General features: G+C 72.6%; 56 protein-coding genes (1 of these 56 cut by a window edge). 16 read left to right on the top strand and 40 right to left on the bottom strand.

Features of this window, described 5'->3' with window-relative positions; translation table 11 throughout:
• Positions 1–1312, bottom strand: partial view of a proline--tRNA ligase gene (locus ACYVDO_RS18710; protein ID WP_460938729.1) — the 5' portion only. 473 nt of this gene lie to the left of the window's left edge; the window shows 1312 of its 1785 coding nt (coding positions 1–1312); its start codon is at positions 1310–1312; its stop codon lies beyond the left edge, outside the window.
• A gap of 191 nt (positions 1313–1503) precedes the next feature.
• Here ACYVDO_RS18710 and ACYVDO_RS18705 point away from each other — a divergent pair, with 191 nt between their 5' ends.
• Positions 1504–2136, top strand: a complete 633-nt coding sequence (locus ACYVDO_RS18705) for a pyridoxamine 5'-phosphate oxidase family protein (RefSeq protein WP_460938727.1) — start codon at positions 1504–1506, stop codon at positions 2134–2136.
• A 110-nt stretch (positions 2137–2246) separates the two neighbouring features.
• Here the strand turns inward: ACYVDO_RS18705 and ACYVDO_RS18700 are convergent, their stop codons facing one another.
• The 9 genes from ACYVDO_RS18700 to speB all read right to left on the bottom strand — a co-directional run bounded on the left by ACYVDO_RS18700 (position 2247) and on the right by speB (position 11878).
• Positions 2247–2591 (bottom strand): hypothetical protein, encoded by a 345-nt coding sequence (locus ACYVDO_RS18700; protein ID WP_460938725.1) that lies wholly within the window; start codon positions 2589–2591, stop codon positions 2247–2249.
• On the bottom strand, positions 2588–3433 hold the full coding sequence (locus tag ACYVDO_RS18695) for a GNAT family N-acetyltransferase (RefSeq protein ID WP_460938723.1): 846 nt from the start codon (positions 3431–3433) through the stop codon (positions 2588–2590). The genes ACYVDO_RS18700 and ACYVDO_RS18695 overlap by 4 nt, the downstream gene beginning before the upstream one ends.
• 126 nt (positions 3434–3559) lie before the next feature.
• A complete protein-coding gene (gene ispG / locus ACYVDO_RS18690; RefSeq protein WP_460938721.1) occupies positions 3560–4720 on the bottom strand; it encodes a flavodoxin-dependent (E)-4-hydroxy-3-methylbut-2-enyl-diphosphate synthase in 1161 nt (386 codons plus the stop codon).
• A 142-nt stretch (positions 4721–4862) separates the two neighbouring features.
• Positions 4863–6230 (bottom strand): M50 family metallopeptidase, encoded by a 1368-nt coding sequence (locus tag ACYVDO_RS18685; RefSeq protein WP_460938719.1) that lies wholly within the window; start codon positions 6228–6230, stop codon positions 4863–4865.
• Entirely contained in the window at positions 6227–7483 is a 1257-nt protein-coding gene (gene dxr / locus ACYVDO_RS18680) for a 1-deoxy-D-xylulose-5-phosphate reductoisomerase (protein WP_460938717.1), read from the bottom strand. Before dxr ends, ACYVDO_RS18685 begins: the two co-directional genes overlap by 4 nt.
• 112 nt (positions 7484–7595) lie before the next feature.
• A complete protein-coding gene (locus tag ACYVDO_RS18675; RefSeq protein ID WP_460938715.1) occupies positions 7596–7955 on the bottom strand; it encodes a barstar family protein in 360 nt (119 codons plus the stop codon).
• Between the two features lie 123 nt (positions 7956–8078).
• The gene (locus tag ACYVDO_RS18670; RefSeq protein WP_460938713.1) at positions 8079–9140 is read right to left on the bottom strand and encodes a DnaB-like helicase C-terminal domain-containing protein; all 1062 of its coding nucleotides are present in this window, start codon (positions 9138–9140) and stop codon (positions 8079–8081) included.
• A 129-nt stretch (positions 9141–9269) separates the two neighbouring features.
• A complete protein-coding gene (locus ACYVDO_RS18665) occupies positions 9270–10730 on the bottom strand; it encodes an NAD-dependent succinate-semialdehyde dehydrogenase (RefSeq protein WP_460938711.1) in 1461 nt (486 codons plus the stop codon).
• Complete coding sequence (gene speB / locus ACYVDO_RS18660) at positions 10730–11878, bottom strand: agmatinase (RefSeq protein ID WP_460938709.1); 1149 nt, start codon at positions 11876–11878, stop codon at positions 10730–10732. The genes ACYVDO_RS18665 and speB overlap by 1 nt, the downstream gene beginning before the upstream one ends.
• Positions 11879–12013: 135 nt before the next feature.
• On the opposite strand from speB, the gene ACYVDO_RS18655 reads away from it, so the two are divergent.
• Positions 12014–12583 carry a YbhB/YbcL family Raf kinase inhibitor-like protein gene (locus tag ACYVDO_RS18655; protein ID WP_460938707.1) on the top strand — a complete coding sequence of 190 codons (570 nt, stop codon included), beginning with the start codon at positions 12014–12016 and terminating at the stop codon, positions 12581–12583.
• 52 nt (positions 12584–12635) lie between these two features.
• Here the strand turns inward: ACYVDO_RS18655 and ACYVDO_RS18650 are convergent, their stop codons facing one another.
• From ACYVDO_RS18650 to ACYVDO_RS18620, 7 genes are all read right to left on the bottom strand, one after another.
• Positions 12636–14018 (bottom strand): HNH endonuclease signature motif containing protein, encoded by a 1383-nt coding sequence (locus ACYVDO_RS18650; protein WP_460938705.1) that lies wholly within the window; start codon positions 14016–14018, stop codon positions 12636–12638.
• Between the two features lie 119 nt (positions 14019–14137).
• Positions 14138–15415 (bottom strand): saccharopine dehydrogenase family protein, encoded by a 1278-nt coding sequence (locus ACYVDO_RS18645; protein ID WP_460938703.1) that lies wholly within the window; start codon positions 15413–15415, stop codon positions 14138–14140.
• Between the two features lie 6 nt (positions 15416–15421).
• Positions 15422–16213: an ABC transporter permease gene (locus ACYVDO_RS18640; RefSeq protein ID WP_460938701.1), complete on the bottom strand. Its 792-nt coding sequence runs from the start codon at positions 16211–16213 to the stop codon at positions 15422–15424.
• Entirely contained in the window at positions 16213–17124 is a 912-nt protein-coding gene (locus ACYVDO_RS18635; RefSeq protein ID WP_460938699.1) for an ABC transporter permease, read from the bottom strand. The genes ACYVDO_RS18640 and ACYVDO_RS18635 overlap by 1 nt, the downstream gene beginning before the upstream one ends.
• Positions 17117–18274 carry an ABC transporter ATP-binding protein gene (locus tag ACYVDO_RS18630; RefSeq protein ID WP_460938697.1) on the bottom strand — a complete coding sequence of 386 codons (1158 nt, stop codon included), beginning with the start codon at positions 18272–18274 and terminating at the stop codon, positions 17117–17119. Before ACYVDO_RS18630 ends, ACYVDO_RS18635 begins: the two co-directional genes overlap by 8 nt.
• Before the next feature lie 3 nt (positions 18275–18277).
• Positions 18278–19501 (bottom strand): polyamine ABC transporter substrate-binding protein, encoded by a 1224-nt coding sequence (locus tag ACYVDO_RS18625; RefSeq protein ID WP_460938695.1) that lies wholly within the window; start codon positions 19499–19501, stop codon positions 18278–18280.
• A gap of 165 nt (positions 19502–19666) precedes the next feature.
• Positions 19667–21115: a gamma-aminobutyraldehyde dehydrogenase gene (locus ACYVDO_RS18620; protein ID WP_460938693.1), complete on the bottom strand. Its 1449-nt coding sequence runs from the start codon at positions 21113–21115 to the stop codon at positions 19667–19669.
• Positions 21116–21285: 170 nt separating this feature from the next.
• Here ACYVDO_RS18620 and ACYVDO_RS18615 point away from each other — a divergent pair, with 170 nt between their 5' ends.
• Genes ACYVDO_RS18615 through ACYVDO_RS18595 form a run of 5 tightly spaced genes read left to right on the top strand, consistent with a single transcriptional unit; the run spans position 21286 to position 26207 of the window.
• Positions 21286–21768, top strand: a complete 483-nt coding sequence (locus ACYVDO_RS18615; RefSeq protein WP_460938691.1) for an Lrp/AsnC family transcriptional regulator — start codon at positions 21286–21288, stop codon at positions 21766–21768.
• Positions 21765–23204: an aspartate aminotransferase family protein gene (locus ACYVDO_RS18610; RefSeq protein ID WP_460938689.1), complete on the top strand. Its 1440-nt coding sequence runs from the start codon at positions 21765–21767 to the stop codon at positions 23202–23204. The genes ACYVDO_RS18615 and ACYVDO_RS18610 overlap by 4 nt, the downstream gene beginning before the upstream one ends.
• A 46-nt stretch (positions 23205–23250) precedes the next feature.
• Complete coding sequence (locus ACYVDO_RS18605; RefSeq protein WP_460938687.1) at positions 23251–24675, top strand: NAD(P)/FAD-dependent oxidoreductase; 1425 nt, start codon at positions 23251–23253, stop codon at positions 24673–24675.
• 15 nt (positions 24676–24690) lie between these two features.
• Positions 24691–25080 carry a pyridoxamine 5'-phosphate oxidase family protein gene (locus ACYVDO_RS18600; protein ID WP_460938685.1) on the top strand — a complete coding sequence of 130 codons (390 nt, stop codon included), beginning with the start codon at positions 24691–24693 and terminating at the stop codon, positions 25078–25080.
• A gap of 23 nt (positions 25081–25103) precedes the next feature.
• Complete coding sequence (locus ACYVDO_RS18595) at positions 25104–26207, top strand: LOG family protein (protein ID WP_460938683.1); 1104 nt, start codon at positions 25104–25106, stop codon at positions 26205–26207.
• A gap of 36 nt (positions 26208–26243) precedes the next feature.
• Here the strand turns inward: ACYVDO_RS18595 and purU are convergent, their stop codons facing one another.
• A complete protein-coding gene (purU, locus tag ACYVDO_RS18590; protein ID WP_460938681.1) occupies positions 26244–27131 on the bottom strand; it encodes a formyltetrahydrofolate deformylase in 888 nt (295 codons plus the stop codon).
• A 160-nt stretch (positions 27132–27291) separates the two neighbouring features.
• Here purU and ACYVDO_RS18585 point away from each other — a divergent pair, with 160 nt between their 5' ends.
• The 3 genes from ACYVDO_RS18585 to ACYVDO_RS18575 are packed head-to-tail and all read left to right on the top strand — an operon-like array spanning position 27292 to position 28842.
• Positions 27292–27639: a hypothetical protein gene (locus ACYVDO_RS18585; protein ID WP_460938679.1), complete on the top strand. Its 348-nt coding sequence runs from the start codon at positions 27292–27294 to the stop codon at positions 27637–27639.
• Between the two features lies 1 nt (position 27640).
• Positions 27641–28393 (top strand): WXG100 family type VII secretion target, encoded by a 753-nt coding sequence (locus ACYVDO_RS18580; protein WP_460938677.1) that lies wholly within the window; start codon positions 27641–27643, stop codon positions 28391–28393.
• Complete coding sequence (locus ACYVDO_RS18575; RefSeq protein WP_460938675.1) at positions 28390–28842, top strand: hypothetical protein; 453 nt, start codon at positions 28390–28392, stop codon at positions 28840–28842. Before ACYVDO_RS18580 ends, ACYVDO_RS18575 begins: the two co-directional genes overlap by 4 nt.
• A gap of 7 nt (positions 28843–28849) precedes the next feature.
• On the opposite strand, the gene rlmN is transcribed toward ACYVDO_RS18575, so the two are convergent.
• From rlmN to pyrH, 4 genes are all read right to left on the bottom strand, one after another.
• Positions 28850–30055, bottom strand: a complete 1206-nt coding sequence (gene rlmN, locus ACYVDO_RS18570) for a dual-specificity RNA methyltransferase RlmN (protein WP_460938673.1) — start codon at positions 30053–30055, stop codon at positions 28850–28852.
• A complete protein-coding gene (locus tag ACYVDO_RS18565; RefSeq protein WP_460938671.1) occupies positions 30052–30966 on the bottom strand; it encodes a phosphatidate cytidylyltransferase in 915 nt (304 codons plus the stop codon). The genes rlmN and ACYVDO_RS18565 overlap by 4 nt, the downstream gene beginning before the upstream one ends.
• 30 nt (positions 30967–30996) lie before the next feature.
• Positions 30997–31554, bottom strand: a complete 558-nt coding sequence (gene frr, locus ACYVDO_RS18560; RefSeq protein WP_460938669.1) for a ribosome recycling factor — start codon at positions 31552–31554, stop codon at positions 30997–30999.
• Between the two features lie 79 nt (positions 31555–31633).
• On the bottom strand, positions 31634–32386 hold the full coding sequence (pyrH, locus tag ACYVDO_RS18555) for a UMP kinase (protein ID WP_460938667.1): 753 nt from the start codon (positions 32384–32386) through the stop codon (positions 31634–31636).
• Positions 32387–32579: 193 nt separating this feature from the next.
• On the opposite strand from pyrH, the gene ACYVDO_RS18550 reads away from it, so the two are divergent.
• Both ACYVDO_RS18550 and ACYVDO_RS18545 read left to right on the top strand, forming a co-directional pair.
• Positions 32580–34541, top strand: a complete 1962-nt coding sequence (locus ACYVDO_RS18550; protein ID WP_460938665.1) for a M13 family metallopeptidase — start codon at positions 32580–32582, stop codon at positions 34539–34541.
• A 17-nt stretch (positions 34542–34558) separates the two neighbouring features.
• Complete coding sequence (locus tag ACYVDO_RS18545; protein ID WP_460938663.1) at positions 34559–35053, top strand: phosphoribosyltransferase; 495 nt, start codon at positions 34559–34561, stop codon at positions 35051–35053.
• A 28-nt stretch (positions 35054–35081) separates the two neighbouring features.
• On the opposite strand, the gene ACYVDO_RS18540 is transcribed toward ACYVDO_RS18545, so the two are convergent.
• From ACYVDO_RS18540 to rpsB, 4 genes are all read right to left on the bottom strand, one after another.
• Positions 35082–35273: a heme biosynthesis protein HemY gene (locus ACYVDO_RS18540; protein ID WP_460938661.1), complete on the bottom strand. Its 192-nt coding sequence runs from the start codon at positions 35271–35273 to the stop codon at positions 35082–35084.
• 66 nt (positions 35274–35339) lie between these two features.
• Complete coding sequence (locus tag ACYVDO_RS18535) at positions 35340–35792, bottom strand: hypothetical protein (protein WP_460938659.1); 453 nt, start codon at positions 35790–35792, stop codon at positions 35340–35342.
• 168 nt (positions 35793–35960) lie between these two features.
• Positions 35961–36788: a translation elongation factor Ts gene (gene tsf, locus ACYVDO_RS18530; RefSeq protein WP_460938657.1), complete on the bottom strand. Its 828-nt coding sequence runs from the start codon at positions 36786–36788 to the stop codon at positions 35961–35963.
• Positions 36789–36841: 53 nt separating this feature from the next.
• Positions 36842–37834, bottom strand: coding sequence for a 30S ribosomal protein S2 (gene rpsB / locus ACYVDO_RS18525; RefSeq protein ID WP_460938655.1), 993 nt, complete (start codon positions 37832–37834; stop codon positions 36842–36844).
• A gap of 358 nt (positions 37835–38192) precedes the next feature.
• Between rpsB and ACYVDO_RS18520 the strand changes: the two genes are divergently transcribed.
• On the top strand, positions 38193–39446 hold the full coding sequence (locus ACYVDO_RS18520; protein ID WP_460938653.1) for an MFS transporter: 1254 nt from the start codon (positions 38193–38195) through the stop codon (positions 39444–39446).
• On the opposite strand, the gene ACYVDO_RS18515 is transcribed toward ACYVDO_RS18520, so the two are convergent.
• Together ACYVDO_RS18515 and ACYVDO_RS18510 are read right to left on the bottom strand one after the other, a co-directional pair.
• Positions 39443–39829 carry an SET domain-containing protein-lysine N-methyltransferase gene (locus ACYVDO_RS18515; RefSeq protein WP_460938651.1) on the bottom strand — a complete coding sequence of 129 codons (387 nt, stop codon included), beginning with the start codon at positions 39827–39829 and terminating at the stop codon, positions 39443–39445. The two genes, ACYVDO_RS18520 and ACYVDO_RS18515, sit on opposite strands and share 4 nt — an antisense overlap.
• Before the next feature lie 51 nt (positions 39830–39880).
• The gene (locus tag ACYVDO_RS18510) at positions 39881–41332 is read right to left on the bottom strand and encodes a glycosyltransferase (protein ID WP_460938649.1); all 1452 of its coding nucleotides are present in this window, start codon (positions 41330–41332) and stop codon (positions 39881–39883) included.
• Positions 41333–41429: 97 nt separating this feature from the next.
• On the opposite strand from ACYVDO_RS18510, the gene ACYVDO_RS18505 reads away from it, so the two are divergent.
• Together ACYVDO_RS18505 and ACYVDO_RS18500 are read left to right on the top strand one after the other, a co-directional pair.
• Positions 41430–42599 carry a pyridoxal phosphate-dependent aminotransferase gene (locus ACYVDO_RS18505; RefSeq protein ID WP_460938647.1) on the top strand — a complete coding sequence of 390 codons (1170 nt, stop codon included), beginning with the start codon at positions 41430–41432 and terminating at the stop codon, positions 42597–42599.
• Between the two features lie 175 nt (positions 42600–42774).
• The gene (locus ACYVDO_RS18500; protein ID WP_460938645.1) at positions 42775–43524 is read left to right on the top strand and encodes a murein hydrolase activator EnvC family protein; all 750 of its coding nucleotides are present in this window, start codon (positions 42775–42777) and stop codon (positions 43522–43524) included.
• A gap of 9 nt (positions 43525–43533) precedes the next feature.
• On the opposite strand, the gene ACYVDO_RS18495 is transcribed toward ACYVDO_RS18500, so the two are convergent.
• The 12 genes from ACYVDO_RS18495 to ACYVDO_RS18440 form a co-directional block, all read right to left on the bottom strand.
• Positions 43534–44355 carry a DUF3152 domain-containing protein gene (locus tag ACYVDO_RS18495; RefSeq protein WP_460938643.1) on the bottom strand — a complete coding sequence of 274 codons (822 nt, stop codon included), beginning with the start codon at positions 44353–44355 and terminating at the stop codon, positions 43534–43536.
• A 305-nt stretch (positions 44356–44660) separates the two neighbouring features.
• Positions 44661–45575 carry a tyrosine recombinase XerC gene (locus ACYVDO_RS18490; protein ID WP_460938641.1) on the bottom strand — a complete coding sequence of 305 codons (915 nt, stop codon included), beginning with the start codon at positions 45573–45575 and terminating at the stop codon, positions 44661–44663.
• A gap of 149 nt (positions 45576–45724) precedes the next feature.
• Positions 45725–46876, bottom strand: a complete 1152-nt coding sequence (gene dprA / locus ACYVDO_RS18485; RefSeq protein WP_460938639.1) for a DNA-processing protein DprA — start codon at positions 46874–46876, stop codon at positions 45725–45727.
• 131 nt (positions 46877–47007) lie between these two features.
• Entirely contained in the window at positions 47008–48552 is a 1545-nt protein-coding gene (locus ACYVDO_RS18480; RefSeq protein WP_460938637.1) for a YifB family Mg chelatase-like AAA ATPase, read from the bottom strand.
• Entirely contained in the window at positions 48549–48923 is a 375-nt protein-coding gene (locus ACYVDO_RS18475) for a YraN family protein (protein ID WP_460938635.1), read from the bottom strand. The genes ACYVDO_RS18480 and ACYVDO_RS18475 overlap by 4 nt, the downstream gene beginning before the upstream one ends.
• 95 nt (positions 48924–49018) lie before the next feature.
• The gene (locus ACYVDO_RS18470; RefSeq protein WP_310155408.1) at positions 49019–49336 is read right to left on the bottom strand and encodes a DUF2469 domain-containing protein; all 318 of its coding nucleotides are present in this window, start codon (positions 49334–49336) and stop codon (positions 49019–49021) included.
• Positions 49333–50172 (bottom strand): ribonuclease HII, encoded by an 840-nt coding sequence (locus tag ACYVDO_RS18465; RefSeq protein WP_460938633.1) that lies wholly within the window; start codon positions 50170–50172, stop codon positions 49333–49335. Before ACYVDO_RS18465 ends, ACYVDO_RS18470 begins: the two co-directional genes overlap by 4 nt.
• A complete protein-coding gene (gene lepB / locus ACYVDO_RS18460) occupies positions 50165–51532 on the bottom strand; it encodes a signal peptidase I (protein WP_460938630.1) in 1368 nt (455 codons plus the stop codon). The genes ACYVDO_RS18465 and lepB (ACYVDO_RS18460) overlap by 8 nt, the downstream gene beginning before the upstream one ends.
• On the bottom strand, positions 51529–52227 hold the full coding sequence (lepB, locus tag ACYVDO_RS18455) for a signal peptidase I (protein ID WP_460938628.1): 699 nt from the start codon (positions 52225–52227) through the stop codon (positions 51529–51531). Before lepB (ACYVDO_RS18455) ends, lepB (ACYVDO_RS18460) begins: the two co-directional genes overlap by 4 nt.
• A gap of 149 nt (positions 52228–52376) precedes the next feature.
• Complete coding sequence (rplS, locus tag ACYVDO_RS18450) at positions 52377–52736, bottom strand: 50S ribosomal protein L19 (RefSeq protein WP_460938783.1); 360 nt, start codon at positions 52734–52736, stop codon at positions 52377–52379.
• Positions 52737–53000: 264 nt separating this feature from the next.
• A complete protein-coding gene (locus ACYVDO_RS18445; protein WP_460938626.1) occupies positions 53001–53210 on the bottom strand; it encodes a hypothetical protein in 210 nt (69 codons plus the stop codon).
• 26 nt (positions 53211–53236) lie between these two features.
• Positions 53237–54295, bottom strand: a complete 1059-nt coding sequence (locus ACYVDO_RS18440) for a LacI family DNA-binding transcriptional regulator (protein ID WP_460938624.1) — start codon at positions 54293–54295, stop codon at positions 53237–53239.
• A 140-nt stretch (positions 54296–54435) separates the two neighbouring features.
• On the opposite strand from ACYVDO_RS18440, the gene ACYVDO_RS18435 reads away from it, so the two are divergent.
• Positions 54436–55194, top strand: coding sequence for an ABC transporter permease (locus tag ACYVDO_RS18435; protein ID WP_460938622.1), 759 nt, complete (start codon positions 54436–54438; stop codon positions 55192–55194).
• The last annotated feature ends 169 nt before the right edge of the window (positions 55195–55363 follow it).

Below are 55363 nucleotides of genomic sequence, written 5' to 3'. Positions count from 1 at the left end.
ACTTGGTGCCGAGCTGGAAGATGTGGCCCATCTCGATGCCGCGTGCGGACTCCAGCCCGTGACCGCAGGACGGGCAGGCGTCCCCCGGGCGCACGTCCGCGGCCTCGATCGCGCCGTCGGCGGTGAAGTCGCGGCCGGCGACCAGGTCGATGACGTGCTTGCCGGACACGTCGGCACCGGTCACCCAGCGCGTCCCCTCGGAGACGCGCGGGTCGAGCAGGTAGCGGATGCCGGAGGGGTTCTCGGCCCCGAGGGCGCCGGGCCCGATGTACCCCTTGACCAGGGCGGGGTTGGCGGCGAAGTCCTTCTCGTCGAACGCCTCGACCGCCGCTGGCTCCACCTGGGCGCCGAGCCGCTTCTCGTCGATCTCCCGGTCACCGGGCACGCCGATGGCCAGGGGTTCGCGGGTCCCGTCCGGGTGGACGAGCATCACCAGCACATTCTTGAGCGTGTCGCCCGCCTCCCAGGGCCGGTCCTCCCGCGGGAAGGCCAAGTTGAGGTGGGCGACGAGGGTCTCGATCGTGGGCGTGTCCGGGGTGTCCTCGGCGTGCGCCGCGGGCGCGTCGTCCCACGGCACGGGGTCGGGCGCCGGCACCCGCACGGCCTCGACGTTCGCGGCATACCCGCAGTGCGGGCAGTAGACGTAGGTGTCCTCGCCGTTCTCGGCGGTGGCGAGGAACTCCTCGCTCTTGGACCCGCCCATGGCGCCGGCCATCGCCTGGACGATGACGTAGTGGAAGCCGAGCCGGTCGAAGATGCGGATGTAGGCGTCGCGGTGCAGCTGGTAGGCCTTGTCGAGGCCGGCCTCGTCGATGTCGAAGGAGTAGCTGTCCTTCATGACGAACTCGCGGCCCCGGAGCAGGCCGGCGCGCGGACGGGCTTCGTCGCGGTACTTCGTCTGGATCTGGTAGATCGAGAGCGGCAGGTCCTTGTACGAGGAGAACAGGTCCTTCACCGCGAGGGTGAACATCTCCTCGTGGGTGGGGCCGAGCAGGTAGTCGGCGTCCTTGCGGTCCTTGAGCCGGAAGATGTTGTCGCCGTACTCCTCCCAGCGGCCGGACGCCTCGAACGGCTCCTTGGGCAGCAGGGCGGGGAACAGCAGCTCCTGCGCGCCGATGGCGTCCATCTCCTGGCGCACGATCCCCTCCACCTTGCGCAGCACCTTCAGGCCCAGCGGCAGCCAGGTGTAGATGCCGGGGCTGACGCGCCGGATGTAGCCCGCGCGGACGAGGAGCTTGTGGCTCGGCACCTCTGCGTCCGCCGGGTCCTCGCGGAGGGTCCGCAGGAACAGGGTCGACATGCGCAGGGCCACTTCGGTCTCCTTCGGGTGGGGGGCCACCGGGAAGGATATCCGTCCGTATGCCGGGTGCTCACCGCGGTTTCCCACGTGGCCCGGCCCGGGCGATCCGGCCCGGCTATCCGGCCCGGGCGACCCGCCCCGGGCTACCCGGGCCTAGGGCGCCACGGCCCGGGCGCCACGGCCGACGTGCGATCCTGACCTCCATGGACGCCAACGGCCGCACGGGGACCCGGGTCGAGACGCAGGAGCAGCTCGTCGCGCTGCTGGGCGAGCCGCTCCCGCGCGTGCGGGACAAGGCGCGTCCGGCGCTGCACGAGCTCGACCGGCAGTGGCTCGCGGCGTCGCCGTTCTGCCTCGTGGCGACCTCGGCCGCGGACGGCAGCTGCGATGTCTCGCCCAAGGGCGACCCGCCCGGCTTCGTCCGGGTCCTGGACGACACGACGGTCGCCGTGCCGGAGCGCAGGGGCAACAAGCGGGCCGACGGCTACCGCAACGTCCTGTCCAACCCCCACGTCGGGCTGGTCTCCGTCATCCCGGGCCGCGGCGACACGCTGCGCATCAACGGCCGTGCGCACCTGGTCAGCGACGCGCCCTGGTTCGACCACATGGTCGTCGAGGGGCACCGCCCGGTCCTCGCCCTGGTCGTCGAGGTCGACGAGGTGTTCCACCACTGCGCCAAGGCCTTCATGCGCAGCCGGCTCTGGCACCCCGAGACCTGGGACCCGATGGCCGTGGGCTCCCGGCCGCAGATCGCCAAGGCGCTCGAGCGGCCGGAGGACAGCGTCGAGGAGCTCGAGCGCTACTACGGCGAGCAGTACTCCACCGGCCTCTACTGACCCCCTCCCCCCGGGACCTCGGGCCCGGGGCGCTGAATCTTGGGCCAACATTCCCTGGGGCGGTGAAGGTTCACCAGCACAGGGAATGTTGGGCCAAGATTCAGCCGGGGTCAGGGGCGCGACCTGCTCCGCCTCGCCCGCGTGACGACGGTGCGGACCAGGGCGACCAGCGACGCGAGGGCGAGCACGAGGCCGGCGACCAGCCAGAAGCGCGCCCTGGGGTCGCGGCCGGGGACGAGCACCAGGAAGACCCCGAAGCCGAGCAGGCTGCCCCAGAACCAGAAGCCGATGGTCCCCGGCCGCGGCTCTCCCTCCCTCGGCTCGGCCGGCTCGGGCTGCTCGCCACCGAGGGCGCCGCGGCCCCGGAGCTGCTCGGCCGCCTCGGGCTGCTCGGGCTGCTCGCCACCGAGGGCTGGGCGGCCCTCCGGGGGGACCTCGTGCGGACCCGGCGTCACAGCAGGACGGTCGAGAAGGTCCCGACGTCGTGGAACCCCACACTGCGGTAGGTCGCGCGGGCACTGGTGTTGAAGTCGTTGACGTACAGCGTCACCCAGCGCGCCCGGGTCTGCATCACCTGCTCGACCACGGAGGCCATCAGGGCAGTGGCGAGGCCGTGTCCGCGCAGGTGCGGCGCGAGCCACACGCCCTGGATCTGGGCGCAACCGAGGGCCACGGACCCCACGTCCGCCTTGAAGACGACCGCGCCGTCCTCGACGACGACGAAGGTGTGCCCTCGCTCGATCAGGGCCAGCAGCGCCTGACGGTAGGCCGCCCCGGAGCCGGTGTACGGCTTGTAGCCGATCTCGCCCTCGAACATGTGGGCGGCCGCGGGCATCACGAGGTCGACCTCGTCGAGGCGGGCCGGGCGGACCCGTGGGTCGAGCTCCACCCCCAGGGACGAGGGCAGCTCCATCATGCTCATGAGAGGCTGGTTGGCCCGGACCGCGCGGGCCGGGCCCCAGGCCGGCTGGAGCAGCCGCCACAGCTCGGCGACCTGGTCGGCAGGGCCCAGGATGGAGGCGCAGTGCCGGCGCCAGCGCCGCACCCGGTCGGCGAACCAGGCGATACTCTGGTCGTCGGCCTCCACGGGGACGAGGTTCGCGCTGGACCAGCACATGGACTGCAGGCGCCCGTCCACCTTGTGCCCGAGGACGGTGCCGGGCTGGGTGGTCAGGACGCCCTCGAGCAGCCGTGCCGCGACGAAGACGTTGGCCGCGAGGTCACGCGAACAGACCTCGAGGGCGGCGTCACGGTCCGACGGCGAGAGGGCGTGGACCGGGTTGCGGGTGCGCAGCACGGTGTCAGCCTAGGCCCCGCCGGGGCCCGACGCCGCGGAACGACGGTGGGCGCGAGGGAAGGGCTGCCGCCGGCGGGGAGGCCCAGCCGACCGTGACGGGAAGCTCAGCCGACGGTGACGGGAAGCTCAGCCGACGGTGACGGAGGGGGCCCCGGCGTCCGCGTCGTCCATGGGCTCGCCCATCTCCTCGGCGATGCGCATGGCCTCCTCGATGAGGGTCTCGACGATCTGCGACTCGGGCACCGTCTTGATGACCTCGCCCTTGACGAAGATCTGGCCCTTGCCGTTGCCGGAGGCGACGCCGAGGTCGGCCTCACGCGCCTCGCCGGGGCCGTTGACGACGCAGCCCATGACGGCGACGCGCAGGGGGACGGTCATGCCCTCGAGCCCCGCGGTGACCTCCTCGGCGAGCTTGTAGACATCGACCTGGGCCCGGCCGCAGGAGGGGCAGGAGACGATCTCGAGCTTGCGCGGCTTGAGGTTGAGCGACTGCAGGATCTGGTTGCCGACCTTGACCTCCTCCACGGGAGGGGCCGAGAGCGACACGCGGATGGTGTCGCCGATGCCCTTGGACAGCAGCGCCCCGAACGCGGTCGCGGACTTGATCGTGCCCTGGAACGCGGGGCCGGCCTCGGTGACCCCGAGGTGCAGCGGCCAGTCGCCCCGCTCGGACAGCAGCTCGTAGGCCCGCACCATGACGACGGGGTCGTTGTGCTTCACCGAGATCTTGAAGTCGTGGAAGTCGTGCTCCTCGAAGAGGCTCGCCTCCCACACCGCCGACTCGACCAGCGCCTCGGCGGTCGGCTTGCCGTACTTCTCCAGCAGCCGCTTGTCGAGCGAGCCGGCGTTGACACCGATCCGGATCGAGACCCCCGCGTCCTTGGCGGCCCGCGCGATCTGCTTGACCTGGTCGTCGAACTGGCGGATGTTGCCCGGGTTGACCCGGACGGCCGCGCAGCCCGCGTCGATCGCGGCGTAGACGTACTTGGGCTGGAAGTGGATGTCGGCGATCACCGGGATCTGCGACTTGCGCGCGATCGCGGGCAGCGCGTCGGCGTCGTCCTGCGAGGGGCAGGCCACCCGGACGATGTCGCACCCGGCGGCGGTGAGCTCGGCGATCTGCTGCAGCGTCGCGTTGATGTCCGTCGTCGGGGTCGTGCACATCGACTGCACCGAGATGGGCGCGTCGCCGCCGACCTCGACCTTGCCGACCTTGATCTTGCGCGTCTTGCGCCGGGGGGCGAGGACGGGCGGAGGAAGCGCCGGCATACCGAGACCAACAGTCATGGTGTCCATTATCCGGTATGCCGCGCCCCTCGCCCCCCGCAGGGTGGGGACGCTACCCGCCGAGCCTCTACGGCGGCTTCCTGCTCGCTCACCCGGGCCGCGTGCCTCGTTCCTCGGCCCGCAACCCTCCTCCGCTCGTGCGTCAGCCGCCGAGGTTGACGGGCTTGACCACGTCGGCGTAGATGAGCAGGGCCGACATCACGATGAGCACGGTGGACACGGCATACGCCACCGGCAGCGCCTTGGCGACGTCGACGTGACCGGGGTCGGGGCGGTGCAGGATCCGCGCGACCGACCGCTTGAGGCCCTCCCACAGCGCGCCGGCGACGTGCCCGCCGTCGAGCGGCAGCAGCGGGACCAGGTTGAAGACGAAGAGCGCGAAGTTGAGCGACGCCATCAGGCTCAGCAGGAACACGAACGGGTTGATGCCGTTCGGGCCCCCGATCCACGACACGCCGCCCGATGCCGCCTCACCCGCCATCCGGCCCACGCCGACGACCGAGACCGGGCCGTTGGGGTCGCGCTGGCCGGAGCCGAAGGCGGCCTCCGCCACGCCCTTCATCTTCTGCGGGATCTTCAGGATGATCCCCGCCGTCGCCTTGAGCTGCTCGCCGACGATCCCCGGGACCTCGGTCACCGGCTGGGGGACGTAGGCCACGGGCGTCTGGCTGCTGACGCCGATGAAGCCGGCGTCGACGGTGACGGGGTTGCCCTGGGCGTCGACCCTGGGGCGGCCCTGGGCGTCGACCTGCTGGACGGTGTTGCGGATCGGCGTGACGGTCAGGGTGACCTGGTGCCCGTCGCGCTCGACGACGACCGGGGTGGGCTGGCCGACGCGCGGCCGCACGAGCGTGCCCACGTCGGTGGTCGACGTGATCGGCTGTCCGGCGATGGACACGAACCGGTCACCGGGCTTGATTCCCGCCCGGTACGCCGGCGTCTTGGGGTCGGCAGGCGTGCAGGTCGTCTTGGCGGTGACCTGGGCCGCCGAGACGACGCACTCGCTGACCGCGGCGACGTCGGCACCCTTCTGGGGGGTGGCCACGCCGTAGAGGGAGACGATCCCGCCGAGCAGGACGACGCCGATCAGCAGGTTCATCATCGGGCCACCGAGCATCACGACGACCTTCTTCGGCACCGACAGCTTGTAGAACACCCGGTCCTCGTCACCGGGCTTGATCTCCTCCAGGCTGAGCTGGCGCGCCTCGTCGGCGAGCTGGGAGAACCGCCCGGTGGACGACACGCGCAGCGTGCCCGGCTTGTCCCCGGGGCGCGGCGGGAACATCCCGATCATCCGGATGTACCCGCCGAGCGGGATCGCCTTGACGCCGTACTCGGTCTCGCCGCGCCGGGTCGACCAGAGGGTGGGGCCGAAACCCACCATGTACTGGGTCACCTTGACGCCGAACTTCTTGGCCGGCACGAGGTGGCCGATCTCGTGCAGGCCGATCGACAGGCCCACGCCGAGCGCGACGAACAGCACCCCGAGGATGTAGAGCAGGACAGTCACGCGGGGGCCCCCTGGGTGGCGGTGTCTTCGGTGGTGGTGGGGGTGCCGGGGACCGGCAGCCCCAGCACCTTCCGTGCTCGGCCGCGGGCCCACTCGTCGGCCCGCAACACGTCCTCAACGGACAGCGCGGCCGAATCGATCCCGGCGTGCTCCTGCACGACCCGCTCGACCGTGTCGACGATGTCGGTGAACCGGATGCGCCCGTCGTGGAAGGCGTCGACCGCCACCTCGTTGGCCGCGTTGTAGACGGCCGGGTAGCTGCCTCCCGACTCCCCCACCTGCCGGGCGAGCCGGACCGCGGGGAACGCCTCGTCGTCGAGCGGCTCGAACTCCCAGGCCTGCGCCCGGGTCCAGTCGACCGGGACGTCGACGTCGGCGAGCCGGTCCGGCCAGGACAGGCCGAGCGCGATCGGCACGAGCATGCGCGGCGGGCCTGCCTGGGCGATCGTGGAGCCGTCGACGAACTCGACCATCGAGTGGATCATCTGCTGCGGGTGCACCACGACCTCGATGGCGTCGAACGGGATGTCGAAGAGCAGGTGCGCCTCGATGACCTCCAGGCCCTTGTTGACCAGCGTGGCCGAGTTGGTGGTGATGACCCGGCCCATCGAGAAGTTCGGGTGGGCGAGCGCCTCGGCCGGCGTCACGCCGCGCAGCGACTCGCGGCTGCGCCCGCGGAACGGCCCACCGCTGGCCGTCACGACCAGCCGGCGCACCTCCTCGGCACGCCCACCGCGCAGGCTCTGCGCGATCGCGGAGTGCTCGGAGTCGACGGGCACGATCTGGTCGGGGGCAGCCGCGGCCTTCACCAGCGGGCCACCGACGATGAGCGACTCCTTGTTGGCCAGGGCCAGGCGCGACCCGGCCGCGAGCGCGGCCAGCGTCGGCCGCAGCCCGATCGACCCGGTGATCCCGTTGAGGACCACGTCCGCACCGCTCGCTGCCGCCGTCACCGCAGCGTCCTGCCCCACCACGACCTGCGGGCGGTATGCCGGCCGGCCGGCCCGGCGCGCGTGCGCGGCGACCGCGTCGGCCACCGCCTCGTGGGTGCCCCGGGCGACGGCCAGCAGCTCGACCTCGAAGGCGACGGCCTGATCGGCGACCAGGTCGAGGTTGGCGCCGGCGGAGAGCGCCGTCACCCGGAACCGGTCGGGGTTGCGCGCGACGACGTCGAGGGCCTGGGTCCCGATGGACCCGGTCGAGCCGAGGACGGCGACGGTGCGCGGTGGAGTCACGTCCCCATTGTCCCCCATTGCCTGGTGGACCCCGCACGTCACAGGCGGGCCACCACTCCACGGGAGGGACCCCGGCACCACCGACGGCACGCGCCCGACGAGACAGTCGCCATCCAGGGCCGGGCCGGCGTCAGCGGTCGACGACCACGACGGCCAGGCAGGGGTGCTCGTCCTCGACCTCGACGAGCACCGACCGGATGCCGTCGTAGCCGTCGGGGTCGACGACCTTGAGCGCGGCGACGCGGTCCCAGACGAGCACGCGTCCGCCGGCGCCCTCGGGAGGATCCTCCTCCGCCAGGTCGTGCAGGCAGTCGGCGAGCGCGTCGAGGTTGCGCCCGAACCAGTCGGGGAGGCGGAGCGTCTCGGCGAACCAGTCCAGGCTCTGTCCCACGGTTGCCCCCGCGGGCACGACGAGGACGTCCTGACCGTCGTCGCGCGCCGATCGCACGAGGTCGCTCACCGACGTGCCCGACCCCAGCTCACGCACCACGACGGCTCCCGGTGGACGGCAGGCCGACGGCCCGGCGGAGGTGCGGCTCCCGACGCCACGGCACACGGGTCGAAACAGGGCAGCGGACGTCCCGCCACCGCCCGAACGGTGGAGTTGGCCGGCTCACTCGCGGAAGACCCGCTCCTCGATGAGCTGCTCCTCGACGACGCGACCCTCCGTCTCGAACCGGCCCTGGTCGAACCGCTTCTGGAACTCCAGCTCCAGGTGGTCCACGCCGTTGCGGTTCTTCTCGATCGACAGCACGACCCACTGGCGGAACCGTTCGGCGTTGCCGAGGTGGTAGACGAGGTGGTGCTTGGCGACCACGTCGTACTTCTCGTTGATGATGAGCACGATGTCGGACTCGTACGCGAGGGCCGAGGAGCCACGCAGGTCGTGGACGCGCATCCGGCGACCGCCGACGAGGCTGCCCTTCTCGGCGGCCACGATCGACACCACCGGGACGGCGAACTCGAGCGCGAAGTCCTTGAGCCGCTCGACCACCGTGGCGACCCGCTCCTCCTCGGCGAGGCTGGAGCCGGGCAACGGGATCTTCTGGAGGTAGTCCACGAGGACCATCGGGGCGCGCCCGTCGCGCTGGGCGAGCTCGGCGATCGTGTCGTGGATCGTCTCCAGGGTCGTGTGCAGGCCGCTGCTGGTGTGGATGTGCAGCCGGTCGGCGTAGCCCTCGAGCGACCGGACCGCCTCCGGCCCACCGGGGGCGTTGGCGAACCGGGAAGCGAGGTTGTTGGCGGTGCTGTGCCGCGCCTCGAAGGCGGCCCTGATCTTGGTGAGGTTCACCCCGTCGGTGCCGGCCACCTCGGCCGCCTCGATCGCGAGCAGCCGCTCCAGGATGCTGTGGGCCCCGTGCTCGTAGGAGAAGAACACGGCAGTGCGGTTCGCCGCGACGGCGTTGCGCAGCACCTGGAGCATCATCGCGGTCTTGCCCAGGCCTTGGGGACCGCCGAGCAGGACGAGCTCGCCGGAGCGGAAGCCACCGGTGAGCGCCACGTCGAGGGCCCCGAAGCCCGTGGGCCACACGCGGGCCCCGGCACTGTGCCCGAGGCGCAGCTTCTCGTCCGTCTCGCTCATCACCTCGGACAGGGACTTCAGCCGTGCACCTTCACGCGGGGTGGGCGCACCCTGGTGCAGCGGGGTCAGGACCCCCATCTCGTCCACGCTCATGGCGCGAATTCAACTACCGATTCCCGCTCGCCGAGGGCACTTTGGCGCAGACCCCCGCCGAGTGGCCGATGCGCAACCGGACCTACGGGGCGAAAGGGAACGATAGGGACAGGCGGCTCCCGACGAGGGTCAGGGAGCGATGCCGACGTAGGTCGTCTCGAGGTACTCCTCGATGCCCTCGAAGCCGCCCTCGCGGCCGAAGCCGGAGGCCTTGACCCCGCCGAACGGGGCGGCGGGGTTGGAGATGATGCCCTGATTGATGCCGATCATGCCGTACTGCAGGCCCTCGGCCACGCGGATCATCCGGCCCAGGTCGGTGGTGAACACGTAGGACGCCAGGCCGTACTCGGTGTCGTTGGCGAGCTCGACGGCCTCGGCCTCGGTGCGGAACGAGGCGATCGGGGCGACGGGGCCGAAGATCTCCTCGGTCATCATCCGGGCGTCCTTGGCCACGCCGGTGATGACGGTGGGCTCGTAGAAGTAGCCGCGGCCGGGCACCACCTTGCCACCGGTGACGACCGTCGCACCCTGGGAGCGGGCGTGCTCGACCAGCTCGGCGACGCCGTCGCGGGCCTTGCCGTCGATCAGCGGGCCGACGTCGACCCCCTTCTTGGTGCCCTTGCCCAGCGTCAGCGCCCCCATTCGCTTGGCGAGGCGGTCGGCGAAGTCGTCCACGACCGACTCGTGCACGTAGAACCGGTTCGCGGCGGTGCACGCCTCCCCGATGTTGCGCATCTTGGCCAGCATCGCGCCCTCGACCGCGCGGTCGAGGTCGGCGTCCTCGAACACGATGAACGGGGCGTTGCCACCGAGCTCCATCGAGACCCGCAGCAGCTGCTGCGCGGACTGCTCGACCAGGCGCCGCCCGACCCCGGTGGACCCGGTGAAGGTGAGCTTGCGCAGCCGGCTGTCGCGGATGATCGGCTCCATCACGTCGCCGGTGCGACTCGTCGTGACGACGTTGAGGACGCCGTCGGGCAGGCCGCAGTCGGCCAGCAGCTGGGCCAGCGCCAGCATCGTCAGCGGGGTCTGGCTGGCCGGCTTGACCACCATCGTGCACCCGGCCGCGATGGCCGGGCCGATCTTGCGCGTGCCCATCGCCAGCGGGAAGTTCCACGGCGTGATCATCAGCGTGGGCCCGACCGGCTTCTTCATCGTCAGCAGCCGGGTCGCGCCGTTCGGAGCGGTGGACCAGCGCCCGGAGATCCGCACCGCCTCCTCGCTGAACCACCGGAAGAACTCCGCCCCGTAGGTCACCTCACCCCGGGACTCGGCCAGCGTCTTGCCCATCTCGAGCGTCATCAGCATCGCGAACTCGTCCGCGCGCGCGGTGATCCGCTCGAACGCCGACCGCAGGATTTCCCCCCGGTCCCGCGGTGGCGTCGCCGCCCAGCTCGCCTGGGCCGCCACGGCGGCGTCCAGCGCGGCCTTGCCGTCCGCCACCGTCGCGTCCGCCACGTGGGTGATCGTCGCCCCGCTCGAGGGGTCCTCCACCGCGATCGTCGCGCCGTCGGAGGAGTCCCGCCACGACCCCCCGACCAGCAGGCCCTTCGGGACGGACTCGATCAGGGACTTCTGGTTCAGGGCCATCAGCGGGTGCCTCCGTCGTGTGCAGCGGTGTCGGTGTCGGTGTCGATGGCGGGATCCGGTGCGGTGCCGGGCCGGGCCGCGTCGTGGGTCTCGTGCGTGTGGTGGTGCGGGAGGTGGCCCTGCGGGATGGCGGCGTTGCGGCCCGACAGCAGCGGCAGGGAGGGATCCCAGCGGGTGCCGTCGCGCTCGTCCTGACGCCGTCGGGCGATGGCCGACAGCGCCTCGAGGACGACCCGGTTGGCGAGCGCCGCGGTGATGTCGGCGTGGTCGTAGGGCGGGCTGACCTCGACGACGTCGATGCCGACCACCGGCAGCTCGAGGCAGATCCGCCGCACCGAGTCGAGCAGCTCCCGCGCGCTGAGGCCGCCGGGCTCCGGGGTGCCCGTGCCCGGGGCGTGGCCGGGGTCGCAGACGTCGATGTCGACCGAGAGGAAGACGCCCTCGCACTCGTCGGTCGCGATCGTGAACGCCTCGCTGAGGCACTCCTGCAGCCCGCGGTGGACGATCTCGGTCATCTCGAACGAGCGCATCCGCTGGCCGGCCATCCAGTCGAGGGTCTCCGGCGGGGGCCAGTAGCCGCGCAGGCCGACCTGGAGGAAACGGTCGCCGCGAAGGGCGCCCGACTCGATGAGCCGGCGCATGGGCTGCCCGTGGCCCCACAGGGAGCCGAACTCGATGTCGCCGGTGTCGGCGTGGGCGTCGAAGTGGATCATCGAGACGCGGCCGTGCCCCAGGACGTTGGCCACCCCCTTGGCGTCGGGGTAGGCGATCGAGTGGTCGCCGCCGAGGACCACGGGGATCGCGCCGGCCCGGGCGACCTTCTCGACCGCCGCCTCCAGGGCAGGCAGGGCCACCTCGATGTCGCCGGAGTACATCTCGACGTCGCCGGCGTCGACGACCCTGAGGTCGACGAGGCCGTCGGTGCGCAGGGCCAGCGAGGGCCGCGAGCCGTCGTGCGGAAGGTAGTCGGTCATCCGGATCGCCTGGGGTCCGAACCTCGTCCCGGGCCGGTGCGAGGTGCCCCCGTCGAAGGGTGCGCCCAGGACGACCACGTCGGCGCCGGCATACGTGCTCTCGTCGTCGAGGTCGCAGCGGTCCACGCCCAGGAAGGTGAAGTCGGGGCCGTACTGCTGCCCGTAGCGCGCCATGTCCCCAACCTAGTGCTCGCCCCGGACCGGCGGCAGCCCGGTCACCCCTTTCGGGGCAGGGTCCGTCGACTCGCGGATGGGCCAGGTGTCATTGACAGGAGGCGAATTCGGGCGCGTCGGTGGCATGGTGGAGGGATGGAGCCTGCCGCGGTCGGCCGGTCTGCGCGGGGCGTCCTGGCGGTCGTCCTGGTGTCGGCGTGCGGGGGCATGGGGTCGAGCTCCCAGGAGGTGTCGATGACCGAGGCCGTGAACGCACCCAGCACCATCACCGTGACCAGCGAGGCGTTCGTCGAGGGCGGGACGGTCCCGCGCCGCTACACCTGCGACGGGCCGGGGACCTCGCCCCCGCTCGCGTGGTCCGGCGTGCCCACCGGCGCTGCCGCCCTCGCCCTCGTGGTCGACGACCCGGACGCGCCCTCGGGCACCTTCACGCACTGGGTGCTGCTCGACCTGCCCCCGAGCACCCGGTCGATCCCCGAAGGGGTGACGCCGCCCGGGGTGCAGGCGCGCAACAGCGCCGGCAAGGCGGCCTGGATGGGGCCGTGCCCGCCCAGTGGGACCCACCACTACCGGTTCACCGTGGTGGCCCTGCGATCACCCACCGGGCTGCGCGACGGGGCCGCCCTGGCAGACGCCCTCGAGGCGGTCCGGGGTGGCGCACTCGCGCAGGGTCGCCTCACGGCGACGTACCGACGCTCGCACTGACGTCACGGGCAGGCGACGTCGCCGAGGTCATCGTCGGGCCGGCCCCCACCGCTCACCCCGGTGGGGGCAGGGAGTCGTCGGGTCCGAGCTCGAGGTCGGCCCAGCGGACCGCCTCACCCGTCGGCGGTCGGTATGCCGTGGGAGCCCGGTCCGTGGCCCCACGCCCGACCCGGGTCTGCTGCCTTCCGATACCCGGGGGCCGCGCCATCCCGGAGGTGACGGGCGGACCGACCACCAGGCCGTACCGGTTGCGCACGACGAGGCCGTCCAGCCGACCGGGATCGCCCTCGACCGTGTAGTCACCGCGGTCGATCGCGTCATGGTGGAAGGTGCACAGGCACGCCTGGTTGCCCGGGTCCGTGGCCCCTCCCTCGGCCCAGCGCACGAGGTGGTGGACCTCGACGAAACGCGTGGCGGTGCAGCCCGGGAACCGGCAGCCACGGTCGCGGTCCTCGACGAGCCGGCGCGCCCGGTCGGGCAGGATCCGCATGGACCGCCCAACGGCGACGGGCTTGCCGTCGGTCTCCCACACCGGCTGCACCGCACCGTTGACGAGGAGCCGTTCCACGAGGGCGAGCGGGATGGCGCCGCGTCCGTTGACCCAGGCACCATCGGTGGAGAGGTGGACGTAGACCCGGTAGTGGCTGCTGCGCGACGAGGACGTCAGGGTGTCCAACGAGCGGCGGGCGATCTCCTCGAACGCCTCCGCGTGGCTCGGCCAGGGGCCGGCGACCGCTGAGGCCCGCGCTCGCTCATCCTGTCCGTGGTCCGCGCCTGCGCGGGCGGCGAGGAAGAGCGCGTCCTTGGCCTCGCGAACCGCCTGTTCCACCAGCGCCCCGACCGTGGCGGGCGCCGAGTAGCGCAGCTGGAAGCGTCCGTCACGGTCATAGGACATCGAGAGCTCGGGTCGGGCACACGCACGCCGCTCGGCCTCCGACACCGCGGGGACCTCCTCGGCACGGGGCTCCCCGTCTCCCCCCGAGAGCTCCCCCGGCTCCTGGTCCATCGAGGTCCTCGCGACGGCGAAGGCGTGACGGGAGACCGCCCTGCGCAGCTGCGGCACCGTCAGATGCCGAGCCAGCTCCCCCACCGACCGCTGGTGGGACACCGGGACGTGGTGGGCGACGACAGCAGCCTGGTCGAGCGACAGCACCCCCTCGGACACGGCTTCGGCGACGACGGGGAGCTCGGCCCTGCGACGAGCCACCGCCACGACGTCACGGGCACGCGCGGGCGACAGGGCAGCCCGGACGACCAGGTAGTGCTCGGGCGAACGAAAGCCCCCGTCACCCCAGTGCCTGCCCTCGAGCAGCTCAGTCGCGATGTCCACCAGCTCCGCCTGGACCCGGTTGAGCCGCCCCGCCACCTCGGCGGTGCGGTCCCACAGCTCGCGCTGTCTTCGGTCGCGCTGGACGGTGATGGGGCTGATTGACATGCCCCTAATCGTACAGGTGTTCGAACATTCCCACAAGGCTGGTAGCGGCGAAAACAGCTGCACCGCAATGACTTTCGTGAGAGTCGACCCTCCAACGCCCGGCGCTGTCCGGGCTCCGGTCAGCGGTCCTCGATGGCCCAGGGCGAGCCGTACCCCTCGGGCTTCGGCGCGGCGAGGAGGTCGAGGAACGGCACCGCGTCGAACGCCTCGGGGCCCTTGACCCCGCTGCCCTCCCAGGCGCCCGTCGCGAGCAGCTCGAGCGCGACGACCGGGTTGACCGCGGTCTGCCACACGACGCACTGGGCGCCGTACTCGCGCATCGTCTCCTCGTTGTCGGACACGTGGTAGAGGTAGGTCCGGCGCGGGCGGCCGTCCTTGCCGGTGCCCGTCACGAACACCCCCGCGCAGGTCTTGCCCTTCATGCGCGGGCCGATGGTCGCGGGGTCGGGCAGCACCGCGGCGACCACGTCGCGGGGCGAGACCTCGACGCCCTTGACCCGGACGGGATCCGTGCGGTCCAGGCCCAGGGTGCGCAGCGTCCGAAGGATGGTGATGAGCTCCTCGCCGAGTCCGTACTTGAAGGTGACGCGCTCGGCGTCGAGCCAGCGCGGCATGAGCAGGACCTCCTCGTGCTCGACGTGCACGCACTCCACCGGCCCGATGCCGCCGGGGAAGTCGAACACCTCCGGCTCGCTGAACGCCGGGAGGGTGAAGAACCCGGCCTCCAGGTCGCCGCCGGCCGCGTCGGCCCGCTGCTTCTCCCACACCACCGGCGGGTTGAGGCACTCCTCGATGATGGTCCACATCGAGAAGCCCGGGGCGAAGGTCTCGTTGCCCTCGTCGTCGTACACGGCCAGGTTGGCGCCGTCGCGCGTCCCCAGCTCCTCGATGTGCGAGAAGAGGTGGTCCGAGGCGTACCGCGCCAGCACGTCGGACAGGCCCGGCTCCACGCCCATCCCCAGCAGTGCCAGCTGCCCGGCGGATTCCCACTCCCCCGCCATCGCGAGCTGGTCGTCCCCGAGCTTGACGTGCGTCCGGGCATACGGCTCCTGCGGGTGACGCTGCGACAGGCTCATGGCCATGTCGAGGTAGCCGGCGCCCGCTGCCAGCGCACCCCGGAAGATCGGCATGACGAACCGGGGGTCGACCGCGTTGAGGACGTGCGTCGCGCCGTGCTCACGCGCCAGCGCCGCCACCGCGGCCTCGTCGGACGCATCGACCTGCGCGGCGACCAGGCGCGACTCACCCGGCCGGCGGGCGGAGGCCTCGGCCACCGTGCGCTCAGCCCGCCACAGCTCGTAGTCGGCCACCACCAACCGCTCGAAGAAGTCGCGCTCGACGGCGATGCGCGCGGCGGCGTCACCGACGCCGCCGGCGCCGATCATGAGGACTCGCATGGGTTCCTATGCCTTCCTGGCCCTGCGCCGGGAGATGAGCTGCGCGGTGAGGACGATGCCGACCGACAGGACGAACATCACCGTGCCGACGACGTTGATCTGCACCGGCGTGCCGCGCTGCGCGGCTCCCCAGACGTACATCGGGAAGGTCACCGAGCTCGGGCTCGCGTTGAAGTTGGTGATGATGTAGTCGTCGAAGCTGAGCGAGAACGCCAGCAGCGCCCCTGCCGCGATCCCGGGAGCGACCAGCGGCAGCGTCACCTTCATGAACGTCGCCACCGGGGTCGCGCCGAGGTCCGCTGCCGCCTCCTCGAGCCGCGGGTCGAGCGAGGCGACCCGCGCCTTGACGGCCACCACGACGAAGCTGACGCAGAACATGATGTGGGCGATGAGGATCGCCAGGGCGCCCGTCGACAGACCCATCATGACGAAGAGGGTCAGCAGGCTCGAGCCCATCACGACCTCCGGCGTCGCCATCGGCATGAAGATGAGCAGGTTGGTCGTCGCCCGCCCACGGAACCTGAACCGCCCCAGCGCGAACGCCACCATCGTGCCCAGGATGGTCGCGACCACCGAGGCGGTGATCCCGATCCGCAGGCTGAGCCCGAGCGAGTCGCAGATGCCCGGTGTGCCACAGGGGTTGGCCCACGCCTCCGTGGAGAACCGCACCCACTGGTAGTTGTAGCGGCCGTTGGGCTTGTTGAAGGAGAAGAGCGCGACCACGACGTTCGGCAGCAGCAGGATGAACAGCGTGAACATCGCCGCGAACGTGAGCAGGTGGCGTCGGACCCAGGCCATCAGACGAGCTCCTCGGTGCCGGCTCGCCGCACGTAGGCGGTCACGAGCGCCAGGATGAGGACCAGCAGGACGAACGACAGGGCTGCCGCGAGCGGGTAGTTGAGCACCCGCAGGAACTGCGCGTCGATGACCTGCCCGATCATCACGGTCTGGGTGTTCCCGAGCAGCTTGGAGTTGATGTAGTCACCGGCTGCCGGGATGAAGGTGAGCAGGGTGCCGGCCACGACGCCGGGCAGCGAGAGCGGCCAGGTGACGTACCGGAAGGTCTGGCGCGGCGTCGCATACAGGTCACGGGAGGCCTCGAGCAGCCTGCCGTCCAGCCGGTCCAGCGAGGTGAACAACGGCAGGATCATGAACGGCAGGAAGTTGTAGGTGAGGCCGCAGATCACCGCGAACTTGCTCGACAGGAGCGAGGAGTTCTCGGACAGGTTGAGCAGCTGGAGCAGGTCGGTGAAGTGGACGGCGCGGGCGATGCGGGCCGGCAGGTAGTTGTCGGCCAGGATCGTCTGCCACGCGAGCGTGCGGATGAGGAAGCTGGTGAAGAAGGGCGCGATGACGAGGACGAGCAGGATGTTCTTCCACGCCCCGCGCCGGCTGGCGATGAAGTACGCCAGCGGGTACCCGAGCAGCAGCGCCAGCACCGTGGCCGTCGCGGAGTACCCGATGGACCGGACCAGCTGCGGCCAGTAGTCCTGCAGGGCCTGTCCGTAGACCGCGACGTTGCCCGTGAAGGTGTAGCCGTTGTCGACGTCGCCCTCCTGCAGCGACTGCGACGCGAGCGTGATCATCGGGACGACGAAGAACACGAACAGCCACAGCAGTCCCGGAAGCAGCAGCGCGTAGGGGACCCAGTTCGTGCGTGCCCGGCGCACCGGGGGGCGCCCGGCGGAGGGCAGGGCGGCGCTACTCATCGTCGAGGTCCGCGCCGGCGGTGTCGGACTGCCGCTGGTCGAGGACGAACTCGTGCCCGGGCTCCCAGGACACCGCCACCGTCTCGCCCACGTGCGCCCGCGCCGACCCGTCGTTCTGCTGCACCACCATGAGCTCGAAGTCCCACGGCATCCGCACGAGGTACTGCGTCGACACGCCGGTGAAGGACGCGTCGGTCACCACCCCGCGCAGGGTGTTGCGCCCTGCCCCGCCGAGACGCAGCTTCTCCGGGCGCACCCCGACCCACACGTCCCGGATGCCGTCGGGCACGCGGTCCGCGCGGACGACAAGCTCCTGGTCGTGCGTGCGGGCACGCAGCAGGCCCTCGCCTGCCTCCCCCTCGATCCGCGCCCGGAGCAGGTTGGACTGGCCGAGGAAGTTCGCGACGAAGGTCGAGGCGGGGTTCTCGTAGAGCGTCGCCGGGTCAGCGAGCTGCTCGACCACGCCCTGGTTCATCACCGCGATGGAGTCGGCCATGGTCATGGCCTCCTCCTGGTCATGGGTGACGTGGATGAAGGTCAGGCCGACCTCCTGCTGGATGCGCTTGAGCTCGATCTGCATCTGGCGGCGGAGCTTGAGGTCCAGCGCGCCGAGCGGCTCGTCGAGCAGGAGGACGTCGGGGCGGTTGACGATGGCCCGGGCAAGGGCGACGCGCTGCTGCATGCCACCCGAGAGCTGGGCCGGCTTCTTGTCCGCGACGGCCTGGAGCTGGACCAGCTCGAGCGCCTCCTGCGCCTTGCGCTTCGCGTCCTTGTCGCCGCGCCGCTTGAGGCCGAACGTGACGTTGTCGGCGACCGTCATGTGCGGGAACAGCGCGTAGGACTGGAAGACGGTGTTGACGTTGCGCTTGTACGCCTTGAGGTCGGTGATGTCACGGTCACCGATGAGGATCTTGCCCGTGGTCGGGTCCTCGAGCCCGGCCACCATGCGCAGGGTGGTGGTCTTGCCGCACCCCGAGGGGCCGAGCAACGCGAAGAAGCTGCCAGCGGGCACGGTGAGATCCATCGGCTGGACGGCCGTGAAGGTGTCGAAGACCTTGCTGATGCCGACGAGCCGCAGGTCCTCCACGCCCACCCGGCGACCCGACTGCGGCCCCGCGTCGTCCGGCAGGTGCCGGAGCGTCTCGACCATGGCTCAGCCCGCCGTGAGGTCGGCGAACGCCGCGCTGTACTTGGTCTCCTCGGCGGCGGTGAGCCCCCGGAAGACGTGCGCGTTGGCGAGCGTCGCGGCGTCGGGGATGATCAGCGGGTTGTTCGCCACGCTCGGGTCCTGCTTCTCCAGCACCTGCTTGGTGCCCTGGACCGGCGAGATGTAGTTGACATAGTCGACGACCATCGCCATGACCGCCGGGTCGTAGTAGTAGTTGATGAGGGTCTCGGCGTTCTTCTTGTGCTGTGCCATGCCGGGGATGACGAAGTTGTCCGACCACAGCGTCGCGCCGGTCTTCGGCAGGACGTAGCCGAGCTTGGGGTTGTCCGCCTGCAGCTGGACCACGTCGCCGGTCCAGGCGAAGCACGCGGCGGTGTCGCCCGACGCGAGCGGCTTGGTGTACTCGTTGCCCGTAAAGCCCTTGATCTGACCGGCGTCCTTGGCCTTCTTGAGCTCGTCGATGGCGGCGTTGAAGTCCGCGTCGGTGAAGCTCTCGAGCTTCTTGCCCATCGCGAGCATCACGAGGCCGACCGTGTCGCGCATCTCGGTCAGGAGGGTGACCTTGCCCTTGAGGGCCGGGTCGGTGAGGAGCTGGTCGACGGACTCGACCTTCTTGCCGCCGGTGGCCGCGGGGTTGTACGCGATGCCGGCGAACCCGCTCTGCCACGGCAGGGAGTACAGCCGCCCCTTGTCGAACTCGACGTCGAGCAGCGACCCGTCGATGTTCTTGTGGTTGGGGATGTTGGCGAGGTCGAGCTTCTGGACGTAGCCCTGGCGGATGAGGCGGGCGACCATCCAGTCGGTGCTGCACCAGACGTCACGGCCGGTGTCCTTGCCGTCGGCGAGCAGCGGGCGCACCTTGGCGTAGAACTCGTCGTTGTCGTTGTAGTCCTCGGTGTAGTTGACCTTGATCCCGGTCTTCTTCGTGAACTCCACGAGGCTGGGGCGGGCCTGCGTCTTGTCGTTGACGTCGATGTACTCCGGCCAGTTCGACCAGTTGACCACCTTCTCGGTGTCGGACAGGTCCTGGGCGGCCTTCGCCGTCGGGGCGGCGGAGCCCGACCCCGATGCCGTGGGGTTCTTCCCCTTGCTGCCGCAGGCAGCCAGCGCCAGGGCGATGGCACCCGCACCGCCGGCCATGGCGGTGCGGCGGGTGATGGTCCCGCGTGCGAGCGCCGCGCGCAGGGCCAGGTTGTCGAGTTCGGTCATGGGGACCTCCGAGGGTCTGCCGGACGGAGCTGACCTCGCGACCGGGTGAGGGGGGACGGGACGGACGGGGGTTCCTGGCTCGGGTGGCCAGTGAGTGCGGGGGCGGGGAGGCCCCGGGATGGGGTGGCGTCGGGCCGGGGGACGAGGTGGCGTCTCGGTGGCGGCTCAGCTCTCGATGTTGGCCATGACGTGCTTGATCCGGGTGTAGTCCTCGAAGCCGTACATGGACAGGTCCTTGCCGTAGCCGCTCCGCTTGAAGCCGCCATGGGGCATCTCGGCCACGATCGGGATGTGGGTGTTGATCCAGACCGCGCCGAAGTCGAGCCGCTTGGACATGCGCATCGCACGCCCGAAGTCCCGGGTCCAGACGCTGGAGGCCAGGCCGTAGTCGACGCCGTTCGCCCAGCGCACGGCCTCGTCCTCGTCGGTGAACTGCTGGACGGTGATGACCGGCCCGAAGATCTCGTTCTGGATGGCTTCGTCGTCCTGCCTCAGCCCCGAGAGCACCGTCGGCTCGAGGAAGAAGCCGTCCCCCAGCGACGCCACCCGGTGGCCGCCCGCCGCGACCCTGGCGTGGTCGGGCAGCCGCTCGAGGAAGCCCTGGACCCGCTGGAGCTGGTTGGCGTTGTTCACCGGCCCGAACGCCGCGTCCTCGTCCTCGGGCATGCCGACCTTGGTCGAGGTGCTGGCGAACTCGGCGAGCGCCGAGACGAAGTCGTCGTGGATCCGCGGTGCTGCGAGCACCCTGGTGGCGGCGGTGCAGTCCTGCCCGGCGTTGAAGTAGCCCGCCCCTGCGATGCCCTCGACCGCCGCCTCGATGTCGGCGTCGTCGAACACCACGACCGGCGCCTTGCCCCCCAGCTCGAGGTGCACCCGCTTGACGTCGTGCGAGGCCGCCTCGGCCACCTGCATGCCGGCCCGCACCGAGCCGGTGATGGCCACCAGGGCCGCGGTCCGGTGCGACACGACGGCCCGGCCGGTCGACGCGTCGCCGGTCACGACGTTGAAGGTGCCCGGGGGGAGGAACTCGGCGGCGATCTCCGCCATCAGCAGCGTGGTCTCGGGCGTGGTGTCCGACGGCTTGAGCACGATGGTGTTGCCCGCGGCCAGCGCGGGACCGATCTTCCAGACCGCCATCATCATCGGGTAGTTCCACGGGGTCACCTGGCCGACGACGCCGATCGGCTCGCGCCGCACCCATGACGTGTGGCCCTTCATGTACTCGCCGGCCGACTTCCCCTCGAGCACCCGGGCCGCGCCGGCGAAGAACCGCAGCTGGTCCACCATCGGCGGCAGCTCCTCGCTCGCCGTCAGGGCGTGCGGCTTGCCGGTGTTCTCGGCCTCGAGGCGGACGAACTCGTCGGCGCGCCGCTCGATCGCGTCGGCGAAGCCGAGCAGCGCCTTCTGGCGCTCGCTCGGCGTGGTCTGGCCCCACTCGGCGAAGGCGGCGTCAGCGGCGGCATACGCCCTGTCGACATCGGCCTGGGACGACACGGGGGCCGTCGCCACGACCTGCGCCGTGGCCGGGTTGACGATGTCGGTCGTCGCGTCGGTCTCCGCGTCGACGTACTCGCCGTTGATGAAGTTGCGCAGGACACGCGGCGTGGGGGTCACAGAGCTCTCCCGTGGGTTCGGTACGGAATCCGGTGTCTGGAACTGTAACCGCGCCACGCGTGATTTCAATAGGTTCGGAGCAAGAGATCGCGGAAATCAACACCGATTTAAGAATTTGCCTTCGGATTCCGTTGCTGAGGGACTTGCGGACGCCTGCCGGACAGGACACCATGGCGGGCGTGACCCGGTCGGCCAACAACCACGAGGCGCGCCTCGACGACGTCGCCAAGGCGATCATCGAGCACCTCCAGGAAGACGGCCGGCAGTCCTACGCCACCATCGCAAAGTCGGTGGGGCTCTCGGAGGCCGCCGTGCGCCAGCGCGTGCAGCGGCTGCTGGACTCGGGGGTCATGCAGATCGTCGCGGTGACCGATCCGCTCCAGGTGGGCTTCCGCCGCCAGGCGATGATCGGGATCCGCGTCGACGGCGACCTCACGCCGGTGGGTGACGCGCTGACCCGGATGCCCGAGGTCGACTACGTCGTCACCACCGCCGGCAGCTTCGACCTGCTGGCCGAGGTCGTCTGCGAGGACGACGACCAGCTCCTCGAGCTGCTCACCAAGCGGGTGCGGACCCTGCCCGGGGTCCAGTCCACGGAGACCTTCGTCTACCTGAAACTCAACAAGCAGCACTACAACTGGGGAACGCGATGACCACAGAGCCCACTGCCGCCTACGAACCCTCCTCCGACCTGCGCACACCCTCGGGCGCCCTGTACTCCGAGGCGGCCCGCGACCACCTGTGGATGCACTTCACCCGCCACTCGGTCTTCGAGGACCGCAGCGACGGCGGCCTGGCCCACAGCGTGCCCATCATCGTGCGCGGTGAGGGACACAAGATCTGGGACGACCGCGGCAACGAGTACATCGACGGCCTCTCGGGCCTGTTCGTCGTCCAGGTCGGCCACGGCCGCACCGAGCTCGCCGAGGCCGCCGCCAAGCAGGCCAAGGACCTCGCGTTCTTCCCGCTGTGGTCCTACGCCCACCCCAAGGCCATCGAGCTGGCCGAGCGCCTCGCCGCCGGTGCGCCGGGCGACCTCAACCGCGTCTTCTTCACCACGGGTGGCGGCGAGGCCGTCGAGACCGCGTGGAAGCTGGCCAAGCAGTACTGGAAGCTGGTCGGCAAGCCGACCAAGCACAAGGTGATCAGCCGCTCCGTGGCGTACCACGGCACCCCCCAGGGGGCGCTGTCGATCACCGGCATCCCGGCCGCCAAGGAGATGTTCGAGCCGCTCGTGCCCGGCGCCTTCAAGGTGCCGAACACCAACTCCTACCGCGCCCCGGAGCACCTGCGCGACGACGAGAAGGCGTTCGGCCGCTGGGCCGCCGACCGGATCGCCGAGGCGATCGAGTTCGAGGGCCCCGACACGGTCGCCGCCGTCTTCCTCGAGCCGGTGCAGAACTCCGGCGGCTGCTTCCCGCCGCCGCCCGGGTACTTCGAGCGGGTCCGCGAGATCTGCGACGAGTACGACGTGCTGCTCGTCTCCGACGAGGTCATCTGCGCCTTCGGCCGGATCGGCTCGATGTTCGCCTGCGACGACTTCAACTACGTGCCCGACATCATCACCTGCGCCAAGGGCATGACCTCGGGCTACTCCCCCATCGGCGCGATGATCGCCAGCGACCGGCTGTTCGAGCCGTTCAGGAAGGGCACCACCTACTTCCCGCACGGCTACACCTTCGGTGGCCACCCGGTCTCGGCCGCGGTCGCGATGGAGAACCTCGACATCTTCGAGCGCGAGGGCCTCAACGACCACGTCAAGGAGAACGCCCCGCGGTTCCGGGCCACCCTGGAGAAGCTGCTCGACCTGCCGATCGTCGGTGACGTCCGCGGCGCCGGCTTCTTCTACGGCATCGAGCTCGTCAAGGACAAGGAGACCCGTGAGACGTTCAACGACGAGGAGTCCGAGCGGCTCCTGCGCGGCTACCTCTCCAAGGCGCTGTTCGACGCCGGCATCTACTGCCGCGCCGACGACCGTGGCGACCCCGTCATCCAGCTCGCGCCGCCGCTGATCATCGGGCAGGCGGAGTTCGACGACATCGAGAGCCGGCTCCGGTCGGTGCTCAAGGACGCCGAGAAGCACCTCTGACGACACCCGCCCCGTCAGCAGCCCCGTCAGCCGTCCCGTCACGACCGTGACCGAACCCCTGTGGTGGGCGACCGCCACCCCGGACCCGTATGCCGCGCAGCCGGTTCCGTCGTCCGCGACGGGGCCGGCCGGGGCCGCCGACTCGCCGGAGGGTCGGGGCGCCTCCTCGGCCGAGGTGCCGGCCGCCGCGGACGTCGTCATCGTGGGCGGGGGCTTCACCGGTCTGTGGACCGCGTTCTACCTGCTCGCGGCGGAGCCTGCCCTCGACGTCCTCGTGCTCGAGGCGGAGCACGTCGGCTTCGGCGCGAGCGGGCGCAACGGCGGGTGGGTGTCGTCCCTGTGGCCGGTGTCCCCGGACACCCTCGCCCGGCGGTCCGGACGGACCGCTGCGTCCGCGATGCTCGCCGCCCTGCGCGACACCGTGGACGAGGTCGGGCGGGCGACGGAATCCGTCGGCGTCGAGTGCGGTTTCCGCAAGGGCGGCACCCTGGCGCTGGCCAGGTCCACCGCGCAGGCCGAGCGTGCCCGGGCCGAGGTCGCGCACTCCGAGGCCTGGGGTACCGGGACCCGGTGGCTCGGGGCCGGCGAGGCGCGCGAGCGGTTGGACGCCTCCGACGTCCACGGTGCGACCCACAACCCGCACTGCGCCCGGGTGCACCCGCGACGCCTCGTCGACGGGCTCGCGCGTGCCGTGGTGGCCCGCGGCGCCCGCATCGTCGAGCACTGCAGGGTGTCCGAGCTGTTCCCCGGCCGCGTGGTGCTCGACGACGGCCGCACCGTCACCGCACGCCACGTCATCCGGGCCACCGAGGCCTGGACCGCGCGACTGCCGCGTCACCGACGGGTGGTGGCCCCGGTCTACTCGCTCATGGTCGCGACCGAGCCGCTCGGCCCGGACGCGTGGGACTCCATCGGCCTCGCCGGCCACGAGGTCTTCAGCGACCACCGGCACGTCATCGTCTACGGGCAGCGGACCGTCGACGACCGGATCGCGTTCGGCGGCAGGGGCGCGCCGTACCACTTCGGCTCGCGCATCCGGCCCGGGTACGACCACGAGGAGCGCGTGTTCGCCGACCTCCGCGCCACCCTCACCTCGATGCTGCCGCAGCTCGAGGGCGTCCGGTTCACGCATGCCTGGGGCGGCCCGCTCGGGATCGCCCGCGACTGGCACCCGTCGGTCGGGTACGACCCCCGCACCGGGCTCGGCTGGGCCGGTGGCTACGTCGGCGACGGCGTGGCCGCGACCAACCTGGCCGGTCGCACCCTCACCGACCTGGTGCTCGGGCGGCGGACCCCCCTCACCGAGCTGCCCTGGGTCGGCCACCGCAGCCGCCGCTGGGAGCCCGAGCCGCTGCGCTGGCTGGGGGTCAACGCCGGCCTGCGGCTGGCCTCCGCCGCCGACGCCGAGGAGGCGCGCACCGGCCGGCCGGCCCGCCTGGGCCGGGCGCTGACCGCCCTCACGGGGCACTAGGACAGACTGGCCGCCGTGGCCCTCGACCCCGCAGCCCTGTCCCCCGCCGCGCTCGACTTCCTCACCGCCCGGCACCTCGCGACCCTGACCACGCTGCGGCCCGATGGCTCGCCGCACGTCGTGCCCGTGGGCTTCACCTGGGACGGCGAGCAGCGGCTCGTGCGCGTCATCACCAGCGGCGAGAGCCGCAAGGCGCGCAACGCCGCCCTCGGCGGCCGGGCCGTCGTCTGCCAGGTCGACGGCCGCCACTGGCTCGCCCTCGAGGGCGTGGCCACGGTCCGCACCGACCCCGAGGCGGTCCAGGACGCCGTGCGCCGGTATGCCGGGCGGTACCGGACCCCGCGGGAGAACCCGGCTCGCGTCGTCGTGGAGATCGCCGTGGACCGCGTCCTGGGCAACCTGTGAGCGCCCGGTCCTAGAGTCGGCCCATGGACTCCGAGGAGATCGAGACACTCACCGACCTCGAGTCCGCCCTCGACTCCGGCGCACCCCTGTCCGGGCTGCGCCTGCAGGACCTCGACCTCACGGCATACGAGGAGCGGCTCCTGGCCCGCACGGACGTCGGAGGCCTCGTCGTCCTCGGCGGGCGGCTGTCACCCGCGCTCAGCGCCCACCTCGGCCAGCACCACGCCCTCGTCTTCCCCACCGACCCGAAGGCACCCGTCGACCCGTACCGCTCCCGGCTCTACAGTCCGGACGAGCTGTATGCCGGGCTGGAGGACCACGGCTACGACGCCACGCCGGACGCCCGGGCCTACCGGTGGACGCGGCGCGGGGCGGTGCGGCACGACGCCTTCGTCACCCTGCTGCGCGCGATCCACGACGACTCCGTCACCGACGCGCTCACCGAGTTCACCGCCGGCCGGCCCGTCGTCGGGGTCATGGGCGGGCACGCCCTCCCGCGGGGCGCCCCCGCGTACGCCCGTGCTGCGGCCCTCGCCCACGCACTGGCGGGCGCCGGCCTCATGGTCGCCACCGGCGGCGGACCCGGCGCGATGGAGGCGGCGAACCTGGGCGCCCTCGTCGCCGACGACGCCGCCCTGGACGGCGCGCTCGACCGGCTCGCCGCCGTCCCTCGCTTCCGGCCGTCGGTCACCGACTGGGCGAGGCTGGCGATGCAGGTGCGCGCGGGTCTGCCCGTCCGGACGACTCCTGGCAGCATCGGCATCCCCACCTGGTTCTACGGTCACGAGCCGCCCAACGTGTTCTGCGACGCGATCGCGAAGTACTTCTCCAACGCCATCCGCGAGGACGGCCTGCTCGCCCGGTGCACGGCGGGGCTCGTGGTGCTCGAGGGGGCGGCGGGCACCGTGCAGGAGGTGTTCCAGGCGGTGACACCGCTGTACTACGCGACCGGGAAGACCCCGTTGCCGCGGCTGGTGCTGGTCGGGCGCGACCACTGGACCGAGACGGTGCCGGTCTGGGACGCCATCCGGGCGCTCGGGCGAGACCGCGGGCTCGCCGGCGCCGTCCACCTCGTCGACACGGTCGAGGAGGCCGCCGCCGTCATCCTCCAGGGCGTCGGCGCCTGACTCCCGGCGCTCGCTGCGATCCTCGCGCTGTCGTCGTCAGTCGAAGACGATGGTGCGGCGGCCGCGCAGCACCACCCGGTGCTCGGCGTGCCAGCGCAGGGCGCGGGCGAACGCCATCGCCTCGAGCTCCTGCCCGACCGACGCGAGCTCGGCCGGCGTCATCCGGTGGTCCACCCGCCGGAAGTCCTGCTCGATGATCGGCCCCTCGTCGAGGTCCTCCGTGACGTAGTGGGCGGTCGCACCGATCACCTTGACCCCGCGGTCGTGGGCCTGGGTGTAGGGCCTGGCGCCCTTGAAGCTGGGCAGCAACGAGTGGTGGATGTTGATGATGCGGCCCGGGAGGTCCGCGCACAGCTGCGGCGAGAGCACCTGCATGTAGCGCGCCAGGGCGATCGTGTCGGCGTCGTGCTCGCGCACCAGCCGGCGCAGCTCGTCCTCGGCGGCCGGCTTCGTCGCCGCCGTGACGGGGACGTGGTGGAAGGGCACCCCGTGCCACGCGGCGAGCTCGCGGAAGTCCTCGTGGTTCGACACGACCGCCGGCACCTCGATCGGCAGCGAGCCGGTCCGGACCCGGAAGAGCAGGTCGTTGAGGCAGTGCCCCTGCCGGCTCACCAGCACCAGCACCCGCGGCCTGCGGGCGAGGTCGTGCACGGCGACCGCCATCGCGAACCTCTCCGCGAGCGGTGCCACGGCTGCCTCCACCTCGGCCACGTCGACGGGGTCGCCCTCCCGGGCCAGGTGCATCCGCAGGTGGAACTCCCCCGACGACGCGTCGGCGAACTGCTGGCTGTCGACGATGGTCATCGCCAGCTCGAGCGCCACCCCGGTCACCGCGTGGACGATGCCGCGCTGGTCGGGGCAGGAGACCGTGAGGACGAACTCGCGCCCGGGCGGGGGGCCGAGCGGGACCGGCTGGCTGTGCACGCGCCACAGCGTAGGGCCGCGTCCCCACCGGCCGGGTTGCCGGTCCACGGGCCTGCCCCCGCGTCGATGCGCGGGGAGGCCTCCCCATTGCCGCAGGTCGTGGGTGGTGCGAGGGTTCCCCCCAGGCACAGGCAGGGAGCACGCAGGGGAGGAGCAGGGCATGCGCACCACCGAGGGGCATGGCGGGGGCGGGCACTCGGAGCGCTTCCGGGTGGAGCCCGGAGCGGTCCGGGCCATGGGGTCGGCCCTGGTCGACTACGGGACCCAGTGCGGGGAGGCGCGTTCGTACGCCGCGGGCAACCTGCAGCTCCAAGGCAGCGGCGGTGCGGTGATGACGAGCTTCATCGGCTGGATCTACGACCTCGACGGCGCCCTGTCGCAGTTCTTCGCCGACCTCGAGCGGGTCGTGGGCGCCTCCGGGACCGGCCTCAAGCAGGCCGCGAAGCTCTACGAGCACCTCGACCACGACGCCGCCGTCCGGCTCGACCGCGCGTACTGGAGCCACTGAGATGAAGGCGGTCCCGGACGGAGGCGGCGGAGGCTACCCCGCCTCGAACCTCATCACCCCGTACCCCTCCCAGCCGATCGGCGAGGAGTGGGACGCGATCACCGGCTTCGTCGGCCGGATCCCCTCGCTCGGCCACTTCGGCTGGAAGGCGTTCGAGCTCGTGAGCGGCGAGGACATCCCCGCCTACTGGGCCGACAAGCTCGCCGGCAACTGGGACGAGGTGGCGAAGTGCGCCGCCGCGGCCAGGAACCTCGGCGACTTCTGCGGCTCGCTGGCCACCGGCCTCAACGCCCAGGTCACCGTCGCCCGGGAGAGCTGGACCGGCGAGGCGGCCCAGGCGATGGAGGTCTACTTCGCCGGCCTCACCGCCCAGCTCGCCACGATGGAGGACAACCTGCAGTCCCTCGCCGACGACTGCGACACGACGGCCTTCGGCATCCGCCACTGCTACACCGCCGTCGAGAACATCGTCGAGTCCCTCATGGACGCGCTCATCGGCATCTGCATCGCCCTGGCCGCGGCGGCCGCCGGCAGCTGGACCGGGATCGGCGGGCTCCTCGGAGCGGCCGGCGTCGGGGCCGGGGTCACCTTCGCCATCTCGCTCGTCAACGACGCGATCGGGGCGATGGAGACCGCCTTCCAGCTGGCCGACGGCATCATGGCCGTCTTCCCGGCGACACTGGGCCTGGTCAAGTCGACCCAGGTGGTGCAGATCGCCTCCCAGGGCTACATCAACAACCTGGTGGACGGATGAGCACCGACGACGTGGGAAGCGGTGGCAGCCCGGCGGACGAGCTGCGACCCCCCGTGCTTCCCCACGCCGGCGCGGCCAACCCCGCCCTCGACCGGCTCGTGCGGGAGAACCTGCGCCGACTCGCCGAGGTGACCGAAGACCCCGCGCTTCAGCGGCGGATGCGCGAGGTCGTCGCCGGGCGCGCCTCGCTCCGCGAGCTCGCGGTCAGCAGCGACTTCCAGTCGTTCCTCGAGCCCCTCGTGGAGTCGGGTCTCGAGCACTGGCAGCGGTTGCCCGAGACCGAGCGCGAGGCGTATGCCGAGCAGGGGCTGCACGGGAACCTGCCCGTGCCGGACGACCGAACCGCCGGCGACCCCGTCGACCCCGCGGCCCGTGACGGCCAGACCCGGGACGGCCAGAGCCGGGACGGCGAGGACCAGGGCGGTCGAGGACCGGCCGGGACCTGGTGAGGCCGGTCTAGGCGGTCGCCGCCGCGAGCTGGCCGCAGGCGCCGTCGATGTCCTGGCCACGGGTGTCGCGGATCGTCGTCGGCACCCCGTGGGCGCGCAGCCGCTCGACGAACTGCTGCTCCACCCCCGGCCGGGAGGCCGTCCACTTCGACCCGGGGGTCGGGTTGAGCGGGATCGGGTTGACGTGCACCCAGCCGCGGCCGCGCGCGGCGAGCTTCTCGCCGAGCAGGTCGGCGCGCCACGCCTGGTCGTTGATGTCGCGGATCAGGGCGTACTCGATGCTCACCCGGCGGCCGGTCGCCTGGTAGTAGCGGTGGGCGGCGTCGATCGCCTCGTCGACCTTCCAGCGGGTGTTGATGGGCACGAGCTCGTCGCGCAGCTCGTCGTCGGGGGCGTGCAGCGACAGGGCCAGCGTGACGGGGATGCCCTCACCGGCCAGCTTGTCGATGGCCGGCACGAGTCCGACCGTCGACATCGTGATCCCGCGGGCCGACATGCCCAGACCGTCCGGTGCAGGGTCGGTCATGCGGCGGATCGCGCCGATCGCGGCCTTGTAGTTGGCCAGCGCCTCCCCCATGCCCATGAACACGACGTTCGAGATCCGGGTGGGGCCGGCGACCTCGGCCGGCCCGTCCTCGTCGCCCAGCTCGGCCCCCTCGGAGCTGCCGACGCTGGGAGCCAGGTCGCCGCGGCGCAGCTGCCGCGCGGCATACACGACCTGCTCGACGATCTCGGCGGCCGACAGGTTGCGGGTGAGGCCGGCCTGCCCCGTGGCGCAGAACGGGCAGTTCATGCCGCAGCCCGCCTGGCTGGAGATGCAGATGGTGACCCGGCGGGGGTAGCGCATCAGCACCGACTCGACGATGGCGCCGTCGTGCAGCCGCCAGGCCGACTTGATCGTCGCGCCGTCGTCGGCAGTGCGCTGGACGTGCGGGGTGAGCAGCGGCGGGAGCAGGTCGCGGACCAGGTCGTCGCGGATCGCCTTGGGCAGGTCGGTCATCTCCTCGGGCGACTCGACCAGCCGCTCGAAGTAGTGGGTGGACAGCTGCTTGGCGCGGAAGCCCTTGTGGCCGAGGGCCTCGACCGCCTCCTTGCGCTCGGCAGGGGTCAGGTCGGCCAGGTGTCGCGGCGGCTTGCCGCGCCGGGGCGCCGCGAAGGTCAGCTGGCCCGGACGCGGCCTCCCGGTGGTCGGCTCGGGAAGGTCGGTGCTCACGGGACCGCCACCACGAGCAGGGCCCAGGCCAGGGGCGCGACCAGCAGGAGGCTGTCCAGGCGGTCCATGATGCCGCCGTGGCCGGGGAGGATGTTGCTCATGTCCTTGATGCCGAGGTCTCTCTTCAGGGTGGACTCGGTGAGGTCGCCGACGGTGGCCGCCACGGCGGCGGAGGCGCCCAGGGCCGCTCCAGCCCACCAGGGCCCGTCGAGCAGGAGGACGACGGCCACCGCGCCGCCGACCACACAGGTGAGGACCGAGCCGGCGAAGCCCTCCCACGACTTCTTGGGGCTCACCGACGGCGCCATGGGGTGGCGCCCGAAGAGCACACCGAATGCATACCCGCCGACGTCGCTGAGCACCGTCACGAGGATGAACACGACGACCCGCTGCGCGCCCTTGTCGGCGGCGAGCAGGAGCGAGGCGAACCCGGCGAGGAAGCCCGGGTAGACGGCGACGAGGAAGCCGCCCGCGATGTCGCGCACCGCACCCTGCACCCCGTCGGCGACCCGCCACAGCAGGATGCCGACGCAGGTGAGGCCCAGGGTGACGACGAGCGCCTGTCCCCCGCCGACGTACGCAGAGAGCACCATGCTCACGGCACCGACCAGGCTCGGGACGAGCGGCACGTGGATCGCCGCCCGGGTCAGCGCCCGGCGCAGCTCCCACACACCCACCGCCACGGCCGCGGCCACCACGACGAGCATCAGCTCCTTGCGGAAGACCAGCGAGGCGATGACCACCGCACCCAGGCTGACCCCGACCCCGATCGCCGCGGGCAGGTTGCGGCCTGCCCGCGAGGGGGACGCCGACGCCTCGGACGCCGAACGGCGACGCGGCTCCGGCGGCTGCGCGGGGTCGGCTCCCCCACCCGCGTCGCGGCGGGCGCTGCGGGAGTCGGGGGTGGTCATGGTGGGCTCCACGTCAGGCGGTGAGCTGCCTCAGACCTCGAGGAGCTCGGCCTCCTTGCCCTTGAGCAGCTCGTCGACGGTGTCGACGTACTTCTTGGTCGTGGCGTCGAGCTCCTTCTCGCCACGCGTGCCGTCGTCCTCGCCCACCTCGCCGTCCTTGACCAGCTTGTCCAGCTCGTCCTTGGCCTTGCGGCGGATGTTGCGGATGGAGACCTTGGCCTCCTCGCCCTTGTGGCGAGCCAGCTTGATGTAGTCCCTGCGCCGCTCCTCGGTGAGCTGGGGCAGCACGCAGCGGATGACGTTGCCGTCGTTGCTGGGGTTCACCCCGAGGTCGGAGTCGCGCAGGGTCTTCTCGATCTCGTGCATCGCCGACTTGTCGAACGGCGAGATGAGGATGGTGCGCGCCTCGGGGGTCTGGAACGACGCCAGCTGCTGCAACGGCGTCGGGGAGCCGTAGTAGTCGACCGTGAGCTTGTTGAACATGCCCGGGGTGGCCCGCCCGGTGCGGATGCCGGCGAAGTCCTCCTTGGCGACCTCGACGGCCTTCTCCATCTTCTCCTCGGCCTCGAGAAGGGTTTCCTCGATCATGGTCCTGCTCCTTGTCGGGCGCCGGCCTGGTGGGCGGCGCCGGGATGTGGTCGGTATGCCGGGTGGCGGGCTCGGCACGTCACCCGGGGGTGACCAGCGTTCCGATCCTCTCACCACGCAGGGCCCGCACGACGTTGCCCTCCCCCTCCATGCCGAAGACCACCATGGGCAGCTTGTTGTCCATGCAGAGGCTGAAGGCGGCGGCGTCGACGACGCGCAGCCCCCGCTGGAGGGCCTCCTCGTAGGTGATCTCGTCGTACTTGCGGGCGTCGGGGTTCGTCCGGGGGTCGGAGTCGTAGACCCCGTCGACGCCGTTCTTGCTCATGAGCACGGCGTCGCACTTGATCTCCAGCGCGCGCTGGGCCGAGACGGTGTCGGTGGAGAAGTAGGGCATCCCGGCCCCGGCCCCGAAGATGACGACCCGGCCCTTCTCGAGGTGGCGGATCGCCCGGCGCGGGATGTACGGCTCGGCGACCTGGCCCATCGTGATCGCGGTCTGGACCCGGGTCTCGATGCCCTCCTTCTCGAGGAAGTCCTGCAGGGCCAGGCAGTTCATCACCGTGCCGAGCATGCCCATGTAGTCGGCCCGGGTGCGGTCCAGGCCCTGTTGCTGGAGCTCGGCCCCACGGAAGAAGTTGCCACCGCCGACGACGACCGCCACCTCGATGCCCTCGCGGACCGACTGGGCGATCTGGCGGGCGACGGTCCGCACGACGTCGGGGGACAGCCCGATCTTGCCGCCTCCGAACACCTCACCCGAGAGCTTCAGGAGCACCCGGCGGGAGTGCCCGGTGTGCGCGGCGGGGATCGTGTGCTCGGGCGCAGCTGTCACGGCAGCTCCTTCGGAGTCGTCGGGCGGTCACCGCATGATTCCACACCCAGGGGGCCCCAGCCGAACAGCGCGGACCGGGCAGCACGGGCTCGGCGCCCGCCCCCGCGGCGCGGGCCGACCACGCCCGGCGGCCCGCGGCCGACCGGGGTGTCTGGCAGAGTGGCAGCCCACCCACCTGCGAAGGAGCCCCTGGATGAGGTCTGGAATCCTGCCCGGTCACCGCGACGAGTCCGTCCGTCCCCAGGACGACCTGTTCCGGCACGCCAACGGCACGTGGGTCGCCCAGACGGAGATCCCCGGCGACCGCGGCCGGTACGGCACCTTCGACCTGCTGCGCGAGCAGTCCGACGAGCGGGTGCGCCGCCTCATCGAGCGCGCGGCGGCCGACACCACGGCCGAGCCCGGCTCCGCCACCCGCAAGGTCGGCGACCTCTACAACTCGTTCATGGACGAGGCCCGGGCCGAGGAGCTCGGCCTCGAGCCGGTCCGCAAGCACCTCGAGGAGATCGGGAAGACCACCGGCACCGACGAGCTCTTCCTCACGATGGGCCGCCTGCAGCGCCTCGGGGTGCCCGGGCTGCTCAACCTGGGCGTCGCCCCGGACGCGAAGAACCCCGACGAGTACATCGTCTACCTCGGCCAGGGCGGCCTGGGGCTCCCGGACGAGTCCTACTACCGCGAGGAGCGGCACGCGGCGGTCCGCGAGGCGTACCTGCCGTTCGTCGCCAGGCTCCTGTCGATGGCCGGCATCGGCGACGGCTCGACCGGCGCGGGCTCCCCTGCCGCCGCGGTGGTGGCGCTGGAGACCAAGATCGCGGGGCACCACTGGGACAACGTGGCCACCCGCGACGCGGTCAAGACGTACAACCCCTACAACTTCTACGACCTCGAGGACCTCGCCCCCGGCGTCATGTGGGTCGACTGGGCCCGCGGGCTCAAGGCGCGGGACGCGGTCGAGGACGTCATCGTCGGCGAGCCCAGCTTCCTCGAGGGCGTCTCGGTCCTGCTCGACGAGGAGCTGATCGACCACTGGGCCTGGTGGCAAAGCTTCCACCTGCTGCGCTGGGCCGCTCCGCTGCTGAGCAAGGAGTGGGTCGACGCCGAGTTCGACTTCACCGGCCGGGTCGTCTCCGGGCTGCCGCAGAACCGCGAGCGGTGGAAGCGCGGCGTCTCCTTGGTCGAGGGCGCGATCGGCGAGGCCGTGGGACAGCTGTATGCCGAGGAGTTCTTCCCGCCATCGGCCAAGGAGCGGATGCTCGAGCTCGTCGGCAACCTCGTCGAGGCGTTCCGGCGCTCGTTCGAGGGCCTGGACTGGATGGGCCCGGAGACGCGGGCGCAGGCGCTGGAGAAGCTCGCCTCCTTCACGCCCAAGGTCGGCTACCCCGACCGCTGGCGGGACTACTCCTCGCTGGTCATCGACGACGACCTGTTCGGCAACGTGCGCCGGGCCGCGGAGTTCGAGTTCCAGCGCCAGCTGGACAAGCTCGGCGGCCCGGTCGACCGCGACGAGTGGCTGATGCTGCCGCAGACGGTCAACGCCTACTACCACCCGCTCATGAACGAGATCGTCTTCCCGGCCGGGATCCTCCAGCCCCCGTTCTTCGACCTGGAGGCCGACGACGCGGTCAACTACGGCGGCATCGGAGCCGTGATCGGCCACGAGATCGGCCACGGCTTCGACGACCAGGGCTCGCGCTACGACGCCAAGGGCGCCCTGCGCGACTGGTGGACCGAGGAGGACCGCGCCCGGTTCGACGAGCGCACCCAGGCGCTCATCGCCCAGTTCAGCGAGCTGTCCCCCCTCGCCGCGCCGGACGAGAAGGTCAACGGCGCCCTGACCGTCGGCGAGAACATCGGCGACCTGGGCGGCCTCGCGATCGGCTACGCGGCATACCGCATCGCCACGGAGGGTCGGGAGGTGCCGGAGCTCGACGGGTACACGGGGCCGCAGCGCTTCTTCCTCGGCTGGGCGCAGGTCTGGTCGGGCAAGGCGCGCCCGGAGGAGGCCAAGCGGCTGCTCGCCATCGACCCGCACTCGCCGACCGAGGTCCGCGCGAACGCCGTGCGCAACTGCGACGAGTTCCACGAGGCGTTCGGCGTCACCGAGGGCGACGGCATGTGGCTGGCGCCGCAGGACCGCGTCCACATCTTCTGAGAGGCGGGAGCGGATCCATGAGCGAGGAGCGCGAGATCCTCACCTGGGACCTGTTCGGGACGGCGGTCCGCGAGCTGGCGACGGCGGTCGCCGCGGACTACCGGCCCGACATGGTCCTGTCCATCGCCCGTGGCGGGCTCCTCATCGGGGGCGGCCTCGGCTACGCCCTCGGGGTGAAGAACACCTACACGATGAACGTCGAGTTCTACACCGGCGTCGACGAGCGGCTCGAGGTGCCGCGCATCCTGCCGCCGGCGCCCGACTTCGTCGACCTGCACGACGCCCGGGTCCTCATCGCCGACGACGTGGCCGACACGGGGCACACGCTCCGGTCGGTGCAGGAGTTCTGCGCGGGCAAGGTCGGCGAGGTGCGCACGGCGGTGATCTACGAGAAGCCCCACTCGGTCGTGAGGTGTGACTACGTCTGGCGCCGCACCGACCGCTGGATCAACTTCCCGTGGAGCGACAGGCCGCCGGTGACCCAGGACGCGGACGCGGTCCTCGACGCCTGAGTCGCCCGAGTCAGCTGAGTCAGCCGAGTCAGAACCCGGCGTACCGCAGCATGAAGTCCGTCTCCGTGTCGCGGCCGCCCTCCGGGTCCGGCGGGGCCTCCACGGGCTGGGTGGTCACCAGCGCCTCCGGGGGCACCCGCTCGGGCAGCTTCGTGAAGTCCGGCAGCTCCCGACGCCTGGGCGCCGGCGCGGGCGCCGCGGTGCGTGCACGCTTCCCCATGACCGCAGTATGCCGTATGCCGTGTGCAGGGCAGCCCTGCGCTGGACCCGTGGGCGTCGGCGTGGGTCAGCCCGGCACGCGCGCGATGGTGATCGGTCCGACCACCGAGAACGTGCCCGGCGCGTCCGGCTGCCCCCACCGCGAGACGAAGTCGCACGTCCTCGTGGCACCGGTGAGCCCCTGCTTGGCGCCCCGCGTCCGGGTGCCGAGGACCTCCAGCCCCGCGTAGGACGGCGGCGGTGCCGTGAGGTAGCCGGGCGCGCGGTAGTGCGTGTCGCCGAGGATGACGTAGTGGCCCGTGAGCGGCCCCTGCGTGATCCACAGGGTGTCCGACGGGGGCAGGGCCACCCACTGGTCCGGGGCCACCCTGACGTCTCCGCAGAAGAGCAGGGCGTCCGGGAGCCAGGTGGTGGGCTCCGCCGACGCACTCCCGGCCGTGCCGAGCCCCACCGTCCCCGCCACCACGAGGGCCGCTGCTGCCGTCCGTGCTGCACTGCGTGCTGCTGTCCGCGTGTCCATCGTGGTCTCCTCCCGGCCGCTTGCCGAGGTCACCCTCCAGCGTGGCCGGTCGGAGGCGCCGGCGAAGGGCCGGAGGTCCCGGGTATCGCGGGGCGCCGTCACGGCATCCACGCAGCGGGGCCCCTCACCGCGGACGGTGAGGGGCCCCGCTGGGATGTGCCTGTGGCGTCAGCTGCCGACGCGGTAGCGCACGAAGGACGACACGGACGCGCCGGCCTCCTCGAGCACCTTGGCGACGGTCTTCTTGGCGTCCTTGGCGAACGCCTGCTCGAGCAGGACGTTCTCCTTGAAGAAGCCGTTGACGCGGCCCTCGACGATCTTCGGGAGGGCGGCCTCGGGCTTGCCCTCCTCCTTCGCGGTGGCCTCGGCGACGCGACGCTCGTTCTCGACCGTCTCGGCGTCGACCTCGTCGCGGGTCAGCACGGTGGGGCTGAACGCGGCGATGTGCATCGCGACGTCGCGGACGACGGCCTCGTCACCGTCGCCACCGACCAGGACGCCGATCTGCGCGGGCAGGTCGGGGCTGGTCTTGTGCAGGTAGGACACGACGACCGGGGCCTCGACGCGGGCGACCCGCTTGACCTCGATCTTCTCGCCGATGGTGGCGTTGGCGCCGTCGAGCAGGTCCTGGACGGTCGAGCCGTCCTCCAGGCTGCTCTTGAGCAGGGCGTCGGCGTCGGCCGCGCCGGAGGCGACGGCCTGGGCGAGGACCTGGTCGGCGAGGGCGATGAACTTCTCGCCCTTGGCGACGAAGTCGGTCTCGCAGAGGACCTCGACGAGGGTGCCCGTGCCACCGGAGGCCTGGGCAGCGACCAGGCCGTTGGAGGTGGTGCGGCCCTCGCGCTTGGTGACGCCCTTGAGGCCCTTCACGCGCAGGATCTCGGTGGCCTTGGCACGGTCGCCGTCGGCCTCGTCGAGCGCCTTCTTGACGTCGAGCATGCCGGCGCCGGTGGACTCGCGCAGGGCCTTGATGTCAGCGGCGGTGTAGTTCGCCATGGATGTGTCTCAGCTCTTCTCTGTCAGGAGTGCGGACGGTGGACGGAGCCGGCTCAGGCGTTCGCGTCGGCGTCGGCCGGGGGGGCCTCCGCTGCAGCGGCCTCGGCGACGGGAGCCTCGGTCGCCGGCGCCTCGGCGGCAGCCTCGGTCGCGGGCGCCTCGGGGGCGGCCTCGGTCGCAGGTGCCTCGGCAGCAGCATCCGGCGCGTCGGCCGCGGCGGTCTCGCCGGCCTCGGGGGCGACCGTCTCGGCGGTCTGTGCGGCGTCGCCACCGAGCAGCTCGCGCTCCCACTCGGCCAGAGGCTCGTCGCCACCGACGTTGCCGTCGCCCTCGGCCGCGGCGGACTTGCCACCCTGGCTGCGGGAGATGAGGCCGTCGGCGACGGCGTCGGCGATCACGCGGGTCAGCAGGGTGACCGAGCGGATGGCGTCGTCGTTGCCGGGGATCTTGTAGTCGACCTCGTCGGGGTCGCAGTTGGTGTCGAGGATCGCGATGACCGGCAGGCCGAGCTTGCGGGCCTCGTCGACGGCCAGGTGCTCCTTCTTGGTGTCCACGATCCACACGGCCGAGGGGACCTTGGCCATGTCGCGGATGCCGCCGAGGGTCTTCTCGAGCTTGTCCTTCTCCCGCTTGAGGATGAGGAGCTCCTTCTTCGTGCGGCCCGAGCCGGCCACGTCGTCGAAGTTGATCTCCTCGAGCTCCTTGAGGCGGGTCAGCCGCTTGGAGATCGTCTGGAAGTTGGTGAGCATGCCACCGAGCCAGCGGTGGTTGACGTACGGCATGCCGACGCGGGTCGCCTGCTCCGCGATCGGCTCCTGCGCCTGCTTCTTGGTGCCGACGAACAGGATCGAGCCACCGTGCGCGACGGTCTCCTTGACGAACTCGTAGGCGTTGTTGATGTACGTCAGCGACTGCTGCAGGTCGATGATGTAGATGCCGTTGCGCTCGGTCATGATGAAGCGCTTCATCTTGGGGTTCCAGCGACGGGTCTGGTGCCCGAAGTGGACGCCGCTCTCGAGGAGCTGGCGCATGGTGACGACGGCCATGCCGTGTTCTCCCTTGTGTCGTTGTCAGTTGCGTCGGCGACCGGAAGGCCGCCTGCCTGGCGCCTGCACGCACCCCGCCGGCATACTCACCGGACTGCCGTGGTGCGCCCCTGATCGGAGGAGACCTCGTCACAAGTGGGAAGACGCGCGAATTCGACCGGCTCACACCGGTCGTGGGTCCATCGTACGGCCTGCCCGCCCCGGGCAGGAAATCGCGTGCCCGGACCACGACTCCCCCACTTGTTGCCACGTGGTGGTCACCGGGACGGCGACCGCGGCGCCGGCTGACCACGAGGTGGCAACAAGTGGGAAAAATGGGGCGAGGGAGGCGGGGTCGCGCGGGTAGGGTCGCGTCCTTGTGACCGCCCTGCCCCGCCTGCTCGACCGCGCCACGGAGTGGGCGGTCCCGGCCCGCATGGGCACCGCGTTCCGCTGGAACCTCGCCTCGTCGTGGGTGGGCCAGCTCGGCGACGGGATCGCCCTGGCCGCCGGCCCCCTGCTGGTCGCCTCCCTCACCCGCGACCCCACGCTCATCGCCGCCGCCGCGATGGTCCAGAACGTGCCCACCCTGCTGTTCGGCCTGTACGCCGGCGCCGTCGCCGACCGGGTCGACCGCCGCCGGCTCGTGCTCGCGGCCAACCTCGTGCGGGTCCTCGTCCTGGCGGTGCTGGTGGTCACCATCGTCACCGGGACCGTGTCGATCGGGCTGCTGCTCGGGACCCTCTTCGCGGTGGGGGTGGCCGAGCTCTTCGCCGACACCGGCTGGCGGGCCGTCCTGCCGATGATCGTGCCGAAGGCCGACCTCGGGATCGGCAACGCCCGGCAGATGTCGGGGTTCCTCGTGGCCAACCAGTTCGTGGGACCGGCCGTCGGGGCGAGCCTGTTCGCGCTCGGGTCGGCCGTCCCGTTCGGCGTGCAGGGAGCGGCCCTGCTCCTGGCCGCCGCGCTGTTCGCCAAGGTCCGGCTGCCCGGCCGGGAGGGCGACGTCGAGCGCCCCGAGCAGCACGTCGGCCACGACATCCTCGACGGCCTGCGGTGGATCGCGGGCAACGCGTCGATCCGCACGCTCACGCTCGTCATCTTCATCTTCAACGTCACCTGGGGCGCCCCGTGGGGGGTGCTCGTCTACTGGGCCCAGGAGCGGCTGCACGTGGGGGCGGTCGGGTTCGGCCTGCTCACGACCTGCAGCGCGATCGGGGGCGTGACCTCCGTGCTGTTCTACGACCGGCTCGAGCGCCGGGTGCCGCTCGCCCGCCTGATGCGGATCTGCCTGTCGCTGGAGGTGCTGACCCACCTGGCGCTGGCGCTGACGACGGTGCCGTGGGTCGCGATGGCCGTCATGGTGGTGTTCGGCGGGTACGCGTTCGTGTGGGGGTCGCTGTCCTCGGCGGTGCGCCAGCGGGCCACCCCGAACGAGCTGCAGGGCCGGGTCGGCAGCGTCTACTGGGTCGGGCTGATCGTCGGCCTGCTCGTGGGCCAGTTCCTCGGCGGGCAGATCGCCCACCGGTTCGGGGCGGCCGCACCGTTCTGGTTCGCCTTCGCCGGCGCCGGCCTCACCCTGCTCGTGGTCTGGCGGCAGCTCGACCACATCGCCCACGCCGAGGCGGCCTAGCTGCCCCGCCCGCAGCTCCACCGCCCGGCCTCCCTGTCGACGGCGGCCTGGACCTCGGGGGCGAGGTGCCCGGCATACCGGCGCTGGAGCTCGGGGATGCGCCAGTCCTCGCCGGTGACCATCTGGCGGCACCGGTAGGTCTCGCAGTGGCACCGCACGAGCATGCCGGGGTCCGTGGTGGTCGTCGCGTAGTCGACGGTGAGCTCCTCCCCCGCCGCGACGTCGCGGAACGCGACGAGGACGCCCCCTGACCAGGCGAGGGTGGGGTCGCAGGAGTGGTTGAGCAGCGCGGCCTCTGCCTCGACGGCGGCGCCCGCCGCCAACGGCGCCGTGGCGAACAGGCCGCGGCCGGCGATGTCGGAGGTACGACGCTCGACGGGCATGGGGCGAGCGTACGGTTCCGGGACCGCTCGAAGGTCAGGACCGCTCGAGGGTCACAACCGCTCGGAGGTCAGGACCGCCGAAGGTCGGAGCCGCTCGAACAGCTCGACGTACTGCACGAGGTGCCGGTCGCCGAGGAAGAGGTCGCGCACGCGCTCACGCGCCCCGGTGCCCAGTCGGCGGCCGTACTCCTCGTCGACGAGCAGGTCCCGCACGGCAGCCGCGAAGGCGTCGAGGTCCGTCGGGTCGCGGACGAGCAGGCCGCTGCGCCCGTGCACGACCTGGTCGTTGATCCCGCCGACGGCCGAGGCCACGACCGGTCGCGCCTTCCACATGGGCTCGGTCACGGTGAGCCCGAAACCCTCCACGAGGCTCTTCTGCACGACGACGGCGGCCCGGCGCTGGAGGGCGTTGACGAGGTGCGCGTTCTCGTCGACGTCGTCCATCGGCAGGCAGACGAGGTGCGCCCGGCGCCGCGCCTGGGCGGGCAGACAGGCCCACGCGGCGCGGCACTCGGCGAGCACCTGTGCGCCCTCCGGGTCGTCCCCCACTCCGGTGACGTCAGGACCGGCGAGCACGAGGTGGGTGTCCACCGGCAGGTCCTGGAGGTGGTCGGTGAACGAGCGCAGCACGCCGCCCATGTCCTTGAGGCGGTCCCACCGGCTGACCTGCAGCACGACGCGCGACGCCGCGTCGACCGGACCCGTGTCGAGGGTCAGCTGGCGGTGCGGCCGCACCGTGCCCCAGGAGCCATCGCGGCGACGGAACCGTAGCGAGCCGTGGTCCTTCGGCGCGAGCACCAGGGCCGCCTGGCGCAGGGCCGCGTCGACGTCCGCGGGCGAGAGCTCCTCGTTCTTGGCGGTGAAGGGGTCCAGCGACGGCGGGATCACGGTGAGGCGCTCGGCGGGCACCCAGTCGGGGGCGTACTGCCGACGGGAGAAGACGAGCGCGTGGACGTCCCGGAGGTGGGGACGGAGGAACTCCCAACCGCTGCGGGTCAGGTCGTCCTGCTCGTCCCGACCGATGTGGCAGCGCCAGACGACGCAGGCCGCCCCCGCCTGCCGAGCAGCAGGCACGAGCCCGGCGGTCTGGGGGTCGTGGAGCAGGACGAAGTCGCCCGGGCGCACGAGGGCGCGCAGGCTCTCGGCGTTGGGCGCCAACACATCGCGGTAGTGAGCGGCCTCGGCCGGCCCGAGGGGCCCGCCGTCGCCGGGGCTGCCGTGCAGGACGTTGTGCAGCCGCTTGGTGATGGCGAAGAACTCCGGGTCGCCGTCGAGGACGAGCCACCGTGCATCGACCCCGGCCCCGCGGCTGTAGGCCAGCAGTGCGAGGAGCATCTCCGCGACGCCGCCACCGGTCGCCGTGGCGTTCACGTTCCACAGGGTGTGGCCGGCGAACAGTGACCGGGCGCGCTCGGCCGCCCCCGCAAGCCGTTGTGCCCGCTGGGGGTCGAGCAACGCGCCGAGCCGGTCCAGCGGCACCGGCGCGATCGCCACCTCGCGCACACCTCATGCTGGCACGGCGGGGCCGTGGCGGGAACCGCCAGACGTCCGGCGCGACGGGGACACTCGCGGTTTCAGAGGTGGCGGATAGCCTGCGCAGATGGGTAGCCCACTCGTGGAGCGGATGCAGGGTTTCGGGTCGACCATCTTCGCCGAGATGACGGCGCTGGCGACCGAGCACGGCGCGGTCAACCTCGGCCAGGGCTTCCCCGACACCGACGGCCCGAGGCAGATGCTCGAGGCGGCCAAGGCCGCCATCGACGCGGGCCGCAACCAGTACCCGCCGGGCCCCGGTGTGCCGGAGCTGCTCGACGCCGTGGCGGCCCACCAGGAACGGTTCTACGGCATCGACCTCGACCCGCGGCGCGAGGTGCTCGTCACGGTCGGCGCCACCGAGGCGATCGCGGCGACGATCCTCGCGCTGTGCGAGCCGGGCGACGAGGTGGTGACCTTCGAGCCCTACTACGACTCGTATGCCGCGTCGATCGCCCTGGCGGGTGCCACCCGGCGGACGTCGGTGCTGCGCTTCCCGGACTTCGCGGTGGACGAGAAGTCGCTGCGGGCGGCGTTCTCTGCGCGGACGCGGCTGGTGCTGCTCAACACGCCGCACAACCCGACCGGCAAGGTCTTCAGCCGTGCGGAGCTCGAGCTCGTCTGCGCCCTGGCCCGGGAGCACGACGCCTGGGTCGTCACCGACGAGGTGTACGAGCACCTCGTCTTCGACGGCGTCGAGCATGTCCCGGTCGCGACGCTGCCGGGCATGGCGGACCGGACGCTGACGATCTCGTCGGCGGGGAAGACGTTCTCGGCCACCGGGTGGAAGGTCGGCTGGGTGTCCGGGCCGGCCGAGGCGGTGGCCGCCGTGCGGGCCGTGAAGCAGTTCCTGACGTTCGTGGGGTCGGGGCCGTTCCAGCCCGCCGTCGCGGTGGCGCTGGGCCTCGGCGACGACGTGTATGCCGGGCTGTCGTCCTCGCTGCAGGCCAAGCGCGACCTGCTCGTTGCCGGCTTGCGTGGGGCCGGGCTGGAGGTGTCGGTCCCCGCGGGGACGTACTTCGTGGTGGCCGACGCGGCGCCGCTCGGTGCGGTCGACGCGCTGTGGTTCTGCCGGGAGCTGCCCGCGCGAGCGGGCGTCGTGGGCGTGCCGGTGTCGGTGTTCCACGACGACGTCGCGGCGGCCCGGACGCTCGTGCGGTTCGCCTTCTGCAAGCGCGACGAGGTGCTGCGCGACGCAGTCGCCCGGTTGGGGGCCCTGCGGGCGCCCGCCACCTGACCGTCGTCGCGGCAGCCACGAGGGGGCGCTGACCCGGGACGGGCGACGACGCACCGCCGATGGGCCGCGCTGACCCGGCCCTCCCGTGGTCCACAGGCCTGAGGTGCGGGCACCCCCGTCCACAGGCGGGCAGCCTTCGGTGCCGGCGGGGGCGGCGTCCCGGGACGCTGGTCGCATGATCCGCCTCCCCAGCAGCGTGGCGCCCCTCGCCGCCCTCGTCGTCGTGACGACAGGGTGGCTGCTCACCCCGCTCCCCCTCGCTGACGGTGCAGTCGCCCCCAGGACCGTTGACCTCGCCCCGGCATCCGGCTCCGTGGCAGGCCCCGCGCGGGCGGCCCGGTCGCCGGACACCGCGCAACCGGGGCGGGTCGCCGGCGGGGCGGGCAGGCGTGCCGGGTCGCTCGCCGACGCCGTCGCCCGGCCGGGGTGGCCGGCGTCCGGAACGGCGGTGGGAGCCCTCGAGCGGACCACTCCCGCCGGGGAGGCCGGACGCGTACCGCGGGGGCGCTGGCAGTGGCCGTTGTCGCCGCGGCCGGCCGTGGCCCGCCCGTTCGTCCCACCTCGCTCGACGTGGGGGCCCGGTCACCGAGGTGTGGACCTCGCCGCCGTCGTGGGGCAACCCGTGCGCGCGGTGGCGGACGGAGCCGTCACCCACGTCGGGGTCATCGCCGGACGACCCACGCTGACGGTGACGCACCCCGACGGGCTGCGGTCGACCTACGAGCCGGTGCAAGCGTCGGTCCACCCGGGCGACCGGGTGACAGCAGGGCAGGTGGTCGGCGCCATCGTGGGCCCCGGCTCGCACTGCTCCCCCACGGCCTGTCTGCACCTCGGTGCCCTTCGGGGCGGGAGCTACGTCGACCCGCTGGCCCTGCTCGGCCCGGTCCGGGTGCGCCTGCTGCCCCTGGGGCTGCCGGGGTCCTGAGGGACCGCGTCAGGCACCCGAGGGGTAGGGCCACGGTTCACAGCCCCCGAGCGACAGCGTCTGCTGCACCATGACCGGCGCCCGCTCGCCCTTGCCGGGACAGCCACGGTGCGCGTGGCCGAGGCCGTGGCCGACCTCGTGGTTCACCTGGTACACGCGGTACCGGGCGACGTCGCTGCCGTAGCTGTCGTCGCCGAGTGCCCACCGGCGGAAGTTCAGGACCGAGCGCTCCCCGTTCCAGCACGACACCTGCGACAGGGTCTGCAGGGGCGCGCAGAGCTTGTCGGTCAGGGAGGGGCTCGCGAGCGTGACCCGGATGTCGACCTTCGCTCCGGCGGCTGCCTGGGCGGGGGTGACGTTGACGAACCGGACGCGGTCCACGCCCTGCCAGCCCTTGGGGTCCAGCAGCACCGACTGGACGGTCCGGGCGACCTCCGACTCGGTCACGCCGAGTCCGCCCTCGACCTCGACGGTGTACCGCACCGTCCGGCCCGGGACGTCGTTGGCGACCGCAGGGACCGCCACGACGCTGATCGCGCCGGTGCCCTGCTGCGGGACGGCCGCCGGGTCACCCGGGGTCGTGTCCGAGCCGGAGGACCCGTCCTCGTTGTTCGTGCCGGCCGCCGTCGAGCCCGTCGCGCGTGTCGAGCTCGCCGCCGGCGCCGACCCCGCCGTCTTCGACCCTGCCGTCGCCGACCCTGCAGCCGCCGGGCGGGTGGGCGACGAGAAGGCGGTGGGCTCCTGTGACTGCCCACGGCCGACCAGTCGCACCGTCAGGAGCACGAGCAGCAGGAGCAGGACCGTGCCCGCCAGCGTCCGACGCAGCCGCACCCGGCGACTGGGACCACGGCGTCGTCGCCGGGTCAGGGGGGCAGCGGGCGGTGGTCCGGCCATGACTCGAGCTGCACCCCTTCCCGTGCCGCGGGCCCGCGACGCCCTCCGTCGCGACCACGAGCCATTGTGCTCGGCCCGGCCCCGTCGAGGTCCGACGCCACGCCCACGCCGGACCACCCAGTCGACCCGGGTGCGTGGGTCCGCGGCGTCCGGTCCGGCGTCCGGACGGCGGCGTCCGGGCGGGGGCGTGCGGTCCCGGGCGTCCGGTCGGCGACCGCTGTGGGCCGAGCCCGGCGACCAGGTCAGGCGCGCGGGTGCGCCTGACGGTAGGACTGCTTGAGCCGGTCGACCGAGATGTGGGTGTAGATCTGGGTCGTGGCGAGCGAGGCATGGCCGAGCAGCTCCTGCACGAGACGCAGGTCCGCCCCGCCCTCGAGGAGGTGCGTGGCCGCGCTGTGCCGCAGCCCGTGCGGTCCGAGGTCCGGCGCGTCGGGGACGTGGCGCAGCAGGTCGTGCAGCGCGCTGCGGATCTGCCGCGGGTCGGCGCGCCGCCCTCGGCGCCCGAGCAGCAGCGCCGGGCCGCTCTCCGGGTGCACCACCTGTGGGCGCCCACGCACCAGCCAGGCCTCGACGGCCCGCCGGGCAGGAGCGCCGAAGGGTACGGTCCGCTCCTTGCCACCCTTGCCCAGGACCCGCGCCACCCCACCGCCGAGGTCCAGGTCGTCGATGTCGAGCGCCGTCAGCTCGCCGACCCGGATGCCACTGGCGTAGAGCAGCTCGAGGGCCGCGCGGTCGCGCAGGTGCATGGGGTCCTCGTCGTCGCTGGCGACGGTGGCGACCTCGAGCAGTGCCGTGGCCTGGGCCGGCTTGAGGACCTCGGGCAGCCGCGAGCTGCGGGCGGGGGACGCGAGCCGCAGCGACGGGTCCGCGGGGATCCGTCCGGTGTGGTGGGCCCAGCCGAGGAAGCCGCGCGCCGACGCGGCCCGCCTGGCGACGGTGGAGCGCGCCGCTCCCGACTGGGCCTGCCGGGCCAGCCACGACCGCAGGTCGGCCAGACCCACGTCCGCGAGCCGCACCAGTCCCCGCTCCTCCCCGAGGAACGTCAGAAGGTTCCGGACGTCGCCCAGGTAGGCGCGGATCGTGTGCTCGGACCGGCCCCGCTCGCTGCGCAGGTGCCGTTCCCAGGCCGCCACCGCCGCTGAGCTCGCCTCGTCCACCGGACCACCGTCGCAAAGCCGGGACGTCGGGACAAGGCGCCGCACCGCAGGCACCCGGCGAACAGGTTGCAGCGCCCCGCACGGCTCGACCTTCACGGCTCACGGCTCGACTCTCACGGCTCGATCCTCACGGTGGCGCCCGTCCCTGCTCAGCCGTCACCGGTAGTGCGCTCAGCCGCGCCAGCCGTCGCCGGCGGCGACACCTTGCGCCACCCGCCACGCCGGCGGGTGCACAGCCCCTCGAGCTCCAGGACGCCGAGTGCGGCCAAGGCCTGGCCCGTGCTGAGCCCGGCCCGGGCGGCCAGCGCCTCGACGCCCAGCGCGCCACGGTGCGGCAAGGCGTCGAGCGCCTTGCGGTGGACCGGGTCGAGCAGGTCGGCCGCATCCACCGGCGCCCGCTTCGGCGGGGCAAGCTCCCCGATCCGACCGGCGAGCTCGACGACCTCGGCCACGTCCGTGACCAGCTCGGCGCCCTCACGGACGAGCACGTGGCACCCCGCCGACGCGGCCGACGTCACCGGCCCGGGGACGGCGCCGACCACGCGCCGCGCCTCGCGGGCGTGCCGGGCGGTGTTGCCCGAGCCCGAACGCAGACCGGCCTCCACCACGACCGTCCCGCGGGACAGCGTCGCGATGAGCCGGTTCCGGCTCAGGAACCTCCAGCGCGTGGGTGCGCTGCCGGGTGGCACCTCACTGACGACCGCGCCGTCCTGGGCGATCCGGTCGAGCAGGCCCGTGTGGCCGACCGGGTAGGCACGGTCGATGCCGCCCGCCAGGACGGCGACCGTGACGCCACCGGCGACCAGCGCTCCCTCGTGCGCCGCCGCGTCGATGCCGTAGGCCGCCCCGGACACGACCGCGAACCCACGGTCGGCGAGCCCCGCGCCGAGCTCGCGGGCCACGTGCAGCCCGTAGCCGGTGGCGGCCCGGGCACCGACCAGGGCCACGCTGCGCTCGCCGACCTCGGCGAGGTCGGCAGGGCCCCGGACCCACAGGCACAGCGGCGGCACGAGGTCCTCGACACCCGGGGGCCACTCGTCGTCGCCGGGGACGAGCACGCGCGCACCGAGTGCCGCGAGGATGCGCGGCTCGCGGGACAGGTCGAGGTCGGCCATCCGCGGGTGCAGGCGACGGGCCAGCTCGCTCCCGGGTTCGAGCCCGTGCAGCGCCCCCAGCGCACCGCACGCCGTGACGAGCTGGGCGACGAGGGGGTCCTCGGGCTCCGCGAGCCGCGCCCAGGCGATCCGGGCGAGGCGCTCGTCCCCCACCTGCCGCTGCACCCGCTCGAGGTCCCGACGCACCTGAGTCGCGGAGACGTCAGGCGTCGACGCCGCCTCGCCGGCGCCACGGACGCCTGATGGACCGACGCCTGAGGGACCGGCGCCGTAAGGCCCCACGCCCGGGGGACCCACTCCGGAGGTCGTCCGTCCGGTCATGCCGCCACCGCCCCCTGGCTGCGGAACGTCAGCGCCTGGCCGAGGTCGTCCCGGCTCGGCCGGGCGCGACCGGCGAGGTCGGCCATCGTCCAGCCCACGCGCAGGACGCGGTCGTACCCGCGCAGGGTGAGACCGCCACGGTCCAGGGCACGGTCGAGGTCCACGGTCACCGATCCGGGCAGGCGCCACGGCACGCGGCGCAGCCTGGCGCCCGGCACGTGGCTGTTGAGTCGCCACGGCGTGGTGGCCCATCTCTCCGCCTGGGCCGCGCGAGCCTCCGCGACGCGCTCCGCCACGACGGCACTCGGCTCGCCCCCGCCCGTCACCAGCGACGACCGGGTGACTGCCGGCACCTCCACCTGGAGGTCGACCCGGTCGAGCAGAGGTCCGGACAGCCGCGCCAGGTAGCCGCGCTTGGCCTTCGGCGAGCACGAGCACCCCACCCCCTTGCCGAAGCCGAGCCCGCACGGGCACGGGTTCGCCGCCATCACCAGCTGGAAGCGGGCCGGGAACCGGACGGCCGACCGGGCCCTGGCGACGACGACGTGACCGGACTCCAGGGGCTGGCGCAGCGCCTGCAGCGCACCCACCTTGAACTCCGGCGCCTCGTCGAGGAAGAGCACTCCGTGATGGGCCTGGCTGATCGCCCCGGGGCGGACGACTCCGCTGCCGCCCCCGATCACCGCCGCCTGCGTGGCGCTGTGGTGCGGGGCGACGAACGGCGGCACGCCCGCCAGGTCGAGCTCGGCGGCCGTCACGCCGAGCAGCGACCGCACGGCGAGCACGTCGATGGACTGCTCACGGGTGAGCCTGGGCATGATCGTCACCAGTCGCTCGGCGAGCATGGTCTTGCCCGACCCTGGCGGTCCCAGCAGGAACAGGTGGTGGCCACCCGCCGCCGCGAGCTCGAGGGCGCGTCGCGGTTCCTCCTGCCCCACGACATCCGCGAGGTCGGGGGCCGCGGCACAGCCCACGGGCTCCTCCACGGCCGGGACCGGGACGCCGACGGGCAGGGGGTCCCCGGGCAGGCACGCGGCATACGCCCGCACCAGGTCCGCCAGGTGGTCGACGGCGTGCACCCGCACGTCGGGGACCAGCGCCGCCTCGGCGGCGTTCGCGACGGGCACCACGACGTCCCTGCACCCGGCGCGCGCCGCCGCCAGGACTGCCGGCAGCACCCCCCGGACAGGTCGCACGGCACCGTCGAGGCCGAGCTCGCCGAGGTGCACGACGGGCCGCACCACCTCCGCCGGCACCAGGCCGAGGGCCGCGGCCACGCTGACCGCGATGGGCAGGTCGAACCCGCTGCCGTTCTTGGGGATGGAGGCCGGCGACAGGTTCACCGTGATGCGGTCCTGCTGCAGCGACCGGCCGATGCTGGCCGCGGCGGCCTTGACCCTGCCCGGCGCCTGCGAGCAGGCCGTGTCGGGCAGTCCGCCGAGCATGAACGCGGGCAGCCCGCCGGACAGGTGCGCCTCGACCTCGACGACGGCACCCGCGAGGCCCTCGAGCGTCACCGAGCGGGTCGACCCGAACGTCATGACCCCACCCCCTCGAGGTGTCGCACGACGGCCGGCCCGGAGGCGGGCCGCACGATGCCGATGACGTCGATCCGCACGCGGTCGGCGTGCTCGTCGTGCACCTGCAGCCAGGCCGCCGCCAAGCGGCGCAGCCGCGCGGCCTTGCGCCGGTCGACCGCCTCCACCGGGGCGCCGAACCGCTGCGAGCGCCGCGTCTTCACCTCGCAGAAGACCAGGCAGTCGCCGTCCCGCGCCACGAGGTCGATCTCCCCGTGGGTGCACCGCCAGTTGCGGTCGACGACCGTGAAGCCGCGGTCGCCGAGGTACCGTGCCGCCAGCTGCTCTCCGTACCTGCCCAGAGCCCGTCTCGAGTCGTCCGCACCGTCCGTCATGCGGCCAGCGTCCTGCCCGCGGGGCGCGCCACGACAGGGCGACGTCGGGCCTTGTGGACGACGGCGCCGCGAGCGCCGACCTGTGGACGAAGCGGCTAGAAGCCCTCGCCCTTGGGGAGCTCGAGGTCGGACTTGGCCAGCTCCTCCACGTTGACGTCCTTGAACGTCACGACCCGCACCTGCTTGGCGAACCGGGCCGGCCGGTAGATGTCCCAGACCCAGGCGTCCTGCATGGTGACGTCGAAGTAGACCTCTCCCCCGTCGGACCGCACCTTCACGTCGACCGAGTTGCACAGGTAGAACCGGCGCTCGGTCTCGACCACGTGGCTGAACAGCCCCACGACGTCCCGGTACTCGCGGTAGAGCTGCAGCTCCATCTCGGACTCGTACTTCTCGAGGTCCTCGGCACTCATCTCGCGATCATCTCCGCGCTCGTCTCGGGGGTCGCCCCTGCGGTCGTCCCCACACCGGTCCCAGTGTCGTCCGCCGGCAGTCCCGCCGGTGCCGCACCCTCATTCTCGCCCGCCAGCCCCGGCAGCCGCCACGACCTGCGGTGCAGGTCGGTCGCACCGTGCGCCTCGAGCGCCGCGAGGTGCTCCGGCGCGGCATACCCCTTGTTCTCCTCCCACCCGTATGCCGGGTGCTCGGGGGCGGCGGCCACCATCAGGGCGTCGCGCTCCACCTTGGCCAGCACGGAGGCGGCGGCCACGGAGGAGCACTTGAGGTCGGCCTTGACCATCGTGGTCACGGGTGGGGTGGTCGGTCCCGCCTCGTCGGCGAAGGCGAACAGCCCCACCTCCTGCGGCGCGGTGAGCCAGTCGTGGTTGCCGTCGAGGATCACCAGGTCGGGCACGACGTCCACGGCGGACAGCGCCCGAAGCCCCGCGAGCCGCAGCGCGGCGATGATGCCGATCTCGTCGATCTCGGCCGGCGAGGCGTGGCCGACGGCGTACGCCAGGGCCCACCGCCGGATCCTCGGCACCATGGCGACGCGGGCGGAGGGGGTGAGCAGCTTGGAGTCCTTGACGCCCGTGGGCGCGCTGCGGCAGGTCTCGTCGACGAGGACCACGCCGACCGTGACCGGGCCGGCGAGGGCACCGCGTCCGACCTCGTCCATCCCGGCCAGCACGCGGTGTCCGTCGCGCTGGAGCTGACGCTCGACGCGCAGGCTCGGCTTGCGGCCGACGGCCCTGCCCGGAGCCGCGTCGCGGCGGGTGGGCGCGCCGCGGCGGGTGGGCGCCTCAGCCACCGGACCCACCGTCCACCGTCCCGCCGCCCGTCGTGGGCGCCGGCGTGTCCGTGCCGCCGCCGTCCGTGCCGCCGCCGTCCGTGCCCGTCGCGCCGTCCCCGGGCGTGCTGGCCCCGGGCGTGCTGGCCCCGTCGGACGCGGGGGACGGGACGTCCCGGAAGGTCGAGGAGGGGTTGGAGAGCCACCTGAGGTGGTCCAGCGGCCAGACCAGGGCCACCGCCCGACCCACGATGAGCCGCTCGTCGACCGAGCCGAGGCTGCCGTCGTCCGAGGGGGCGTCGTGGAACCGCGAGTCGGAGGAGCCGGAGCGGTTGTCGCCCATGACCCAGACGCGCCCGCGGGGCACCGTGATGTCGAAGTCCTGGTCGCTCGGGGCGACCCCCGGCTTGAGGTACGGCTCCTTGACCGGCTGGCCGTTGATCGTGATCCGGCCCCCGGCGTCACAGCACTTCACGTGGTCGCCGGGCAGGCCGATGACCCGCTTGATGAGGTGGTTCTCCGCGTCGTCGGGGAGCAGCCCGACGAACATCATGGCGTCGCGGACCACGGTCATGGCCGTGCCGTGCTCCTGCTGCACCGGCGCCTCCACCCAGTCGCCCGGGTCGCCGAAGACGATGATGTCCCCGCGGCGCAGGTCGAAGGGGCCCGGGGTGAGCTTGCTGACGATGACCCGGTCGTTGATGCGGAGGGTGTCCTCCATCGACCCCGAGGGGATGTAGAACGCCTGGAGCAGCCAGGTCTTGACGACGAAGGACAGCACCAGGGCCATGCCGACGACGATGACCAGCTCCTTGACCGCCGCACCGAGGACCGCCAGCCCGCCGGCCGGCGCGTCGGCATCCGCGCCGTCCCCACGCCCGTCGCGCCGGCCCCGGCGCGTCGGTCGGGTGGGCGCGTCGGCGGGGTCGCCCCCGTCGGGGTCCGTGTCCGAGACCCGGACCGGCTGGGTGTGTGCCGCCGGGAGCGTCTCGGTCGCGGGCGTCGCGGGCGCCGCGGGCGCGGGCTGTCGCGGGTTCCAGCGAGGGACCGACGACGAGCCGGCGACGTCGGGCGGGACGGCGGCGTCCCGGACCCCCCGCGAGGACGGCGGCTCGTCGGGGACGGAGGTCTCGGGCGCGAGCCACGGCGAGCCGGCCTGCGGCTCTCCGCCAGCCTGGGCGTCGGCGCGGCTCTCCCGCGCGTCGTGCCGCAGCCACGGCCCGGTGGTCTCGACCGCGTGGTCCTGGGGCAGCTGGTCGGTGGCGTCCCGCCCTGCCGCATCGCGGTCGGCGGTGGCCGGCTCGGTGGAGGGCTCCTCGGGCTCGCGGTCCCAGCCCAGCCAGCCGTCGCCCTGCCCCTGCCCGCCGTCGCGGGCGTTCACCGGGTGCTCCGGCGCGGGATGTCGGCGAGCTGGGGCGGCTCGGGGAACGTCCCGAGCCGCGAGAGCGGCCAGTACGTGGCCACGGCACGACCGATGACGTCGTCGGTGCGGACGGTGCCACCACCGGGGTCACCGAGGTGGGCGCGCGAGTCGGCGCTGTCGCCGCGGTGGTCGCCCATGACCCAGAGGCGCCCGGCCGGGACGGTGACGTCGAAGGTGAGCTCGCTGGGCTTGTCGCCGGGGTAGACGTACGGCTCGGTCACGGACACGCCGTTGACGGTGAGCCGGCCGTCGCTGTCACAGCACACGACGCGGTCCCCCGGCAGTCCCACGACGCGCTTGACGAAGTCCTGCTCCCCCACCTCGACGCCGACGAGCCGCGCCGCGGAGGCGAGGGTGCGCCCGATGGGACCGCTGTCCTGGTGCGGGGTCCGGTCGGCGGCCGCGAAGGTGGTCGTGCCGTCGAAGACCACGACGTCGCCGCGGTGCAGCGCGGTGCCGCCGACGAGCTTGTTGACCAGGATCCGGTCGCCCGGCTCGATGGTCGGCTCCATGGATCCCGACGGGACGTAGAACGACTGGACGAGGAAACCCCGGACCACGACCATCACCAGCAGGGCGATGCCGACGAGCAGCAGCCACGACGGCCCGCGCGCGTGCCGCTCGGTCTCGCGCCCGGACGGCGGCACTGACACCGCCGCCGCGTCAGACGGAGCTGACGCGGCGGCCGGGTCCTGCTGGAGTGGTTCCGGTTCGGGGTTCATCGCCTCCGGAGCCTAACCCCCGACGCTGTGCCCACTGACGGGGGACACGGGGTCGGGAGGGAGTGCGAGATCTCCGCGCCCTACTTGGCGGGCGTGGTCTCGCGCTTCTCCTTGATCTTGGCGGCCTTGCCGCGCAGGTCGCGCAGGTAGTACAGCTTGGCGCGACGGACGTCACCGCGGGTCACGACCTCGATCCGGTCGATGATCGGGGTGTGCAGCGGGAAGGTGCGCTCGACGCCGACGCCGAAGGAGACCTTGCGGACGGTGAAGGTCTCGCCCACGCCGCCACCGTGGCGGCGGATGACGACACCCTTGAAGACCTGGATGCGGGAGCGGGTGCCCTCGACGACCTTCACGTGGACGTTGACGGTGTCACCGGCGCGGAAGGCGGGGACGTCCTCGCGGAGCGAGGGCTTGTCGAGCTCGTCGAAACGCTGCATGGCGGATTCGCTTTCTTCTCGGCGCCACAGGTCGCCCAGGGTGGTCGGTGGTGCGTGGTGGTCGAAGTGCGTCCGGCGGTCGGAGGAGGCCACGTGTCGAGGCTTCGACACTCCCCCTGTGGCAGGGGCCGTGGTTCCGTGGACGCGAGGAGCCATTCTGCCACGGGCCGGGCCCCCGCTCGAAATCGGCGGGGACCCGGCCCGGGCAGCCGGCACGACGACGCGGTTCCCTCAGCGCGCGCCGGCCGCTGGGACGCCCGTCCTTCAGCCGCAGGCGGGGTCGAGCCGGTCCGCCCAGCGGCGCTCGACCGACGCGGCGGCGCGCAGCGTGGCGGCCAGCGACCGGCGCACGGGGCGGGCCGTCGGGACCGGGGCGGGGCGCCAGCCGTCGTCGACGACGGGCGAGCCCGGGAGGGCCGAGGTGGCCTCGAAGGCGCCGTGGCGGATGGTGGTGAGGGCGAGGTGCTCGCTCATGGGGGTCTCCTTCCGGGAGGTGGTGGTCAGGACGTGGCGGGTCCGGTGCTGGACCGCACCACGAGCTCGGTGCCGAGCACGACACGGCGCTCGGTGTAGTCGGGGTCGAGGAGCATGCGGCCGAGCAGCCGCCCCTTCTCGGCGATGGGCTGACGGACCGTGGTGAGGCCGGCCGCCGCGGCGGCGGGCACGTCGTCGAAGCCGGTCAGGGAGACGTCGCGCCCCACGCGCAGGCCCCGCTGGGTGATGGCGGCGGCGGCCCCGAGGGCGAGGACGTCGCTCGCGCACGCGATGGCCGTCGGCCGGTCGCGCCGGTCGAGGAGGAAGGCGGCCGCGGCCTGCCCCGACTCCAGGGCGTTGTGGCCGGCGAAGACGGGGGTGACGCGGACGTCCGGCCCGAGCTCCGCGCGCAGGCCGACGAGCCGGGCGCGGGAGTCGACGAACAGGTCCGGCTCGTCCTCGGGCCGCACGACGCGGGCCTGCCCGACCGGCTGCCGGCCGTCGACCACGACGCCCACCTCGCGGTGGCCGAGGTCGCGCAGGTGCCTGCCCAGCGAGCGGGCGGCCCCGTCCTCGTCGATGAGCACGTACCCCTGGCGGTCGTCGTCGATGTCGATCGTCGAGACGACCGGCAGGCCGCGGTCGTGGGCCACCTGCCGGGCCGGGTGGTCGGCGTCGACGCAGTACGCCACGACGCCGTCCACGACGGCCTGCCGCATGGCCTCCGCCGCCGGCTCGGCCTCCTCGGGCCGCCCCGGGTCGAAGTGCTCCAGCGGGATGAGCAGCAGGCCGGTGCGGTACTGCTCCGCGACCTCCGCGAGGCCGGCCAGCATGCCCACGGAGTAGGGGTCGGAGAACGCGTAGGACAGCTGCTCGGTGAAGAGCAGGCCGATCGCGCCGGCGCGCTGCGAGCGCAGGCTGCGGGCCGCGGGGTTCGGGCCCGGGTACCCCAGCCGCTTGGCCGTCTCGATGACCCGCCCGCGCACCTCGGCGGAGAGCTGGTCGGGGCGGTTGTACGCGTTCGAGACGGTGGACACCGAGACCCCGGCCTGCTCGGCCACCGTCCTGAGGGTCACCCGGCCCATCGCCCCTCCTCTGCATCGTTCTACTAAATCGATCGAGTAAAACGATACAGAAGACCCCGGGGGCGACACAAGTCCCTTCCCCGGGTGGCGGCCCCGGTGTCCGCGCGGGGGCGAGGCCTCCCCCGGCATACGGTGACCCGGTGAGCATCAACCCCGGCTGGCCCGTGGCCCTGGCCCTCGTCCTGCTCCTGGCCCTCACGCTCGCGGCGCACCGCGTGAGCCGCTACGGCCTCGAGCGCCCGGTCGTCGTGGCGGCACTGCGGGCCGTGGCCCAGCTGGCGGTGGCCGCCCTGCTGATCGCCTCGGTCGTGCGCAGCCTGGCGCTGTCGGCCGCCCTGCTCGTGGTGATGTTCGCGATCGGCGTGCTCACCACCACCCGCCGGGTCGGGGCTCCCGGCGCCTGGCCCTGGGCCGCGGCCGCCATGGCCGCAGGGGTGGTCCCGGTGCTGGTGGTGGTGCTCGCGACCGGCACCATCCCGGCCGAGGGTATCGCCGTGATCCCCGTCGGCGGCATCATCGTCGGCAACGCGATGACGGCCCACACCCTGCTGGGCCGGCGGACCTTCGCGGCGCTGGAGGAGGAGCACCCCCAGTACGAGGCCTGCCTGAGCCTGGGCATGCTGCCCAGCCAGGCCATCGAGGAGATCGTGCACCGGCGGGCCCCCGAGGCCCTGCTCCCCGGTCTGGACCAGGTCAAGACGACCGGTGTGGTGACCCTGCCCGGCGCGTTCATCGGCGTCATGCTCGGCGGCGGCTCGCCCGTGCAGGCCGCGACGGCCCAGGTGCTGGTGCTGTTCGGGATCATGGCCGCCCAGACGGTGACCGTGGGCGTGGGCGAGCGGCTCATCGCCGCCCGGAGGCTGCTGTCCCCCGCCCTGGCCGGGCGGCTCGTCGACTGATATGTAGTCGCATCCTGTCAAGTGGGCAGGGGGCGCCGCCGTCTGGGTTGTCGGCGGCGCCTCTGCGTTCACGCGGGTTGGGTGTCCGGGGCGGCGTGTCAGGTCGACGCGCGGTCAGTCTGATATTCGCGGGTTGGGTACCGCAGGGCGGTGTTTCGGCTGGGGCCTT

The organism is Phycicoccus ginsengisoli, assembly GCF_054779295.1.
This window is presented reverse-complemented; position numbering and strand designations above follow the sequence as displayed.

What these genes read in the sequence shown, in the direction of transcription:
- ACYVDO_RS18665 (WP_460938711.1), bottom strand. Translation starts at nt 10,730, where the DNA reads ATGGCCCTGAACCAGAAGTCCCTGATCGAGTCCGTCCCGAAGGGCCTG.
- ACYVDO_RS18445 (WP_460938626.1), bottom strand. Translation starts at nt 53,210, where the DNA reads ATGAGCGAGCACCTCGCCCTCACCACCATCCGCCACGGCGCCTTCGAG.
- ACYVDO_RS18480 (WP_460938637.1), bottom strand. Translation starts at nt 48,552, where the DNA reads ATGACGTTCGGGTCGACCCGCTCGGTGACGCTCGAGGGCCTCGCGGGT.
- ACYVDO_RS18515 (WP_460938651.1), bottom strand. Translation starts at nt 39,829, where the DNA reads ATGCCCGTCGAGCGTCGTACCTCCGACATCGCCGGCCGCGGCCTGTTC.
- ACYVDO_RS18535 (WP_460938659.1), bottom strand. Translation starts at nt 35,792, where the DNA reads ATGGACACGCGGACAGCAGCACGCAGTGCAGCACGGACGGCAGCAGCG.
- ACYVDO_RS18540 (WP_460938661.1), bottom strand. Translation starts at nt 35,273, where the DNA reads ATGGGGAAGCGTGCACGCACCGCGGCGCCCGCGCCGGCGCCCAGGCGT.
- ispG (WP_460938721.1), bottom strand. Translation starts at nt 4,720, where the DNA reads ATGACTGTTGGTCTCGGTATGCCGGCGCTTCCTCCGCCCGTCCTCGCC.
- dxr (WP_460938717.1), bottom strand. Translation starts at nt 7,483, where the DNA reads ATGGGGGACAATGGGGACGTGACTCCACCGCGCACCGTCGCCGTCCTC.
- ACYVDO_RS18705 (WP_460938727.1), top strand. Translation starts at nt 1,504, where the DNA reads ATGGACGCCAACGGCCGCACGGGGACCCGGGTCGAGACGCAGGAGCAG.
- ACYVDO_RS18655 (WP_460938707.1), top strand. Translation starts at nt 12,014, where the DNA reads ATGGAGCCTGCCGCGGTCGGCCGGTCTGCGCGGGGCGTCCTGGCGGTC.
- ACYVDO_RS18625 (WP_460938695.1), bottom strand. Translation starts at nt 19,501, where the DNA reads ATGACCGAACTCGACAACCTGGCCCTGCGCGCGGCGCTCGCACGCGGG.
- ACYVDO_RS18595 (WP_460938683.1), top strand. Translation starts at nt 25,104, where the DNA reads ATGGACTCCGAGGAGATCGAGACACTCACCGACCTCGAGTCCGCCCTC.
- rplS (WP_460938783.1), bottom strand. Translation starts at nt 52,736, where the DNA reads ATGCAGCGTTTCGACGAGCTCGACAAGCCCTCGCTCCGCGAGGACGTC.
- ACYVDO_RS18650 (WP_460938705.1), bottom strand. Translation starts at nt 14,018, where the DNA reads ATGTCAATCAGCCCCATCACCGTCCAGCGCGACCGAAGACAGCGCGAG.
- ACYVDO_RS18475 (WP_460938635.1), bottom strand. Translation starts at nt 48,923, where the DNA reads ATGACGGACGGTGCGGACGACTCGAGACGGGCTCTGGGCAGGTACGGA.
- ACYVDO_RS18565 (WP_460938671.1), bottom strand. Translation starts at nt 30,966, where the DNA reads ATGACCACCCCCGACTCCCGCAGCGCCCGCCGCGACGCGGGTGGGGGA.
- ACYVDO_RS18635 (WP_460938699.1), bottom strand. Translation starts at nt 17,124, where the DNA reads ATGAGTAGCGCCGCCCTGCCCTCCGCCGGGCGCCCCCCGGTGCGCCGG.
- ACYVDO_RS18580 (WP_460938677.1), top strand. Translation starts at nt 27,641, where the DNA reads ATGAAGGCGGTCCCGGACGGAGGCGGCGGAGGCTACCCCGCCTCGAAC.
- ACYVDO_RS18500 (WP_460938645.1), top strand. Translation starts at nt 42,775, where the DNA reads ATGATCCGCCTCCCCAGCAGCGTGGCGCCCCTCGCCGCCCTCGTCGTC.
- ACYVDO_RS18630 (WP_460938697.1), bottom strand. Translation starts at nt 18,274, where the DNA reads ATGGTCGAGACGCTCCGGCACCTGCCGGACGACGCGGGGCCGCAGTCG.
- ACYVDO_RS18545 (WP_460938663.1), top strand. Translation starts at nt 34,559, where the DNA reads ATGAGCGAGGAGCGCGAGATCCTCACCTGGGACCTGTTCGGGACGGCG.
- rpsB (WP_460938655.1), bottom strand. Translation starts at nt 37,834, where the DNA reads ATGGCCGTCGTCACCATGCGCCAGCTCCTCGAGAGCGGCGTCCACTTC.
- tsf (WP_460938657.1), bottom strand. Translation starts at nt 36,788, where the DNA reads ATGGCGAACTACACCGCCGCTGACATCAAGGCCCTGCGCGAGTCCACC.
- speB (WP_460938709.1), bottom strand. Translation starts at nt 11,878, where the DNA reads ATGGCGCGCTACGGGCAGCAGTACGGCCCCGACTTCACCTTCCTGGGC.
- ACYVDO_RS18670 (WP_460938713.1), bottom strand. Translation starts at nt 9,140, where the DNA reads ATGAGCGTGGACGAGATGGGGGTCCTGACCCCGCTGCACCAGGGTGCG.
- ACYVDO_RS18640 (WP_460938701.1), bottom strand. Translation starts at nt 16,213, where the DNA reads ATGGCCTGGGTCCGACGCCACCTGCTCACGTTCGCGGCGATGTTCACG.
- ACYVDO_RS18645 (WP_460938703.1), bottom strand. Translation starts at nt 15,415, where the DNA reads ATGCGAGTCCTCATGATCGGCGCCGGCGGCGTCGGTGACGCCGCCGCG.
- ACYVDO_RS18610 (WP_460938689.1), top strand. Translation starts at nt 21,765, where the DNA reads ATGACCACAGAGCCCACTGCCGCCTACGAACCCTCCTCCGACCTGCGC.
- ACYVDO_RS18470 (WP_310155408.1), bottom strand. Translation starts at nt 49,336, where the DNA reads ATGAGTGCCGAGGACCTCGAGAAGTACGAGTCCGAGATGGAGCTGCAG.
- ACYVDO_RS18440 (WP_460938624.1), bottom strand. Translation starts at nt 54,295, where the DNA reads ATGGGCCGGGTGACCCTCAGGACGGTGGCCGAGCAGGCCGGGGTCTCG.
- ACYVDO_RS18505 (WP_460938647.1), top strand. Translation starts at nt 41,430, where the DNA reads ATGGGTAGCCCACTCGTGGAGCGGATGCAGGGTTTCGGGTCGACCATC.
- ACYVDO_RS18585 (WP_460938679.1), top strand. Translation starts at nt 27,292, where the DNA reads ATGCGCACCACCGAGGGGCATGGCGGGGGCGGGCACTCGGAGCGCTTC.
- ACYVDO_RS18615 (WP_460938691.1), top strand. Translation starts at nt 21,286, where the DNA reads ATGGCGGGCGTGACCCGGTCGGCCAACAACCACGAGGCGCGCCTCGAC.
- ACYVDO_RS18575 (WP_460938675.1), top strand. Translation starts at nt 28,390, where the DNA reads ATGAGCACCGACGACGTGGGAAGCGGTGGCAGCCCGGCGGACGAGCTG.
- ACYVDO_RS18550 (WP_460938665.1), top strand. Translation starts at nt 32,580, where the DNA reads ATGAGGTCTGGAATCCTGCCCGGTCACCGCGACGAGTCCGTCCGTCCC.
- frr (WP_460938669.1), bottom strand. Translation starts at nt 31,554, where the DNA reads ATGATCGAGGAAACCCTTCTCGAGGCCGAGGAGAAGATGGAGAAGGCC.